This window comes from Belliella filtrata (genome assembly GCF_022549775.1).
Taxonomy (GTDB): Bacteria; Bacteroidota; Bacteroidia; order Cytophagales; family Cyclobacteriaceae; genus Belliella; species Belliella filtrata.
In genome coordinates this window covers 1-48189 of record NZ_JAKZGP010000041.1, presented here as the reverse complement: position 1 = coordinate 48189, position 48189 = coordinate 1, and the positions used below count along the sequence as shown (strand labels likewise).

The following is a 48189-nucleotide window of genomic DNA, read 5'->3' as shown; positions in this document are numbered from 1 at the left end:
TTCAAATCCAACAATGGAGCTGAAAACTTCTGTGTTATAAGATCCGTCGTGGATACCCTGATCAAACGTTCGGGAAATATCTTAGAAAATCTAAATCATATAGCTAAATTAAAACCTGAGTAGTTACAAATTAGTATCACAATGAATATTGACTCAACTCCCTTGTTGGCATTAATAATGAATACTAATCTACTAATGGTATTTATAAATAACAGGAATTTTGTACCATTTAGTGATTTTGAAAACAACCAACTATTATAAATGATGATGCCCCTATGATCGAAAAATGAGGTAATGATCAAATTTGAATCTGGTGATAAAACCCAGTAAATCCTTCAAGTTTGTATACACCTAGTACTCGTATGGGGCGCCATCATTTTCATTTTTTTAAAGTGAGTTCAATAAGATATATCTATATCTTACTGAATAACTTCAACAGGATTTTACATTAAAATTTACACTCATTACATGAAAAATCACTCCACAAAAATTGTTGTATTGCTGCTGATTATTGCAATTTTCTATTTAACTAAAGGGCTGATTATAGCTGCAAGTTTTTTTATACCCTTATTTTTTGCGATATTAATTTCCTTGGTTTGTATACCGCTTTCAAGGAAATTGGAAGGATTAAGAATCTCCAGAGCACTGTCCTCATTGGTATGCGTAACTATTGCGATTACATTATACTTCTCCTTTTTTTTGGTGATATTTATTCAAGGCCAGAACATCTCAGAAAAATGGCCTGAAATGCAAAAGGAACTTAAACCTAAATTCTCTCAGGTTTTATCCTACTTAGAAGAAAAATCAGGCGCTAATATTGAAGACCAACTCCCCTCCTTTATCTTTGATGAAGAAAACACCGAGTCAGAAACTGAAGAAACTTCAGAAGATGAAGGTGATCAATCCCCAGTTTCTAACAATGTTATTCAAAGTTTCATTATTAATACCTTTGAATTTATAGGGAACTCCTTGTTGACCTTTGTTTACCTGTTTTTTATGCTCACTTATCGCAAAAAGATAAAACTATCTATTTTGAAATTCTTCAGTTCTGAAAATAAAAAATCTACAGAAATCATTTTAAATCAAGCAGTTTCACTTGCATTAAACTTTTTAGCAGGAAGGATAATATTGCTTATATTTCTGGCTGTGATCTATGCCATTGGATTACAAATTGCAGGTGTTGACAATGTTTTTCTAATTAGCTTAATTGCCGCATTATTATCATTGATTCCTTATTTGGGTGTGGTTTTAGGCTTTGTTTTGGCCATGGCTTATTCCCTATTTAGTGGGGTAGACACAACATCGCTTATTATTGTTGCAGCAACTTACAGCCTTGCTCAGTTTATAGAGAGTTATATTTTGGAGCCCTATGTGGTGGGTGATAAGGTTCACCTCAATCCATTAATGACGATTTTAGTGGTCATCATTGGAGGAATGTTATGGGGTGTTTCAGGTATGATTTTAAGCATTCCAATAGCTGCGATTTTAAAAATTTGCTTTGATGCATCAGAGACTTTAGCGCCATTAGGCTACTTACTTGGAGATGAAGATTTAAAGAAAAATCAAGACAATCATTTTTTAGGTAGATTGGGCCAAAAAATATGGAGTAAAATCAAAAGCATGAATTCTTAAGCAAAACCTTCAGCTGTCATTACTGCGCAGAATTATCTTAGGTTAGGTTAGGAGGAATCTGGTAACCTTATTTCCTAAAGAGACTGAGTGAAAAAAAAGCTTTGCTATCCAAAAAATGCTTATTCCATGTAAAGCCTGACTCATGCCCCATGTCATTTAATTCCACTAAACTGAATTTTCTTGAAATTTCAGTATGTATGGTTTCAAATTTTTCAAAATGATATTTCTTTTCAGCAATACTAATTAGTTGTTCTTCTAAACTTATCAAATAACTTTGTGCCTCTCCACTTGAAGGGTTGTATGTTCCATAGTGATCAAACAAATCAAGGTTAAAATTGGCACCAAGCTCTCTATTGATTCTTTCCAGTAAATTCAAGTTGAACTTTTTGGTAACTCCCTCTTTATCATTATAAGCTGCTTGTATGGTACTAGGGTCTTTTTTAAGGTCAACTCCCATAAGCAAAAAATCCCCCTTATTTAGGAAGTCATTTATAAAACGCAAAAACTCTACTGCTTCTTCTAGCCTAAAGTTTCCGATATTGCTACCCATATACATCACAACCATAGGATTTGGTCTTTGCTTTATTTGATGGGTCGAAACAAAATAATCACCTGGGATAGCTAAAATATCTAAATTAGGAATAGCATTTTGAATCAAATTCTGATTCACTTTAAGGATTTCTGGTGAAATATCCATTGGAATATAGCTTGGTGCATTAAGTTTATGATGAACTTGCCGCAGAAATGAAATCATTTTAGATCCATCACCTGCACCTAAATCAATAAAATCCATATTCTGATCGTTGAAGTGACTCAAAATAGCCGCTGCACTTTGTTCTAGAATTTCCATTTCACATCTAGGAAGATAATAGGCTTCCAAAGTCATTATCTCTTGAAAAATCCTTGACCCTTTTTCATCATAAAAGTATTTTGACGGGATACTTTTATGTGACTTGGCCAAGCTTTCTGTAACATCTTGAAGAAAATTATTCATAAATTACTTACTTAACCTGATACCCGAGAATAGCCATCTTGAAGATGGGTGAAAGAAATTTCTATAAGTATTTCGACTGTGTCCAATGGGAGTAGCAACTGAGCTTCCCTTAAGAACAATTTGATTGCACATAAATTTCCCGTTGTATTCACCCAATGCTCCGGCTGCTTTCTGGAAATTAGGATAAGGCAAATAGGCACTATTTGTCCATTCCCAAAGTTGTCCCCAATTATATTTTTCAGATGCTACCTCCCATTCAAATTCTGTGGGTAGCCTCATTCCTTTCCAGGTAGCAAAGGCTTGAGCTTCATAGTAACTCACATGCTGTACTGGTAAATCCCAGTTTATTTTAACAAGTCCGTTAAGGGTGTAATGATGCCATTCCCCATCAACAAGGTGCCAATACAAGGGCGCATGAATATCCTCCTTTCGGATAAAATCCAAGCCTTCAGAAAGCCATAAATTAAAATCGCTGTAACCTCCATCTGCTATAAACTCAAGGTATTCTGCGTTAGTGACCAATTTATTTGCAATTTCAAAATCCTGAAGGTACACTTTATGCTTGCCCATCTCATTATCGTAACAGAAATATAAGTGATCAGCTCCAATAGGATACAAACCCGCTTCAAGCTGACTAAATCCAGTATTCACTTCTCTTTGAGTTGAAAACATATCAGCATATATTGGGAACAAGGGTTGAGCACCCAGAATGTATTTGATATCATACACCAAAAGCTCTTGGTGTTGTTCTTCGTGATTGATTCCAATCTCAAAAATATCTAGAAGCTCTTGATCAATGGGATTGCTTAATAGCTCCAGACATTGTTCAGTAACATATTTTCGATATGACATTACCTGCCGAACAGTAGGTCTACTCAAGTCACCCCTTTGGGAGCGAAGAACCCTGCTCCCAACGGTATCATAGTAGCTGTTAAATACAAAAGAAAATGCGGAATGAAAGGGTTTATACCCCTTGACTTTGCTAAGAATAAACTCTTCAAAAAACCATGTTGTATGTCCTAGATGCCATTTAGGAGGGGAAACATCTGAAGTAGGCTGCATTCCATAGTCCTCGATTTCCAGGGGAGCACAAATACGTTCTGTGTCTGATCTCACCTTTTCAAATCGCTTTTTTAAGTTTAAATTAGTTTCTATAGACATTTTAAAAACATAGCTTAACCGTTCTTTTAAGGGAACTTTATAAAACCAACCATTACCAAATAGGTGGAAAATCTAATATAGATTTTCTGAACCTACATCTTTTGATATTCTGGGTTGACCAAACGTTTCAATCATTCCATAAATGAATTACAAATACATGAACCATTTTATGATTGAAGGATCAACAGATAAGGTACTATCAAATACCTTACCTGTTGATGTTTTTCTCTACACTTAAAATTTAGGTTTATGATTTCTGAAATAAAACCATATTGTATCCACCGAATCATTCAATATCAACCACCCACAACTTCACCACCGTTAATATGTATAACTTGTCCAGTCATATAGGAGCTGTCCATAGAAGCTAAAAAGACAAATACAGGTCCTACTTCACTTGGTTGACCAGCCCTTTTCATCGGTGTATCCTTTCCAAAATCTTCCACATTATCAAAGGAAGCAACGATCAAGGGAGTCCAGATTGGCCCAGGAGCTACAGCATTAACTCTGATCCCATTATCGACTAGATTCTTTGCAAGCGATCTTGTATAGGCCACGATAGCACCCTTGGTGCTAGCATAATCGATCAAATGAGAACTACCTCGGTATGCAGTCACAGAGGTAGTATTGATGATGGCATCACCATCCTTCATGTAAGGAAGACATTCTTGGACGATATAGAAAAATGAAAACATATTAGTTTGAAAAGTCTTTTTCAATTGATCCTCTGCTATATCATCAACACTTGATTTGGGATATTGCACGGCAGCATTATTTACCAATATGTTTATAGCTTCATGTTCTTGTAATATTTCTTCAATTGCATTTTTGCAGAATCCTCTGTCAGCGATGTCACCCTTGATCAGCATACATGACCTTCCTTCTTCTTCTACCATAGATTTAGTCTCTTCAGCATCTTGGTCCTCACTCAAGTAAATGATAACTAAATCAGCGCCTTCCCTTGCCATATGCAAAGCTGCACTACGCCCTATCCCACTGTCTCCTCCTGTGATCAGTGCCAGCTTATCCTTTAGCTTATTGCTGCCCTGGTATGATTCTCTAATGATCTCTGGTTCAGGCTTCATTTGCTCTTCACTTCCCGGCAAGTCTTGTTGTTGTTGTGGAAATTCCTTTGGCTTATTCATTGTGTAGTTGGTTTGAGATTATAAATTGTTTCTAGGTATTCAATTACAAAGGACTTACCAAAACAATAAATGACCTCCTACTTAAAATGACTTAGTCCAAAAAGCTAAATAATTCAACCGTTAGGCCGCATCTTGTCCCAAAGTGATTTTATTCATCAATTCTTTTGAAAAAAGAAAAATTTCAGAAAATAGTAACACAATGGATAACATATACCACGCCTCCCTTTTTGACAGATATTTTTTTACACACCAGTTATACAAGCAAGGCAGCAAAGGAATTTGAGACCATTAAGTTCTACAGTTTTCCTGACTCTAGGAAAAGTAACTTCATCTAAGCACGAAGATCTAAAGTTTGCTCTTTTTGATTTTCAAAATCAGGAGTTTTAGGCAAAATTGTCACTTGTCCATTACCTTCCAAAACAGCAGCTCCAACTTCACTTAACTGTGTAATCCCTTGACTTTTCAATATCGATTCCATTTCCAACATGCACAACCTTTCAGTTCTCAAAGCACTTTCTATGTACTTGCCATTAAAAATCAATAGGCTGGGTTTGGATCTTATCATTCGTCTGAAGGCAGCATGCTTTTTGCTCCAAGAAGTTACCAAGTATTGCAAAAATATTAAAGCGATCATTGCAATTAAACCTTCTAGAATTTTTACATTTTTATCTATTGAAATAGCTGCAACAATAGATCCATAGGCATAGATTACAGTAGAATCAAAAGGGTTCATCTTGGTCAGCGTCCGTTTCCCTGATAGCTTAAGGATTAGAACCATAAAGAAAAATGCAAAAGTTGATTTAATTGCAACAGCAAAGACTCCTTTCCAATTATCGAACAACAAATCATACATGGCAAGAGTAGTTTAATTTTGTCTAAAGTTTAATTTCTTCCACCGAGTGACAATCATGGCTAATAAAACAAGCTCTGCAGCACCATCATTTTCGCATCCTAAAAAATGTACAAGCGATCCAACTAGCTAAGTATCGACTAAAAAATCATATACAGGCAAGGCTACAAAAAATCTTGCATCATATCCATAAAAATCAGGTTTTTAATGGTTTTTTGTGATAAAGGATAACTAGGGTTTTCAACAGCAACTTCAGTATAATTAACTTTTGAACACCTTCCTACAGCAAACAACATCATCAAGGCATTATCAGATGGAATATTCAATAATTCTTCAATTTTACAAGATTTATAATTGTGTAGCTGATGCAGGTAAATTCCCAAATTTCTAGCCTTCAACTCAACCATTTGAAGCCAAGTGCTTGATAAGAAAAATGAGGATGGAAGATTAGACTTATGGCTTTGGGTGTTTCGATGAATGGTCGTAACCCCTAAGTAAGGAGAAGCCATGGCACAATCCTTCTGATATCCATTGAAACTTTGAAGTACTTTCTGAAATACATCTGTGCCATATTTCAGCAAACGATAGGAAGTATCATAATTAAAATAAGCTTGAATTGCCATTCCTCCAAAATTCAATATTTCGGCTATTTCACTGAAAGTTATTGGCTTATTATACTTGGGATTTGATTTAAATAATTGCTCCATAACTTTAACATTTTTATATGATGAATGATTTGTAATCATGTCCGGAATCATGGTCAGTCAAGCTTATTCTTTAGAAAGCTTAAGGGTAATGAAGAAGTAAGCTTTAATTAAGCGCCGATTCAATTTATCAAGCTTTCATTATAGAAGTCCAATTATAAACAAGTTCACCTTTTTCATTTCGCCTAATTTTTACAGACTACACTTCTTAAAGATGATACTGTGTAGTTCTTCTTTACGCATCCCTGTTTTTTCAAATATCCTATCAAAAAACTCATCTTCCATATCATCCAAGTAAGTCAGTTCGTCCGCGGCTAGCTGCGGATATTCAGTCACTAGCTTTTTTTTGATTTGAAGCCAGTCCTTTTTAATTGATTGATTAAATTTCAGCATAATGTTAAAGATTAGACAACTACTTTCATTTAAACTAGCATACCAGCAAGTTTTCAATGTTGATGCCAAGCCAGAGGTATGCAAAATACATTTAGCTTGAGGTAATGATTTCAGCAGGCTTGGAAGCTATCAACTGAGAAACATTCTATTGAATTTAACTTTCAAAATGAACCATATATTTCCTCCTAGAAATAAAGCCAAATGTGTGAATTGAGCTATTCAAGTTAAATTTTTATCAAAGAGAACTATCTTGGAGAAACAAAACAAAAACGCAAAAACAGCATAAGCAACCCAAATCATTTATTCGAATGCATGCTATTTTTCAGTACAGGTTCAAATATGAAATGATTCAAACCAAATTTTTTCAAGAGATACAAAATGTAACTTTACCTTCACATATTGCTTAATAACATTCCCATACCTTGTACCTTCCTAAGCAAACCAAGCCACTAAAAGCTATTCCCAATTTTATTTTTAAAGGATACGGCAATCAAACCTCCAACTAGAAAACAGTATATTATTTCGGGTATTTTTTAATTAAATAATTTGTTATCCTAAATATCAATAGGAATAAAAAGAATCATTTGTTTAAAAAGTATCACAAATGGATGGGGTAATATTTATTTGAAGATTATAAAAAAATGAACCACGCTGATTTTTTGAGGCAGTGTATTTGAATTAAACCTATTAAGTACAGATGAAATTAAGTACAGATAAAATTAAGTACAGATGAAATGATCCCATTCAGTATAGCGATATATGTAATTTTCAGAGGGAACGGAGTGCTAATTAAAAACCACAATTAATATGACGACTAACAAGAAAAACAATTCTGATGAAGGGTACGAGAATCAAAAAATTCAAGACCTATCAAAGGACAAAAAAAAAGATGAAGGCCAATTTCTAACCACTAATAATGGTGTAAGGGTAAACGATGACCAAAATTCTTTAAAAGCTGGACAACGTGGACCTACTTTGATGGAGGATTTTCATTTTAGGGAAAAAATGATGCACTTTGATCATGAAAGAATTCCTGAGCGAGTTGTTCATGCTCGGGGTGCAGGAGCTCATGGTTATTTCGAAACTTACGAAAGTATGTCTGATTATACTGCCGCAAATTTTTTACAAACCCCTCAAGAAAGAACCCCTGTTTTTGTACGGTTCAGCACAGTTGTAGGATCCAAAGGCTCATCAGATCTTGCTAGAGATGCTAGAGGATTTGCTGTCAAATTTTACACAAAAGAAGGGAATTACGATTTAGTAGGGAACAATATACCCGTTTTTTTCATCCAAGACGCGATGAAATTCCCTGACTTGGTTCATGCAATCAAACCTGAGCCTGATCACGGTATGCCTCAAGCTTCTGCAGCGCATGATACCTTTTGGGACTTCATCTCCTTAATGCCTGAGAGCATGCACATGATCATGTGGGTAATGAGTGACAGAGCGATTCCTAGAAGCTTCAGCATGATGGAAGGATTTGGCGTTCACACTTTCAAGTTTGTCAATCAAGAAGGGAAATCGCATTTTGTGAAATTCCATTGGAAACCCAAATTGGGAGTACATGGAGTCACATGGGATGAGGCTCAAAAGATATCAGGCAATGATCCAGACTTTTTAAGAAGGGATTTATGGGAAGCCATTGAGATGGGAAATTTCCCAACTTATGAGCTAGGAGTACAGATGGTAGCAGAAGAAGATGAGCACAATTTCAACTTTGACCTTTTAGATCCAACCAAGATTATCCCAGAAGAGTTGGTGCCAGTCAAGCTAATAGGTAAATTGGTTCTCAATAAGAACCCCTCAAATTTTTTCAGTGAGACTGAGCAAGTTGCTTTCCACCCAGGGCATTTAGTACCTGGAATAGATTTCAGCAATGATCCCTTACTTCAAGGGAGGTTATTCTCCTACCTAGACACACAGTTAATTAGGTTAGGGGGACCAAATTTTCATGAAATTCCTATCAACAGGCCTATTGCACCCGTTCATAACAACCATAGTGATGGGTATATGCGCCAATCCATCAATGAAGGAAAAAGCAGCTATCAACCCAACCAAACTGGTCGAGGATGTCCATTTCAAGCAGCTGTACATGACGGGGGCTTCTCCCATCAGCCCGAAAGACTTGAAGGAGAAAAAACTAAGGTTAGGAGCTCCAGTTTTTTTGACCATTACAGTCAAGCAAAAATGTTCTACGACAGCCAATCAAAGGTGGAGAAGAAACATATCAAAGAAGCCTTGGCATTTGAGTTGGGAAAGGTGGAAAAGACTTCCATTAAATCAAGACTATTGGTTCACCTTCAAAAAATCAATGAATCTCTGGCGGAAGATTTATCAAAAACATTGGGTGTTGAAATCCCTAAAAACCTGGAGGAACCATTAAATCAAAGCATCCCTGAAAATGCGGATCCCGAAAACTATACTTCAGCTCCAGTGGAACCACCGGTCAGAAAATCTGAAGCGTTAAGCATGGAGAACACAATTAAAGATTCGATTAGAGGCCGAAATATTGCCATACTAGTAGAAGAAGGTGTAAGTTTCTCTTCATTAGAAAAAATCCGCAGTCTCATCGAAGAAAATGGGGCAAAAGAAACATTAATTTCAAGTAAGCTTGGGAGTATCATTACTGAAAATGGACAGGTGAGCATTGATAAAAGTTTTGCGACATGTGCATCGGTATTATTCGATGCGGTATTTGTACCAGACAGTGAAAAAAGTGCCCTAAAACTTAAAGAGCATGCTGAAGCTATTTTCTTCATTGAAGAAATGTACAAACATTGTAAGGCGATTGGATTTGCTGGTGAAGGTAAAATTCTATGGAATGCAACAAGATGCGCTGAGCTTCAAGAAGAGGTTACGTTTGAAAATGAAGAAGGAATATTTCACGATAGTAATGTAAACAAATTTATAGAAGGTGTTAAAAATCATCGTTTCTGGAATAGGAAACACATTAATAAAATACCAGCATAATTTTACATAAGTAATCATCAGTCTTCAGTATATGAAGATTGATGATTACCTAAATTTTGTATACTTGAATTCAAGTTTTGAACATGGAACGTACAGCACCCTTGAAGTATGATAAAAAGCTTCCAGACCAAAACCTATAAATAGATAGGTCTATATGAAGTCCTTCATTTTACTTTTCTATGCACACAACTTTTATCTTTACACAAAGACTCCGTCCAGTCAAGAAGCTCAAAGAAGTCAGATTTTATCAAGTTTAGATATTCATGATAAAGGTATCCCTATTCATGCTAGAGGTTAAATATTGCCAGTTAATGGAAAACACCCTCTTTACAGCTTCAACCAGTTTATCTATTTCGTTAGGTTTATTAAGGAAAATGTTTGCTCCATTCACAAAAGCCTTCTCTACATCAATATCATTTTTCGAATTGGAATATATCACTATGCAGAGCTCTGACCATTTACTATTTAATCTGATTTCCTTTAAGCATTCCAAACCAGATTTTTTGGGCAATTGAATATCTAGAAATAAAATATGCGGTTTAAAATCAATTTCTTTCCCCAAATATTTCATCAATTCTTCTCCATCATTTAAAATGACCAGTTTAGTTTTCATTGAGATACTTTCAATAGCTTTCTTAAAAAACATCTGATCAATTTCGCAATCTTCTACAAGTAAAATGTTTAGATCAACATTCTTCATAAATATTCGTGGTTCAATTTTATGGAAGTCCAGTCAAAAGACTTCAGACAATAAAGTTTTTTATTAATAATTTTTATTCACCAGTAATTCTTTTGGTATTTAATGGAGATCGATACTGTTAGGTTGGTTTAGGCCACATGATTTTCTTTCTTGTTATTGTACTACATATGAATCGTTTACTCTCTTCTTGAACATTATCAAGACGCTGCCGATAAGTAATCAACTGGCATTGGTGACTTCTTTTTACACTGATAATCTATTTACTAAATTGATTCATGAGCTTTGCCTTTTTAGCAAAGTATACTACGCTCAAAGTCTCTATTGAAAATCGAATGATTTTAACCATAGGATTTTTCAAATTGAACACTAGGATCTTAATGGGTGAAAGATGATCCTATTGCTCAATAACTTTTAAAAAATAAAACAAAATTTTATCTAGCTATCATTGCGTTGATAAATAGTTTATAACAATTTCAAACCATGTGCACATATCCCTCTATAAATTTCATGCTAAAGTAGAGATGTATTTCATGAACAGCAGCAAATAGCCAAACCGATTTATGGTTATGTTTTTTATCACCAAGTAATTTAAGTAAAGGTCTAAGGCAAGAACACCAAACAAGTAACATGCAATCAAACAGATTAGATTTTTAATGTTGGATCCAAACCATTCAGCCCTCTTTCAAGAACACGACAATTAGAATCTAACCTTTACAAATCAAAGCAACCTATTTAATATATAAATCTACTTATAATAATCAACATCTGCTAATTAAATGTGATATATACACAATCTACTTTTATACGCAATAAAAGCATACCTTAATTGTATTCCATTTTAATAAGAGATGGTAATTTCTCAGTAAGAAATATTTAATGTTTTTAATTTACTATACAACGTCTTTCTATGAATGTTCAACTTTTCAGCTGCTTTGGTTTTATTATATTTTACATCTTTAAGAACCTCAATAATTTTTTCAGATTCTGCCTCTAAGGCTACAGATTTAAGATCTCTTGTTTTCAAAGTTTTCAAATCATACTTCTCATCTCCCAAATTAATGTCTTCCTCAATTCTAACTTCAGGTCTATTTACTTTCAATCTTAACTCTATTGGGACTGCCGATAAGGGAATCATGTTATGCTTATTGATAAATAAGCAAGATCTCCTGATCACATTTCTCAATTCTCTGATATTTCCTGGCCAATGATAAGCCATTAAGTAATCAAAAGCCTCGGGTTCAAATTCTGGAACTTCTTGACGACCTAATTCAAATGCTGTTTGCTTAAGAAAGAAATCTATAAATTCAGGAACATCTTCTTTCCTGTTTCTCAATGGATGTATAGAAAGCACAAATTCACTTAATCTATAGTAGAGATCTTCCCTGAATGAGGATGTTTCTGACTTATATAATAAATCTTCATTGGTTGCCGCAATAATTCTCACATCTATAGGAATTTCACATGTCCCTCCTATTCTTCTGATTACCTTCTCTTGTAATGCGCGCAAAAGAGACGTTTGAATTTCACTTGACAAATTGGCTATCTCATCCAAAAAGATCGTCCCTCCATTGGCCATTTCAAAAAAACCAATCTTTTGCGTTACAGCTCCAGTAAAGGCTCCCTTTTCGTGACCAAATAACTCGCTGCCTGCGAGGTCCTTGGTAAGGCATCCACAATCAACAGCGACAAAAGGCATATCTCTACGCTTACTACTTTTATGAATTAGATTGGCATATGATTCCTTTCCAGTACCTGTTTCCCCCTGAATGATCACTGTAAAATCAGTGGGACCAACCGTTTCAACCATTTTTTGCGTTTCTTTGGCATTCTTGCTTTTCCCCATGACATAATCTCGGGTACTTGGTGTTTCCTTAGGGTTACCTTCTTTAATTACTTTTTTTTCTATTAGCTTTGGAGAATTTTCATTTCTCTTGAGCACCTCTACTAATTCATCCGGATTGATAGGTTTTGATAAATAATCAGAAGCACCTCTCTTAATAATAGAGACTACATTCTTTAAATTCACCTCATTAGATGTAAATATTACCGCTGCATCTGGGTTGATAGATTTGATAGTTTCAAAAAATTCGTCTCCTTGAATATGCGGCAACCTATAATCACTAATAACAAATTGGAAAGGTTCATTTCCCAACATTTCAATTGCATGATTAACTTGAGTACTTGTCTTAACTTTGTATCCTAGTTTGGTTAGGAATTTCTTCATCAGGTTACAAAAAGAAACTTGATTATCGATCACGAGTATGTTTAGCATGATTTAAGTTTTTATGGTTCAATAAATTACCCTTATACTATACTAACTTTCGTTACAAGGTTCCATCAAATATTAACAAAAGCTTCAATTGATTCTTTCAAAGTTAGAGAAATGGAAACCTTAAAATATTACATCTTTTCGCAATATGTTTTCATAATTATCGTGAAACATCAAAATAACTGTATAAAATATGTATATATATGGTTAATAATTATAAACAATAATTCAATAAGGTAATTTTTTCATAGTTTGAAAAGGAAAAATCTCATCCCTTCAAATAAAAAGTAGCGTTTATTTTCTAAAGGTTAATCCAATAAATGCATAAGGGTTATTCAATTGTAAAATCAAAAAGTTTTAATCAAACAACTTTCCTGTATCAATCCTCTTTTTTCTTTGAATCATTTGCTTTGGCTTCAATAAATTCTTCTGAGCTATGATCGATTTCATCTTTACCAGCAACGGTCACTTGATGACTTCGATTTTGATCACCTTCTGAATTTGACCGCATTTCAGTCTTTTCTTTTTGTTTTTTGACGGTGAATTGCCCCATAATTCCTTTTATGATTTCTAAATATTTCATTTGTGACAGATTTTATATTGGAGTTTTTTTTTGGTAACTAGTTAAACTATTTCGACATGAACTAGCCCCACAAAAGATGTACTTTCAATAACCTTGCTATCAAGGAAAGTTTAAAATAATCCCTGGTCTACATCTTTGAAATGATCATAACTGATAACATGATCCAGAAGTAATCTTTCATTTATATGAAATGGTTCTGATAGCGTAAGTGCGGAATATCATATGCTTTAATTTCTTTTTTAACATCATCTCCATTTTCAAAACAAAATTTAGCGCTGAGATTAGATAAAACATTTCCTCTCCTTGATTGCCTTTTTAGTATCGAATTAAAATGAGCCAAAACGGTAAAATTGGTTACAAAATGATACTTTTTTAAGAAAATTTCCTCAATGAGAGTCACACATAAATTCAGAAACAGGGTTTAAAAGCCTTAAACCCAAAAGGCATAAAGATTGACTAATAAGCTAATAAATCACTTAATCAAAATTATAAAACATGGAAAATAGCACAAATCATCAAATCTTGAATCTCAATGAGATCAAGAATGCTACTGTTGAGAACTACTCCGGAGAAACAATTGGTACTATTGACGATGTAATGATTGATGGGCACGATGGACACATCGCCTATGTAGCATTACAAGTAAATACAGGCTTTTTGAATATGGGGAGCAAGTATTTTGCGATTCCCTGGAGAGCATTCTCCTTCAAAAACTTGGAAGATCGCCTTTTACTACTTGATGTTGACAAGCAGAAATTAGAAGATTCACCAGGCTTTGACAAAGACAATTGGCCTACAGGACCTCAATATGAGTTCATCAGTGAAGTTCATTCTTATTATGGCTTTAGCAGGGATGATGATCATATTGACCGAGGTAGAATTTAACCTACTTTAATAAAAGAGAGGCTGATGCTTAAATCGATCTATTTTTCTCTGTTTGGTCTTATAGAGGTTTTGTATTTCGATCAGGATTGGTTAACAGCCTGAATGCACAGGTAAAGCTAAATCAATTGAAAAACTCTGCCAATATTCAAAGGTAAGCGTTGATTTAACTTCAGCCTCTTTTTAAACCTTTTTCAATTTATTGTACAAGTAATTTAAGAGGATATTTAATAAGCGTATAAATTTAAAATGAACCATACCATGTCTTCCAACTTTAAAAATTTCGCACAACAAGGAGATGCGTACATCAAAAAATTATCAAGTGAACTGGGACATAAAGATGATCCTATTCAGACATTTATCTTGCTCAGAGCTGTAATGCATGCTGTAAGAGATCGCATTGGCTTTACAGAATCCCTTCACTTCCTCTCCCAACTCCCGATTTTTCTAAAGGGGCTTTATGTTGAAAATTGGGTATATGATGATGATTCAACTAAAATCAAACGTTTGGAAGCTTTTAAAACTTCTGTGAAAGACGAGCAAATCCGATTAGGAGAAAAGTCTTTTGATTGGACTGACTCAACAGAAGTTTTGATTGCAAAAGTATTAAAATCATTAGGGGAACATTACCTTACAGAAGGACAATTAGAGCACATTTCTTCTCAAATGCCCAGAGAAATCAAAAACCTTTTCCCCAATTGATCAACTATTCAGCAGGTTTAAAACTTGATGTTTAGAAAACAACAAAATCAATTCAAACTATGGATGTCCAAACTTTTATCGTAATCACCATTTCAGGCGTTGTGGCTACCATAGCCATGACAACTTGTATGTATATATATGCAAAAGTCACTAATAAAAACACCAAGGTCGTCCATGTTTTAAGTAAAATGGTATCCGGATCGAAAGGTAATTTCGCTTGGAGTAACATTATCATGCTATTTGGAGCCTGCTTACATGTAGGTATTGGAATATTATTCGCTTTTATATACTACTTACTTTGGCATTGGGATGTATTGTTGCTTAATCTTGAAGACTCTTTTTGGGCGGGCGCACTTTCAGGACTATTAGCTATTTCTTTTTGGTCTTTTTATTTTATTATTCACCGAATACCTCAAGCTATTTCTCGGAGCCATTACATGTTTGCACTGTTACTTTCCCACATTATTTTTGCTATGGTATGTATTAATTTTTATAAAGTATTAATTTAATTTCTGTCTAAAAATAGATCATCCATTCATTTAAGTATCGGTGATTTTAATAAAAATAAATGTTAAGAAATACTTCAATAAATAATTTAATTGAAATTATTTAAATACTTTTATTTCAGTCTTTTAAAGTCTATTTTAGGTTGCCAGAGAACTTCGCATAAATTTTCAGCAAGCCCATAATAATTATAACGTGTCCTAATACATTCGCAGCTATTGCACAATGCAGGCTGGTTTGTTCCTCCAAACTAATACCAATTATGCGTAGATCAATTTTCCGATTTTATGGAATTGATCCTTGATCCAGAAGTAATCTTTTATCTATCTCAAATACCCCTGCTGGAGTAAACACAGATAATCATGTTATCAATTGGCAATAGTGATAGGTACACACAGGTTTAAATGCATTTAAAAAATCATTTAACATATTCTAAGCATTTAAATGTTGAAAACCTTAATTATACATCATTACAGTTCTTATGCCTATGCTGCTTTAGCTGTAGTTATCAGTACTTCTAAAATACTTGGAAAAAAGCAGCATAATACCCATGTATTATTTTGTATCATAAGTGTCTAAAGAAACTTTATGGATTAGCGCTTTTTTTCTAAGTAATATTTTCTGGAATTCTGAAGGAGTCATTCCTGTCTTTTTCTTGAATTGATTAGACAAGTGTGCTGTACTGCTATAATTTAGCTTGTATGCGATCTCAGTGATTGAGTATTGGTTAGTAGAAATTAAAAATTTAGCCATTTCAATTTTTTGTAAGATATGATAGTTTTCTATAGTTGTATGGGTGAGCTCCGAGAACAATGTAGACATGTGCCTATAACTATAGCCTATCCTTTCGCTGATATATTCTGAAATATTGATAGAACGGTTGGCTTCTTGAGATTTCACCACTTCATTGATGATATTTTTAATCTTTTGTATTAGCATTTCCTTGGGATCTGACATTATACTTATGCCATAAGGATTAAGCAACTGAACTAACTCCCCCATGATCACTTCATTGATTGGGGTATTAATTTTTACTTCATTTGCGGAAATAAATACAAAATCAATCTTCATTTTGAAAAAAGTATCTTTTAGAATTCTTTTTTGCAATTTGACAATATCAACATTGAAACTGACTTCCATATCATATCATTTAGTGTATCATATCTGAGCTCTTGTGTACATAATAACAAGTTTTATACCATGAAAAGCAGAATTATGAAAAAAATTTTATGTATGAATTACGTGTTTTTAGCAATTCAATCCTCATACTTTATTAGCTAGTAAAAAATAATTTTTGGTACTATTATCTTTTGAAAAAAAATATGACAGTATTTATTACTGTTTACGAGGAACTTTGCCAGCATCAATCGAAAATGTCCATATCACGAAGTTTGATATTGATTAATATTTGATCCGACCTGGTTGAAAAGTACTTATTGATAATTTTTCTGCTTTTTCGAAATGGAGCATAGTATCAGGTTTTGTCGATGATATGATATTGCGGGCAAAGAAGAATGAAGAAAAACAAATTGTTACTGTATAAAACTATGTCAAGGGATTAGCTAAATCATGAATTTCTGAATCAAAAATTTATTCAATAATATTTTCTAGGATGATTTTTTCAATTTTAATTTCATCTCTTTAAACTTTATGCTGATCCATTTTTCGTAAAAAAGCCAAATCCATAGCAATATGAAAATTAATTCTAATAAGAAATCAAAAGCGATGATTTTATAATATACGCCAGGTTGAAAGAGACCTGTATCAAAAAGCAACAATGAAAAAGCGGTCGCAAGTCCTAAAATAATCAAGCTCAAATGAACGCTCTGCTCTTTCAATGCAGCGAATAAGGTAAATCCTATCGTCAAAATAATGGCTGCAATCAAATTGATAAATAAATCCGCATCATGGTGCAATGAATCAAAATTAAATTTCCTTATCACAACGAGTGTAAAGATTCCTAAGAGCATATAATATGATCCTTGAAGGATTAGAATCGATTTATAAATCAGTTTTTCCTTTCTATTCATCTTGTTAATCCATTTATTTTAACCCATAATTCTTTGAGCTAGCTGCCCAATTTTCCAATAAAGAAAGAATGGTCTGAACAGTTTACTGACCAACAGCGCCAACGGCTTAGTTATAAACCAGCTCAAACACATCGTCACTTTGAAAAAACAGTTACCAACTGAATTTCAAAACCAAGGCACCACTTAGTTAGAATTACTTCATCCTATGGCGCTCCATAAAATATCCAAAAAGGAAAAGTCCCAATATGCCTAAAGCCACAAATAAAATTGTCATGCCCACTCCCATAATTTCATTGTTTATGTTTAAGTTATAGTTTTAAGATTAATAAAATGAAAAGCTATCATTCTTTGATAGCTTTTTCATTAATGCCAGAGACAGCCAGACGGGTAAGCAGCTTGTCTGCGTTTTTTTCTTCGTCCAGGGTCTTTTCTAGGATTTCAACAATGTTTTCATGCTTCATTTTTTTAGCCAAAGCTATCAGCGAGCCATAGGATGCTATTTCATAATGTTCCACTTTTTGACAAGCGATGATTATGGCTGCATCTCGGACAATCGTATCTGCTGGATTTTCTTCCAAAATAGACTTTGCTTCTTCTAATAAGCCCTGCATGGCCTCGCATTTTTTAGCTTCATGCTTTTCTACGAGAAGATCAAAAACCTCTTCCAGTCTAGTGATGTGGTGATAAGTCTCTTCAATATGAAGTTGAATTCCTTCTGCAAGTTCATTGGAAGTTGCTGCTTCATACATCTTTGGTAATTCTTTGACCAGGTGTTTCTCTGCCCAGTAGATATCTTTCAATGTCCTTATGAACAATTGGTGAAACGGCGATTTTTCATTTTTTGCTGATTGATCAGATCCTTGATTAGTCATGATAGTTCTCTTTAAGTGATACAATAGGCATTGCCTGTTTTCCATTTATAAATGTCAACATGCTTGCCAAGGCACTGCTAAACCTTTGAAGTGTATTCGTTTTGAAGCCATCCTCACAACATTTCAGAAAGTCACAAATGAAAAAAATGCTTTTTAGCGCTAGATAACGCTATTGACTCTGGTAAATAAGTTATAAAAGTTAAAATAAAGAAAGCTGCTTCTAACATTCATTCAGCCTTCTACCCAAAGTATGAAACCAAAAAATAACCAATGGATGTGATTTATATGTATCACATTGAGATTTTAATGTAACAGCATTTTGCTATTTGCAAACTTCATTTTTACATAAAACTTCTATTATCATCCTTATCTCTTCAAAATTGATACTTCAGCCAAAAAGGAACAGGTTTTGGAAATAACTATTTAAAATCACTTTAAAACTAAAATCATGGAAAATCACAAAAAAGAAGGAACGCTAACAAAAAAATTAGAGAAGAGTACGGCAAACTTACCCTCAAGTATCTATTTATGGTCCGCAGTATCTTTAATGAGTACTTCCTTAGCATTGAAGTTATTGAATAAAAAACATGCAGCCTTATTTGTAGGTCAATGGGTTTCTCCATTTCTACTGTTTGGGATATACAATAAAATAGTGAAAACAGAAGGCTCTGAAAGAAAGGACTAGGGTTTTGTTAAGGGGGAGGGAGTACTGGGGAGGGAGCTTTTGACTGTGACTCTCTCCTCACTCCTTTTTAGGCTTATTGAAATAATCAAATAAATATCAATCCCAAACTTGATCGCTTAATATAGGAAAGCATTTGAGGATATTTAGAAGTCAAAAAGCCCCACTTTACTTATACACTCCATGTATTGCAAAAATTGAATCAAAAGCATATTTCTTAACCAACAACTAAAATCAAACTAATATGAAAACTTTAAAATTTCAACTTATTCTTTCTGCACTACTGCTGTGCTTTGTGGTAGTTGTATCTTGTGAAAACCGTAACGACACAGACACTTATGGTCGAAAAATCGGTAAAGATAATGATACTACGTCTACAGGATACAATACTGAAAGAGACAATGATAGAAGAACAAACAATCAGCTAAGTGATGCCAATAGGGGAAATAACAGTGAGAGAATGGACAGTAATGCTGCAAATCGTGATGCTAAACTTCTCCCTATTCGTGTATTCAATGCGATCAGAAAAGATTCAGTATTGATCAACCAAGAAATCGTTGATTCTAGAAGAATTGAAAAAGACAATGACACCAAGTATGAAGTCCACTTCAAACATGATGGTAAAACTACCATGGTGATTTTCGATGAAGATGGTGATTATTCTGGAGAGTACAGGTAAAAGGAACTTTCTTTCATTTCTCCTAAACACAAGTATGAAAAAATCAATTATTCATAAAATAGAAAAAGCCATTGAGACGGGAAAGTCTATAGACATCCATTTCGGAAACGGCGGGAGAATCAAATGGGAGCGTAAGCTTCCATTTCTTCTTGTTTACAGGTCTTCAAATATCAAAAATAGTTTAGTGGCTAATTTAATAAAAAGTGAAGTTTCCTTTTTAGTAACCAACAGCCAAACAAATTTTGAAAGTGAAATCGTAGCGCACTTGACTCAATTTTCTAAATCAATGGCTTTAACTTATCGCTCAGTGATCATCATGGAAATCTGGGAGAATCCAAACAATTCCACACATTTTAAGATTTTGGCAGGAAAGGGTAAAACAGAAGAGGCCGTCAAATCACTAAAAAATTCACTTCAAGGCTATACATCCAACCTGGCACTTACCGTAAAAATAGAAAACACAAAAGAGAGGCATCCCGCTCATTTAGCTCCCTTAATGACCCTATCGCAGTGTAGAGCTGCTGGGGTTTCACTTATTGGTTTAGAAATCCCTGATGTATTTAGAGATAAGGAAACAGATCAGCTATTCCCAATGCTGATAAAAGAGTTTCAAATGTTTTTTTCAAGTATGATTCGAAAAGCCATTTTTGAATTTTTGAGGGTTCAGACTTCTTTTGACCTTCCACATTACATGGCTTTAGGCACCACGACTATTGATGACCAGGCACTAACCATAGAAAAGCAACTCCTTGAAATAGAAGATCAATATCAGTTTTTACTGCTTATTTCCCCCATAAATGCTCTGGAAGCTAACCGTTTATATTTAAATTCAGAAAGAAAAACAGCTCCAAAGTTCATTTATAGGATATTGCCCATCGACCCAGATCAACTGAAAGAGGAATTATTTAAAGTACCGATTAGATCTATTGACGACCCTATTATCAAAGAATTATTGCTTGAAAAGCGGGAAGAATTGGAAAAACAAATAACCATGCTGAAAGAAAGGGGTAGTCGACATTTTATGCACTCTAGTATAAGGTTGTATGATGCTGTAGATGCCTCACTTTATTACCAAGCTATACAATTATTAGAGTCATTTGATAAAGAGGCTGACAATGAGGAAGATTGGGTTGATGCTGAAAGCTTCCGCAAGGCTGCTTTGGAGGAAATTAAGAGATACCAAAACCTTTCACCTTCATTCTGTCCTGAAGTATTGATCAAAGATGATATCATAGGGCTCCTTGTCTCCAAGGGAAATTTATACATTGGTAAATCTCTCAAGATCCCAAAAAAACAATTAGAAGCCTTAATTCATCATGAAATTGGTACGCATTCCTTAACTTACTTTAATGGGACTCAACAACCCTTGAAACAGCTTTCGTCTGGATTAGCCGCCTATGATGAGCTTCAAGAAGGCTTGGCTGTATTTGCTGAATACCTCTGCGGTGGACTTACAGTTAATAGGTTAAAGGTATTAGCCGGCAGGGTGATCGCTGCTCATTGTCTTACCGAGGGCATGAATTTCCAAGCTACATTCAACACCTTGATCAATAAGCATGATTTCGATGCAGTTACGGCATTCGACATTACGGCAAGGATCCACCAAGCTGGTGGCTTCACCAAAGACATCATTTACTTAAGGGGCCTGATTAAATTATTAAACTACATTGCTAAAGGGAACGACATAGAATTACTTTTTATCGGTAAAATAGCCTTTGAGCATACTTCCTTAATTAAGGATTTGAAAATCAGAGAAATTATCAAACCTCCTACCTTACTTCCAAGATACCTCAAGATTCCCTCTTGCATTCAGCGACTCCATAAAGCCAAGGCTGGCATCGAACTTACAGAACTTGTACAATAACCCACCACCCATATGAAAATCATTTTTCTTGTCAATCAAGTGAAAACCGAAGAGGTGAACTACGACACTACCCTTCTCTCTTATACCGCTACAGCGATGGGGCATGAAGTGTATATCATGCAAATAGAAGATCTCTGCTATTTTTCTTGTGAAGAAACTGGTGGCTTAGCTTACAAAGCTCCTCCTGAATTAAGTTCTATAGATAAATTTTTAACGCATCTTCAACATAAAATCAAACCATCAAAAGTTCAATTCAGTGATGTGGACGTTATTTTTCTAAGAAACAACCCTTGTGAAGAGCAAGGTGAAAGATCATGGGCAAAAACCTCAGGGATGATCTTCACGCAGTGGGCAGCAAGAAATAACATTTTGGTATTGAACGACCCAACAACACTGTTGACAACAAATGATAAAATGTATTTGCAATACTTCCCGAAAGCTATTCGGCCACGCACTATAATATCTAGAAATAAGGAAGAAATTGAAGCGTTCTACCTTGAACAAAATAAGAAAATCATCTTGAAACCTTTGCACGGGTCAGGAGGACAGGATGTATTTCTCTTGGACAGATCAACAAACTTGAATCAAATTGTCTCTACAATTAATAGGCATGGATTTATCATTGCCCAAGAGTACCTACCAGAAGCAAGTGCGGGAGATGTTAGGGTCATAATGCTAAATGGAAAAATTCTAACCGTGGATGGGAAATATGCTGCCATGAGGCGTGTCAATAAAAAAGGAGATATCAGAAGTAATTTACATGTAGGTGGCAAACCTAAGAAATTCAAAATGACTGAATCTGTATTAGAAATCTGTAAAACCATCGGACCAAAGCTCATCATGGATGGAATGTTTCTGGTAGGTATTGATATCATAGGAGATAAAGTGATCGAAATAAACGTAGAAAGTCCTGGCGGCCTGGTCAGTATGGAAAGAATCGAAAAGGTTAATTTTACAAAAAAGGTTATTAAAAGTATCGAAGAGAAAGTAAGGCTTAAAAAAGAAGCGGTTGAAATCCTACCAAATAAGTTTCTTGCAAGTTTTAATAGCTAATTTATTCATTAGAAATCTTATGAACGATATAGAAGCCATCCGATCCAGAAGTTTGATAAAGTGGCATAAAAATCTGACCTGAAATGGGTGCCAAAACTGCTTTATTATCCAAAGACGCCAAAACTTGGTTCTTCACAACTTTTGTGAAATTTTCAAATCCTGGATTCATTCTAAAGGTTTTACCTTCAGGAATGTGAAATCTAAAAAGGACTTCATAGGTTTCTGGATGATTTTCATCACTGATTTTAGCTGGCTTACTGAAATTCCCCAATCTATCAATCAATTTGGGTTTGGAGAGAATTTTAATTGCTTTTAATAGCACCTCTTTGAGTATTTTTACCGCATTTGGATCTTTATGTTGCCCACCTTCTACTGTAAAGCCAACGTATCCCCTACTGGCTAAATAATGATCAAAATGTCCTGGAATAAACTTTTCAATTCCCAATACAATTGGTAGTTCAAATGCTTTTAAAAAGTCCGTTTGAGAGAATTTCACATTAGCACTTATGTAAGGTTTGGAATATGAAGAGGTGGTATGCATATCTATGTAATAAAACTTGCCTTTTACACCAACGCTATGCTCCAATTCCTCGATAACTTTGATGATCTCATCCCGCTCTTTCACTTCATGAATTTCATTCAGCTCTTCCAAATCTTGTCTACTTTCTTGCCGAGTTACAGGCAAGGAATCCTTATTATAATCAATTAAAAAAATCCTATTCAGGTCTTTATCTATAAATCTTTTTTTTTCTTTCAATGCTTGTCTATTGCCTAACAAAAACAATACATTGAGTTCAGGAGCAGTACTTTGCAACTTCAATTCCTCTAAGATTTCTTCGGCGGCTATAAGCCCTGCTATTTCATTGCCATGGATCCCACAACTTATGATCAAGTAGTTATCATGATGATCACTGTGATTTTTACACGAAGTGACTTGTCCTAGAATCCGGCTATTTGGTGTTTTTTTAAGATCAATAATCTTGTCCATTTCCATTTCTTATTTATAAGGTAAATCACTCAATCAACCTGTAACTAAAGGTGTATAATACTTGGATAAATTAGGTTCAAGCTTAGTTAGAAAGCTAGATCAAACGTGACTATGAAAAAATGATCCCTCCTGAAAATGCAAAAATCAAGTTCTAAAAGAAGTCTTTCTTAGACCATAATGCGTAAAGAAACCACCAAATATCAATAATATCCCAAGTATAAAATGTGGCCAAAAAACCCAGTCCCTAAACCCTAATAACCAAGGAGACATTGTCAAAATGATTCCAGCCAAAATATCAATCATCAAATGAATTCTCAAAGAGATAAGGTTAATGACACCAAATTCGTACTTGGTCGTAAGGCTCATTAGCAGGATCAAAACCCCTGTAGCCATGGGAACAATCATGGCTTCCTGAACATCGCTAAACTCAAATATCCATGGACTTGCCAATAAGATAATAAGCATAAAATAATCAAGTACGCCGTGTAAATGTGAACTGATGAATCTCATGATATTTAATTTATTGTTGAACAAATGGTTTGCTATGGACTTTTATGGAGCTTTAATTGAAATCTCAAACTGGTGTGAATTCTTTTACTACATAGGATTAAGCATGTGAATTTTTAAGACCTAGAAGCGCTATAAGCTAGGTGTGCTTTCCAAATTATTGTCTTTAAATTGATATTCCTTCCTTCTATAATTCTAATATTGTTCCAACCTAAGCATGTAAAAAGTATCAAAATTAATTTCTATCGAAGGGCAATGAAAAATGTTGCTTTCTTAGGCTAGAAGGGCTTAAAGAAACATCGCTAAAATTTTTTCATGTATTTTTCAAACAAAATAAACTGTAGAGGACCTTGTTTTCTACATCATCGTTTGGATAAAATATTAGCCAACATGTAACCATTTTGAGTCTTTAGAAAACAAAACAAGCTAATATTTATCATCAAGTTGAGTGCTAAATACCTGTGGTGTTTAGCTGTGTTACGCTAACATGATAAATGAATATGCACACGCTAAACTTCCTTTAGCAATTAAAAAATGGACCTTCATGATGGCAATAGACGACCATAAAAAGAAGTTCTATCAACCCCTCACCTGCAAATGAATTGTAGCTTTCAGCTCTCAGGATGATATGATCTAGCAGGCTTATGTCAAGGAGCTTACAGGTTTCTTTTACCCTATCTGATAGTCTCCTGCCTTGCTCTGAGCTTATCAAATTCACAAAGGGATGATTATCACATGTCCATTTAAGTTTAGCATTTGGTTATGGTGCAGCAACAGCCCTTTTTGCCCAACAGGACCAAGTGGCAAAGGAATAAGTAAAAGCCATGCGGGAAGCCATGTGATTATGCCGAAGGCTCTTGGACGCTACAGCAGGCAAGAGCCTAAACTTGTTTTGTAATGGATTGCTACTAATCAAACACAGCTTAAATAGATAGGACGGATAAACACTAAAAGCAAGTGGATTTGAAAATATGAATATTGAAAAATTAGTCCCACTTTAAGTAATCGCTCTAAGAAGGGATGGACAGCTTTTAGCTAATACTCCCCGACAAAATTGTTGTATTTAATTCTTTTTATTTCATACATTTGAAATTGTTAATTTGGTATTCCTTTGAGAAATCGTAAGTACATCTATTCTTTATTTATAGCGATCTTCCTATTCTTGGGATGGCAGGAGAATACTTTTGTTGCTTCGGAAAAAGAATTCAAAGATTTATCTTACACAGAACAGTCAACAGATAAATCGTTTTTTTCGCTAAAACAAAAACATTCAACATTTGACATAGTCGGAATCATTTCCCAATATGATTACAATTTTTCTGGTATATCCAAAATCAAAGCTGATAAGGATTGTCTTTGGTTATTCTGGGATAATCCCCTAGCATTCATTGATTTATCAAATGATATTAAAGTACTAAATTCACTGAACGCAAAATCAAGTTTGATATTAGCGTTCCTCTATCCATTTTTTTTCTTTTTTTAACTTTATCCTAGCCCTTTCATATACTAAGTATCAAGACTTCAAAGTCTTTCAGATTTTAACATTTTATTCAAAATTGTACCTATAATATTTATGGGCAATAAGCTTATGCCTCGTGAAGCATGGGGTTCAAGACTAGGTCTTATACTTGCAATGGCAGGAAATGCTGTTGGCTTGGGGAACTTCCTAAGATTCCCCGTTCAGGCTGTTCAAAATGGAGGTGGAGCTTTTATCTTCCCTTACTTAATATGCTTTCTACTCATGGGAATACCTCTTTTATTTATAGAGTGGTCTTCTGGCAGGTATGGAGGTAAATTCAATAACCACAGCACCCCATACATCATGGATGGCATGGGGAATTCCAAAGTCTGGAAATATGTTGGTGTATTCGGTATTTTCACAAATATCGCCGTTGTAGCTTATTACACCTACATAGAATCTTGGAGTTTGGTTTATATTTTACACTCAGTTGTAGGCACTTTCAAAGGGTTGTCACAAGCTGAGGTTGCTGTATTTTTCAACGATTATGTGGGAGAGCTTTCATCATACACTTGGTTCCCATTTGAAACTGTATTTTTTTATGTTTTGGTCTTATCTTTAAATATTTACATCCTATCCAAAGGCCTGGGAGGCATTGAGAAAGTTGCAAAAATTGGTATGCCATTACTTATTCTATTTGGGGTAATATTGGCATTTAGAGGTTTGACTCTGGGTGAATCAGGAAAATCTGATCTGTTCCCTGATGCAAATGCTTGGGATGGTTTAAACTTTCTTTGGACACCACAATTTGATTCTTTGACAAATCCAAAAGTGTGGCTTGCAGCTGCTGGTCAGATATTTTTCACACTTTCAGTGGGAATGGGAACGATCCAATGCTATGCAGCCTTTATCAAAGCCAATGAGGATATCGCTTTGAATGCAGTATCGGCAGGTTTTATGAATGAATTTGTTGAAGTAGTGTTGGGAAGCAGTATTGTCATACCTATCGCTGCTGGATACTTGGGACTGGATTGGGTTTTGAAAAATGCAGGTTTTGGAATGGCCTTCCAAACAATGCCTTTTCTATTCCAACAATGGGGAGAGACAGCTGCTGCCTTTGCTGGTGTGTTATGGTTTGGATTGTTGTTTTTTGCAGGAATCACTTCTTCCCTGGCAATGGGGACTCCATGGATGAGTTTTATGAAGGATGAATTTGGTTGGGGAAGAAATAAAGGTGCATGGTCTTTTGGCATGCTCGCATTGACAATGGGTTTGCCTACGGTCTTACTCTACCAATTTGGCGTATTTGATGAATATGATTATTGGGCAGGAACAGTCAGTTTGGTCATCTTTGCTTTATTAGAGTCAGTTCTCTTCTCTTGGGTCTTTGGTATTGACAAAGGTTGGAATGAAATCAATGAAGGTTCAGACATCAAAATTCCTCAGGTGTATAAGTTTATCATCAAATATGTAACTCCTCTGTTGCTTCTATTTGTGTTTATAGGAGCTTTAATTAGTCCATACCAAAATGAATGGGCTGAAAATATCTCCAGCATCATGAATGGTGGGAATTGGGTATTGGATAATAGTTCTATCATTAAAAATATCTCAAACTTTGGGTTAAAAGAACAATTCCTTCTTGCCCATACTGATAAAGAAAAAAGCTTTATTCAAGATAAAATATTTTATATTAATATGGCCAGATTACTCTTAGTTGGGTTATTTGGATTTATTTGTTCACTCGTCTATTTGTCCAATCAAAAACGATTAAAGGAAGGAAAGAAAGGTCATGAATAACATCGCAATAACGGTGATGGCTATAACCCAAGGATTGGTCGTAGCTGCAACAATATATTTTCTTTACAAAGTGTTGAACCCAAGTAAAAAATGACATGAACTTTTACAACAAATTCATCGTATTTGGCTTGTGCTTTGATCTTGAAGACAACATGAAAATTGCTGGAAATGAATAATGTCCTGAAGCAGATTATGGGATTTTCGCTTGCCATTACCATGGTTATCTATGGTGTGGCTATGCCGTATTTCAGTATTGCCAAAGCAAAAGTTCTTGATGATACTTCAGTCTATTTTTCAAATGTAAGTTTGGGAGAGTACAATGGGAACCTTTCCCTAATCTTGGATTCAGACCCTCCCTCCTTGGTCAATGGAAAGATTCATTTAGTAGCTCAAAATTTCATTGGTTGCTTTGATACCTTTTTGACCATTCACCTTCATGCTATTATCAAGACACTTTTTAAAATCACTCAGGAAACTGTTGTGGTTTTTGACATAAAGGAACTGAAATTTCCTACACACTATTTTTGGTAATTTTAGACTTTTCCAATCTTCTTATCTACATGATAGGAGGCTTTAATGCTTTTTTTAAAAGCAAATAACTTTCTAAAAACAATTTCAAAAGGACAGACAATAAAAGGCTGTCAAAAATTATAAAATCATGATTGATATTGATATCATATCAACTTCCATTGCTATTGGTGCTATGGTAGCTTTCGCTATTCCTTTCTATGTAAATCACTTGAAAGTGAAAAAAGCAAAATTGAACAAAGAATCTCTCCTTAAAGGCTTTATAAAAAGCCATGGACTAACTATAAACATGCAAGATCAATGGAGAAGCCAATATTTTATAGGGTTGGACACCCAGCAAAGAACTTTGGTCTACATTGATGATCTTGAAGAAATCAAACCAATATTAATTGATTTCAACGAGGTAAAGCAGGTTAGAATCAATGAAATTTCAAGGTCTTTGAAATCTAAAGGTCCAGATAGAAAAATTATCGATGGGCTTTACTTGGAGTTGTTAAACCCACAAGGAAAAGTAATTGAATCTTTGGAATTCTTCCATGGCGATAAATTTTCCGATTTGGTCGGAGAGCCAGTTTTGATCAAAAAATGGGAGGCAATTCTTAAATCAACTTTAAAAAACACAACCGAAAACAAGAGCTTAGTAATATGAACAATCCAGTTTTAATTCAGAAAGAGGAAATCAAAAACATAAGATTTCCAAAGGAGGACGTCCTGTTGATAAAATCAGAGACACTTATCCGCGACAGGGCCTTGAATAATGCACTGCTTCTAGGGAATCTAGAACATGGAAAAGTGAAATTGACATTCTTGGACTATGCCAAGAAGATGTATCAAGTAGAAACTACTGTGTGGGCAGTTACTGAAGAAAGTGTTTGTTTGAAAGGGGATTTGTTACTTCCAAAACGCTCATTATTAAGCGTTGGATATTAAATTTGTTACAGGAGACCCATTGGGTTTCCTGTAATGCTTAAATCTTAGCTTAACTTTCTAAAAAAATATATGGAAATATTCCTGTTGACAGAAACTTGGGTTGCATTAGCAACTTTAACATTCCTTGAGATCGTTTTAGGAGTGGATAATATCATATTCATTTCTATCATTTCAAATAAACTTCCACAACACCAGCAAGAAAAAGCCAGGATCTTGGGGCTTGCATTTGCAATGATTTTCAGGATTGGCTTATTGCTTGGGATATCGTATATCATCAAGTTTAATGATCCCTTGATAAGTCTATTCGACTTTGACTTAAGTGGAAAAGATTTGATCTTGGCTTTTGGTGGACTCTTTCTGCTGTTCAAATCCACCTTGGAAATACATCACAAAATGGAAGGCAAAGCTGAAGAGGTAAAGGCCAATTCCACAAGGGGCATTACACAGGTGATCTTTCAGATCATAGTTTTGGACATCATATTTTCATTTGACAGTATCTTAACAGCAGTAGGCTTGGTGGACCAGGTCATCGTGATGATAGTAGCAGTAATCATAGCCATGGCAGTCATGATGGTGTTTGCAGGAAAAATTAGCAGCTTTATCAACAAGAACCCCACCTTACAGGTCTTGGCACTTTCATTCTTGATTTTGATAGGGTTTATGCTTTTGGTAGAAGGATTCCATATAGAAGTGCCAAAAGGTTATATTTATTTCGCTGTATTTTTTTCCTTGAGTGTTGAATTGATCAACATGAGGATAAGAAAAAATGCAGATGGGAAAAAAGTTAAGCTCAATCCGAGAATTATCCAGAAGTAAAAAAATAAGGCTGTTGCAACATCGCGACAGCCTATTTTTATATCGAAAGATGGAGATAAAGTAAACTTTAGAGTCTATTGAAAAAGTCAAATTTGCTTAAATCTATGTTAGAAAGTGAGGCTGATTTTGCTGACATCAGAAGCATTATTCAAGAGCACGCTAAACTCATTGCTTTTGCTAGGGCTGTCCGAAGAAAGGATTAGATTTACCAGTATGGTCTTCATTGCTGTAATTGCTCAGCTAATGGCTGTTGCTTTAGAGATTTCGGATTGTTAAGCTAGGGCTTGCTGAAAAAGTCTCTGGTATGCCAGACCTGCCTATTAGTAAGCAAGTTCAAAGCTGGCGAATGAAGGTGTATACGTATACTTCGAATGAGCCCAATGAAGAACCTGTCAAGTCGCCAGGCAGGGATGGTATGCCTGGCTAGCTTGAAAGTTTAGCGTTGAGAAATTTTCTGGTGCACACAAATTAAGGTAGATCATAGGATAAGCTTACACCTGCTTAGAAAGGCAATACCTGTTAATTGAGGTTTTGGTCAAAATTTGAAGGATTTATTCCCTAGGTAGCGTTTTTCAGCACGCCCTAAGCTAAGTTAGCAGGCCTACAGAACTACTCCCATGAAATAAATTAGCATGAATCTATCCATGAGGAAATCGGTCTAATTTGAAGAATTTCTTAAATATTTCAGCGGTTATTTTAGGAAAGAGATTAGTTCTTTTTCAGCTGACTAAAAGAAAAAACACCCATCTTTAATCCGATCTGAAATGTGAGTGCATTTCCTGCCTCAGGTACACCTACAGCACTTTCAAGTGTATTCCCCATTATTCTATACCCAACTCCGGCGTTTAAACGTGCAAAACGGTGAAGGTTTATTTCGAGTAATGCACGAGGCTCAAAAAATAGCGTATTGGTTTCATCAAAGTCATTTCCTCGACCTTCATTGTCAATTTCTACTTCCATCACTCCTACAGCTAAAGGAAAGGAAAAGTGTACCAGTTTATTGGAAAAAATGGTGTATTCAAGAAAGCCCCCCGCAGTCCAAGAGTCTAAGTGGGCACGTTGAGGTAAAGTTGTACCAAAAGAAGCTGGTCTTACTTCGTTTAATAATTGACCATAAAACCCACCAATGGTGAACTTATCGTTAAAAACAATACCACTTCTAAATTGAAAGAAACCAGCAGTTTCCCCAGTTACTTGAGTAACTTGAAATCCTGGCTCTACCATAATGCCCAGATTTGAAATGCTTAAATTGGAATTGAAGAGGGATTCCTGTTTGTCTTGAGCAAGACTTAGAAATGTGATGGAAAATAATAAGGCAAGTGAAAGGATTGTTTTTTTCATCTTTGTGAAAGTTTTGGTTTAATTTGGAGGGATTACGGTCTTGACTTTAAAGATGGTTGCCTGTGAAAATAAAAAAAAAAAAAAAATATTTTGAATGAGTCTCTACAAAAATAGACACTTAAGGCAACCATGCTAAACACTCACTTCGTCATACTGTGACAATGAATCTTCCAAATTCCTCCGAACTTCAAGAAGTCATCCGACAATGCATTTCCAATGATAGGAAAGCGCAGCAGAAACTTTTTCACACATGCTATTCCCTAGCCATGAATGTGTGTCGTCGCTATGCCTCTAATTTAGAAGAAGCCAAGTCACTGGTCAATGAAGGAATGCTAAAGGTTTTTCAACATTTGCACACTTATGATCCTGAATTGAGTTTTGGAGGATGGGTACGGAGAGTCATGGTTAATACAGCAATTGACCATTTTAGAAAAGTTAAAGCTTACGAACAGCGTTTTCAGGATTTAGATGGTAGAGAATTTCCAGACGCTAATCAAGCTAATATAATTGATGAGTTGAGTGCTGAAGAATTATTAGGATTGGTCCAGCAGCTTCCTCCAGCTTATCGCATGGTGTTCTCTTTGTACGCAGTAGAGGAATATACACACAAGGAGATTGCCGAAAAATTAGGGATTTCTGAAGGAACGTCTAAATCAAATTACGCAAAGGCCCGAGCAAAGCTACAGCAGGCTCTCGCTGGATTATCACAGAAAAACACGAATCACCATGGACAGAGATAATAACTTTGATAAAAAAATCAAGCAAAAGCTTGAAGAAGTCCATACACCTTATTCAAAAGACGCCTGGGCTGCTTTTGCGCCGATGCTTGATACGGCATTGCCAATCGTTCCTTTTTGGAGACGTTGGTTTATGCCATATGCATATAGCACATTACTTTTTCTATTGGCCTGGTTTTTATTCCCTTTAAAAGAGAAGAGTGATGCTAACAATTCCAAGGAGGCTGTCATTATTAGTGATAACAAAATGGATACAGTTGTTCACCATGATACTGTTTACATCATCGATACATTATATGTTTACAAAACCGTTGTTGTTAGCCAAGAATCCCAAAAAGTAATTCTGCGGGAAGAAGCTAGCAATAACCAAAGCAACCTTATAGTAAACAATGAAATTCAAGAAACCGGTGAGCCAATTCAAATAGGTTTTAAAAACGACGTCATAAAAAATAGTGGTTCAAATTTAGCTACAGCACTTACGGAAGTCCCCAATGAGCAACCTCCAATCACTCATGGAATTGCTGAGCGTGAGAAAGTTGGTCAAATAGATGGTGAACAATTAAATGCTTCAAATAGGGTGGCTATAGATTCAACTTCTGTAAAGAAAAATAGTAACTCAAAAATCAAATCATCAAATGTACTTGCTGCTCCTTCCGTTGCTTCCGAAGAGAACTTTGTAATGAAACTTGATAAAGAATTGGTCGTAGGAGATACCAGTAATCTTAATAAAAGCAATGATAAATCGAAGCAAAAGCCTTTTTTTAATGTAGAAGCAGGTTTGTCCTTGCTTGTGCCTGTGAGTAGAAATATTGACTATTATATATCAAGCACTCAAGGAATCCAGTTAGGAATAGAATGGGAAAATGGTTGGGGAATCTATGCGGGAGCAATTAGAAATTCTATGAAGGGAGAAATTGATGATGATGATATTGCTAACTATCCCCAAACTGCCTTGGCTCAATTACCTGGCAGACCTTCTGATATTACCAGTTTAGATGAAATCTATGTCACAAATCATCAATGGTTCTTCCCTCTTGAGTTACGTTGGAGAAGCTTATATTATACTGGTTTTAGTTTTGAAAGTAGTATTGGTGTGGTTGGTAACTTACTTCGCAAACAGGACTTTCAATACGAATTTGAGGAAAGTTTAGGGATAGATGATCGGTTCGAAACCCTTCAAAACAATCAATTTGGAGTCAGTCATCTAAAAATTGGAATAGGAACAAACTACTTGCTTTCCCAGCGGATGGGAATGTATCTGCGTTCTCATTATTGGTTCCCTGCTTCTGGCAAAGGTATTTTACAAAATCGAGTTCATGGCATGGAAATAGGTGTTGGATTGAATTATTTCTTAGGGAGGTAATTAGGGCCTGCAGATAAACATTCACAAGTTTGAAATTCGAAAATTAGATTCTATTTCAAATATGCTAGGTCACAAACCTCTAAAACAAACCCAACATTACGCTAAAATTGTAGATTTCAAAATCTACCAAGATAGGTAAGCATTATAAAGTGTTTTGGAGGACAATTAAAATCAATTTGTTGAAACAAGTTTCTAATTCTCAGATCACTAAAAAAAAGTATATCACCTCCTCACCTGCAAATGAATAGTAGCTTTATGCTGTCAGAATGATAGGATCTAGCAGGCTTCTGTCTATGAGTTTACACGCATCTATCAATCTAACAGTAAGTCTCCTACCCTACGCTAAGCTTTTCAATATAGTTTTAATTGATAATTAGGAATTTCAAAGGCTGTTTCCAACTCCTATTTTTAAGCAAAATGAACTACACTGCCTAGCTTTGGATGATAGGAAGGGCTGTAGATGATGATATTTTTTCCTCACTAAATCTATCATGCACCTGTGGTAAGTACTCAGAGATTTGAACATGGAACTTGGTAGCGAAAATTACTTCTTAAATATTGATTTAGTCGTCAATGCTTTCTTCAATATTAATTTATATTCAAATACATATAGAATAAATATTTTTCCTTTAATTATACTTTTTTGCATATAAAACAATACCTTTGAATTGTATTATATTTAAATACATATAATGAAAAGACTTTCAACCTTTGTTAAGGAACGAAGAAAAGAAACAGGAATGACCCAAGAGGAATTCGCAGATCGCTGCGGTGTTGCCTTGACTGTAATTAGAAAGATAGAACAGGGTAAGACCAACCTGAATCTCGATAAAGTAAATTTGGTGCTCCAAATGTTCGGACATGAACTGGCTCCAGTAAACAGTAAAATGATCAATGATGCGACAGGCGGAGATTTACTATAAAGATATTCTGGCAGGAATGCTTATTGAAACGGATGATGGGGAATATACTTTTCAATATACTGAGCAATATATTCAGTCCTTCCCCAATCAGTTCATCACCTTCAGTATGCCGGTGATTGACAAACCTTATGTGAGTAATAGGTTGTTTCCTTTTTTTGATGGACTGATCCCAGAAGGTTGGCTTTTGGACATTGCCTCAAAAAACTGGAAGCTAAACCCTAATGACCGTATGGGATTGTTATTAGCTTGTTGTCAAAACTGTATTGGAGCTGTGCATGTTAAACCTGTTACCCATAATCATGAAGGATAATTGTCTTTACTGTTACAAACCATTGAGAGAACAAGAAAAGGACTTCCACAGCAAGTGTGCTGCGGAGTTTTTCGGGACTCAGAAAGTACCACTGCTTTCATATTCTATTGAAGAGATGACAGCACTAGCCAAGCTAGTGATTGATCGTTCTATTTCAGTCCCTGGTGTTCAACCCAAGTTATCAATGTCTTTAATCAAAGAAATGCAGGAACAAAGTGATCAAAGATTGACTGTTGTGGGCGCATTGGGAGGCAATTACATCCTTAAACCTCCTACTACTGCATTTCCCGAATTGCCTGCCAATGAACATCTAACAATGCGAATGGCTGAAGATTTTGGTATTCCTGTAGTTCCATCGTCTTTGATCCGATTGCAATCTGGAGAGCTTTCCTACATCACCAAACGAATAGACCGTACAGAGAATTTGGAAAAGATTCACATGATTGACATGTTCCAGATCATAGAAGCCTTTGACAAATACAAAAGCTCCATGGAGAAAGTGGGGAAAGCTGTCGGAGCATACGCTTCTAATACAGTCTTGGATAAATTGATATTATTCGAAATCACTGTGTTTTCATTTCTTACAGGAAATAATGACATGCACTTAAAGAATTTTTCCTTGATCGAAACTCCATCAGGCTGGCATTTGGCACCAGCTTATGACTTGCTTAACGTATCCATTGCCAACCCTGAAGACAAAGAAGAACTGGCACTTTCTATGGGGGGAAAAAAGAGCAGGCTCAAAAGGAGCGATTTTATTTCCTATGGCCAGAATCTTGGGTTAACAGGTAAGCAAATAGAAGGTGTTTTTAAACGTTTCCTAAAGTTCAAAAAGAAAGGTGTTAACAGGATCTTAAATTCTTTTCTTACTGAAGATATGCAGCAAGCATACTTGAGATTGCTGGAAGAGAGGTATAGCCGAATCTTTGAATAGTATTACTTTAAAAAAAGGTGGTTTTTTCTGCAAGAATCATCGACACTTCAATTGAAATGCGCATTTGTTAACATTAATGTTTTTTATATTTGAATTACCTCTAGGCAACCTTGGTTCAACTTTCTTTGTCTGATAGCTTAGATCCACCGATTTTCATATGATTTATAAACCTACTTATCCTGAGGTCCTTTAAAACTTTTGGAGAAGTTTTGAGTATCCTTCGAACTTCATCACGCTTTACCCAATCCTTTTGCTCTTTTTCCTTGGGCTTGAGTAGTCTTTCTAGATCTTCCAATAGTTGTATGCTCATTTCCACGAGATCATTTTTGGTGACCAGTTCTATCTTGGTTAAATGTGGAGGTTTTGATGGTTGGGTAATTTGGAGAGATTGAGGTTATGGAATTCACACTATGATAACATATGGGTAATTTTAATGTGCTTGTTTAGTAACAATTTTTTATTTTAAAATGTCTAAATCTCGTCTAAAATCCACTAAATACCAGTTTCTGAAATCATCACTAAGCATTGATATTTAGTAATTTATAAAAAATATTCATCTAAATCACGTCTAAACCCCGTCTTACTTGTCTATAACGAAAACTCTATTCGTCCAACTTATCACATGAGTTTTTGGGTTATTTCAATATTTCCATACAACAGGTTTGATTAAAGTATAGTTAAAAATTAAAAGCAATTTCTTCAAATTACATTGATAGTGATTTCGGTTAAAACAAAATTACCATGAGCCGATTAAATCTTTTAATCGGCTCAGAATATCATTTACTTCAAGCAATTAATGGTTACTAAAATAAAAAAAACGAGAAATTCTTAATATCTAGCCAATGCAATGTAAAAGAATTTAAATTTTCTTTACATTAGCATTTCACAAGATAAAGAAAAATAAAAAATCTTTACGATACCCATGACTTGGCAACCTACATTACTTCCTTACAGCAAAGAACTTGAAACCAAACAAGTACTCAAAGCCCTGAATCAAGCACATCGTGCACTGGCAGAGCTCAAAGGAGTAGCTCGAAGTATTCCAAGGCAGGATATATTGATCAATTCATTATCCATACAAGAGGCTAAAGACAGTTCGGAGGTGGAAAATATAGTAACTACACATGATGAACTCTACCGCTCTTCACTTGGTCCTGATTACGATGTTTCCCCACAAGCCAAAGAAGTAAAAAACTATATATCAGCCCTTAAAAGAGGTTTTGACATTGTCACCAAACATGGAATTCTTACCTCCAATCACATCATTGAAATACAGACTGTATTGGAAGGGAACAATGCAGGTTTTCGAAAACTACCAGGAACAGCACTTAAAAACCAGCAGACGGGAGAAGTGGTCTACACACCACCACAGGAATATGATGAGATTGTAAAGCTAATGCAGAACTTAGAGCTGTTTATCAACGATCCTGCGATGAGTGAGATAGACCCCATTATCAAAATGGCAGTTATTCACTTTCAGTTCGAAAGCATACATCCATTTTATGATGGCAATGGTCGTACAGGGAGAATCATCAATATCCTCTACTTGGTCCTACAAGGTTTACTTGACTTGCCCATACTGTACCTCAGCCATTTTATTATACAAAATAAAAACGCATACTACCTGCACTTGCAAGAAGTTAGAAAAACAGGGGAATGGGAAGATTGGCTTTTATACATGATTCAAGGAGTAGAACAAACTGCGCTAAGCACCATGCACAAAGTGGAAGAAATAAAAAAAGCTATGATGGTGTTGAAAAATGTCCTCCGAGAAAATTATAAATTTTACAGTCAGGATCTGCTCAACCACCTTTTCCATCATCCTTACACCAAAATAGAATATTTACAAGAGGCCCTTCGCATCAGTCGTCCCACCGCTGCGGGATATCTCAATCAATTAGCCAAAGATGGGGTCTTGATAAAAAAAGTAAGCAAACCCAATTATTACATCAACCCATATCTGACCAAAGCATTAACGCCTTGAAGGATACCAATATTCAAATAAAACGTGTACTTAGAAGGTGAGATGCGAAATAACAGATTTGTCTCTTTGAATAAAGTCATTTTTAAACTCCCCTATTACCCTGTATAACCCGGTTGTTTCAAGAATCGATTTTTTTTTCAATTTAAAACCCCAAATTTAACCGTTAAAAGTAACAAGCTTGGAAATAGTGAAATCAGAGGCCGAAAGGCTAGAAACTGCTGCTTTTTTCAGTCAGCAACAGTATGGTTGTTTACGACATTCCGCTCTTGAACTGGATTCCGAAGTCACCGTTTTGTCTTTAACTCGGAACTCGTAAGCCTTTTTTTTATTTGAATTTAGGCCTTAAAGTGATTAAGAAATCAATTAGTTTTTTCTTGGAGATGGATATTCTATGTTTAAGTGTAAACATAATCTTCTTATTTGCATCCTCCAATGAATACTTGCCATCCTCCAAGAAACTGAGTTTTCCATAATGATGATGTTATCATGAGAATGCATCATCTTATCTTTACTTACTTTATAATTATTATCGAACCTTAATAATAATAACGGATTATGAATGGCATTTTCTTCTTTGTCTAAATCAAAGATACTTCTATCTTTTTCTCCATTAAACCTTGAATACTTTTCTAAAAGTGTTTGATACAATTCTATTATTGGGATTTGTTCTGTGATATAGTACAAATCATAAATGTCTTTTTTGGCAGTTCGACTTGAAGCACTCAGCATTTTAAACAAACCAAAATCTCTTAATGAATACACTCGGACACCTTCGATTTCCTCAATTGGATCTATTGACTTCATATTTTGTATCAAGTCCACTTTGATTATTACAGAATTGCTCTTGATGAAGAATCGTAAAAAAGTAAATTGGTCATTAATGTTGGTAAGGTCAATAAAACTAATTGCTTGGTCCTCAAAATGATTTTCAACTTCTTTTCGAATACGCATGAAGCCTTTAAATCCAATTATCTCTGTACAAAACAGATCAATGTCAATAGATTCACGATGGTTGAAACGTAAAACTAGATTTGTACCTCCAGCTAAAGAAAAGTTTTAAAGACTTTGTAAGCTTAGTAACTCTTTTATGGTGTGAAACAGTATAGATAATACTGCTTTTATCATAGGTTATACCTTAAAAATGGCTTAGTATTGTAACGGTCAGACACAAGGGCACATACTTCATTGCTAATAAGCTCTTTTGTACTTTCTAAAACAGTGACAATTACTTCATGCGAGTAAAGGTTCTCCAATTTTTTGATATCTTCCTCAAAATTATTTTTTGTGGTTGCAAATAGTGCCCTTGGAATAATAATATCCTTATCTTTCTTAACAGATAACCTTTCGGTATCCATATCCCAAAATAAGTGTTTTGGAAACAGTTTTGATATATTGATCCGCTTTTGCACGCTTTTTTTTACAAAATTATATAATATTGATCTATTCTCTCAATTCCATTCTGATTAAAGACGATCTTAAGTTCGACTCCTAACCCTAGGTTTAAAATTAAATAAACAACAGAAAAGGTTCATTTTTTTTTAGAGGTTAAAAATTAGAGATGTGTTTTAAAAAATCAGTAATACCTCTTAGAGTAATAGTCGAGTTTTTGAACCATAATAATTTACAATTTGATGGTTGCCTTTTTACTGCTTTAAACCGTTTTGCTAAACTCTAAAAGAATTTTTCAACCCACCTTCGGTGTCGCTACTGATTTAATTCCATTCCTGTTTCCAAAATTTATATCCAACCAAACCAAAACAACACCATGGAAACGCTAAGAATAAGTCGCTATACTGAAAGTTTCATCCATATTCATCCAGCGATTGGACAGATCCGCACCCTCTTTACTGAAAAAAATGTTCCCCTAGAGGAAGCCGATCTGTTTTATTATTTTCATGAATCAACAGGCTGGAAGACAGACAGCGGAACACCAATTTTTGATTGGAAATCTTTAGCCAAAAAATGGATAGGAAACCTGGGGTACTGAAGGTTTAAAGTCACTTCTAATTCATGCAAAACCTATTATCCTTTGAATTCAAAATCCCAAACCAGTTTAGAGAAATTGCAAAAGTCCTTCAAAGCTAAACACTACATCACCATGAAAGAAAACAAGAGCACCAGTCTCACCAGAAGGGTGTCAAGTAGCGTCTCAGAGTCCGAGTTCCAAGAATTGTTGACGCTGCTTTCCAAGTCCCATAACCAGTCAATGAGCAGCCTTGTCAGAGATATATTATGCAAAAAAAAACTGGTGGTTACCACCTACGATAAAAGCCTCGATTTAATTCTTGAAAAGCTTTCCCTGATCCATCAGGAGATCAATGCCATTGGAATCACAGCCAACCAGGTGGTAAGGGTGTTTCACAAAACTGGAGACCTTTCCAAAGAATTGGCTTTGGCTAAGAAGCTTGAAAACAATCTCAACGAGATCCTAAAGAAACAGGACGCGCTCAAGAACATGGTTAGGCCATTATTGGATAAATGGTTGCAAAAATAAACACTTGTAAAACAATCAGGAGCTTGATTCTCTACAATGAATCAAAGGTACAAAACAGGAGTGCTGTCCTGATCCATGGACAGGGATTCTTGGGGAGTATCCAGGAATTGTCTGTCAATGAAAAACTGGCTAGGTTTCAAAAGCGCTTTACACTCAACAAAAGGGTGAAAACAAATACGCTGCACATTTCCCTTAATTTTTCTAACAAAGATCAGCTTGATGATGGATTGTTGCGCTTCATAGCAAAAGATTACATGGATAGAATTGGCTTTGGAAAACAACCTTATCTTGTTTACAGGCATGATGATGCAGGTCATCCCCATATCCACATTGTTTCCACCATCATAGATCAAAATGGAAAAAGACTGCAAACCCATAACCTAGGGAAAGGGGCCTCAGAAAAAGCTCGAAAGGAAATGGAGGAAAGCCTTGGACTGGTAAAGGCACAAAGACAGCAGAAGGACTATTTGATTTATAAGCCGCTGGAGAAAGCCCAATATGGAAAGGCTGAGACAAAAGCTATGATTGAAAATATTGTAACGGGGGTTATGCGCAGTTATCACTTTGAATCCTTTTCAGCGTTCAAGGCAGCATTGGCTCAGTTCAATGTATCTGCTTTAAAATTAAATGCTTCAGGGAAGAAATTTAATGGAAATGGACTGGTGTATTTCATAACTAACCAACAAGGCAAGTCCCTAAGTGTGCCCATCAAATCCAGTAGCTTTTTTAACAAACCAACCTATGCTAAGATATTGAAAAAAGCATCCTTCAATAAGGATAAAGTTGACATAGGGAAAGTAAAAGCCAAGGAAGATTTGATCCAAAGGATCATTGAAGCACAAAATTCTGCGTGCTCAAAAGGTAGTGAAAAAGAAAAGCTTGATTTGTTTTTGGAAAACTTGAAAAGGAAGGGGATTTACCTTCATTTGGTTTTCAACAATGACGGAAGGATTTATGGTTGCACCTATGTGGACAATTTGCAGAGAAGGGTCTTTAGAGGTTCTGACTTGGGAAAAGCTTTTGGTGAAAATGGAATAATAAAAACTTTTATGTTGACTGATAAGGTCAATTCCAAAAATGAATTGCTAATCCAAAAATCAGCACAAGAAGAAGCCGTAAGCAAAGTCGAAAAGTCCAATACTGCAGAGGATCTGGAAGTTAGGGAAGACGCTAATTTAAACCCCTCTGGCCTACAGGAAATACTTTCATTTTTCAAGGAGCATATAACCCCCGATTATGGTACAACGACTGCCTATGAACCAGAGAATTTGAAAAAGAAAAGGAAGAAGAATAGAAAAGACAGACCGTAACAGCTATGGCCACAGGTGAAAATCAAGAAGCATTAAGAAAAATACTTGACCTTACCAGAAAGATAGGTTTTGGGGTTTTGTTGTTCCATTTTTATTGGGAGTGTAAAGCCGTAGTTAAAAACTGGAAACTGGATATAAATTTGGTGGATCAATTTGTCAATGAATTGGCAAAGACGGGTCTGTTTTCTGAGTTTTGGCTTCCAAAGGTCCTTGCAATGCTTTTATTGCTGATTTCAATATTGGGCGTAAAAGGAAAGAAATCTTTAGCAATAGGTTTGTTGCCCGTTTTGGGGATGGGCAGTTTTGGTTTAGCATGCTATTGGTTATCAGGCTTGTTATTCTATAGTATCGGAGAGCTTTTGCGCTTGGAGTACTTCTATATAGGCCTAACTTTATTCGGATATTTATTACTTTTAAGCTCTGGGATACGCTTCACCAGGATTGTGTGGAATAAAGATCAAACGGATATTTTCAACAAACTGAATGAAACATTTCCCCAAGAAGAAAGAAAGCTTGAAAATGAATATGCGGTCAACCTACCTGCGATTTATAGGATTGGCAATAAGGTCAGGAAGAGCTGGATTAACTTTATAAATCCCTTTAGGGCTATCCTCGTGGTGGGCACCCCAGGATCTGGGAAAAGTTATTTTGTGATTAGACACATCATCACCCAGCATATCGCTAAAGGTTTTTCGATGTTTATCTATGATTTCAAGTATGATGACCTTTCTAAAATAGCCTACAATGCTTTGCTCAATAACGCGTCGGCTTACAAAACTGCTCCGATGTTTTATACCATCAACTTTGATGACCTTGAACATAGCCACAGGTGCAATCCCCTAGAGCCAAGTACCATGCTCGATATTACGGATGCTTCGGAATCTTCTAGAACTATCATGATGGGACTGAACAGGGAATGGATCAAAAAACAGGGTGATTTTTTTGTTGAATCCCCTATCAACTTTTTGACGGCTGTAATCTGGTTTTTGAAAAAATATAGGAAAGGAAAATACTGCACCCTCCCCCATGTGATTGAACTGATGCAAGTAGAATATGACAAGCTATTTTCGGTGCTCAGGTCTGAGCCTGAAATAGAAGTTTTAATCAATCCTTTTGTATCAGCATACCTGCAAGGGGCAGCTGAGCAGTTGGAAGGACAAATAGCAAGTGCCAAGATAACCATGGCAAGGTTGGCCTCCCCGCAACTTTACTATGTGCTTTCAAGTTCTGAATTCACCCTTGACATCAACAACCCCGATGAACCTAAGATCGTCTGCATGGGAAACAATCCGCAAAAGCAACAGGTCTATGGGGCGGTATTGTCTCTTTACATTTCTAGGATTACAAAAATTGTAAACAAGAAGAACCAATTGAAATCAAGCTTGGTATTTGATGAATTTCCTACCATCTATTTCAATGGCATAGACAGCCTGATCGCTACTGCAAGGGGGAATAAAGTAGCGACAACCTTAGGGGTACAGGATTACAGCCAACTGAAAAAGGATTATGGTAGGGAACAAGCCGAAGTGATCATGAATACAGTTGGAAATATCATCTCCGGGCAGGTGTTGGGAGATACTGCCAAACAGCTTTCCGATAGGTTTGGAAAGATCATGCAGGCTAGACAAAGCCATTCTATCAATAGCAATGATACTTCGGTCAGCCATTCCCGACAAATGGACTTGGCTGTACCACCTTCTACCATCTCAACCCTTTCATCTGGGGAGTTTGTTGGCATCGTGGCTGACAACCCCGATCAGGAAATTACCCTGAAACGATTTCATGCAAAAATCATCAATGACCATGAAGGCATTGCCAACGAAGAAAAACAGTATCAGGATATCAAAAAAGTGCGGGATTTAACAGTGACAGAAGTAATGGAAAACTACCAAAGCGTAAAGTCTGAAATATCCCAGCTAATAGACATGGAACTAGATAAAATGATGGATAGTCCAGGGTTGGCTGGTTTGATCATTCGCGCAAGGGCATGATTATAATATGGTAATTTTTTTAATCGAGTTAAAGGTCTTTGTTTTCACTTTTTAGTAGTCAGGTAGTCCTAATACCAATTGAAATGGATAAGTATTTATTTTCTATTCAATTCCTCAGCAATGTAGGATATCATCCCCCACACATGGCAAGAGACTACGGCATAAAGCCGTGGCGCTCTGCTTACTTTTTATTCCGTTTCCTCTTGCATTTAGTGGCTGCTGAATCCTGGTGATGCTTCATAATTAAATCTTTAACCTAAAAGAAGAAATCATGAAGACTATTGCGAAAAAACAAAAGAAGGATGTTTATCAACTGGTGACTGATCTGATCATTGAAAAGCTTGAAAATGGGATTGTGCCATGGAGACAAGTATGGCAGGAAGGTGAGATTCCTGTAAACTATGTGACTAAGAAATGTTATAGGGGGATCAATATGTGGACCCTGTTAACGGGACAATATAGCAAACCGTATTTTTTGACTTTTAAGCAGGCGCAAAACTTAGGTGGTTCAATGAAGAAAGGATCAAAGGGACTGCCTGTATGTTATTGGGGTTTTAGCTATTTTGATAGGAAGAGTGGCAGGAAGCTAATGGAGGAGGAAGCCAAGAAGATGCATCCTTCTAAAATCAGAAAGGTTGGCTTTCTAAAGTATTATACGGTTTTCAATATAGCAGATGTGGAAGGGGTTGATTTTGAGATTCCAGAAACTGGGATTTTGGAAAATACTAAACCGCTTGAAAGGTGTGAGCAGATCATCAGGGAAATGGTCAACCCTCCAAGGATTGTACACGGGATTCCTGAAGCTTACTATTCGCCAGTTTCGGATTTGATCAATATGCCTGAGAAAGGGTTGTTTGAATCTCAGGAAAGTTATTTTTCAGTTTTATTCCATGAGCTGACCCATGCGACAGGACATCAAGACAGGCTCAATAGGAAGGAAATTGTTGAGTACCATGATTTCAATTCTGAGTATTACTCAAGAGAAGAGCTGACAGCCGAGATGGGGGCTAGTTTTCTCTGCAACCATGCAGGAATCATGAATGAAGATTTACTGGATAATTCAGCAGCTTATATCAAGGTATGGCTAGACAGGTTAAGGTCGGATAAAAGGCTCTTGCTGGATGCCGCTTCAAAAGCCCAAAAGGCAGTTGAATATATTTTGACCAACTGTCCATTTTAAAAATTTAAAGGGGATACCCCTCCCCTTTTTTGGTCATTGTGTTATGTGGTGGTGTCGAGAGATGTTTTTATAGCATATAATGAGGTTTAAATATAGGCATGGTATTTTGATAGCTTTCCACTATTATCCAAAACAACCCAAATTCACTCAATCAATAAAAACATTTGACACTATTTATCAAGTATTAAGGGATCTACAAGAACTTAAAGAGTCGTTTCATTTTTTGATTCTGATTCAATTGGTTCAGAAAAGTAAAATACCTCTCTCCTACCTCGCATCCTTATCAACCCACAGATTTCTGTCAATATGCCATAGGCGCACACGGCACCCAATAATCTCCCGATCACTATCGGCGACCCTAATAGGTGAATGCATCAATCAGGTTTTTTTTTCAAGGGCTATTGGTTAGTGGGCTAAATGTTGTGCGGTCGACCTTCTTTTTTTATCGCTCAATAATTTCTTTAACCTTTTCTTCCAACTGTTTTTGGTCGGGCAAATACAACTGATATTTTGAAACGAAAATCTTGTTGGTTAGTCCGCCCGTTGCATATTTAACAGTATATTCGTGTTTGTCTGCTGCTATGATAATTCCTATCGGTTCGTTGTCGCCTTCGGTGTTTTCTTCTTCTTTGAAGTAGTTCAGGTAAAGGTTCATTTGTCCGATGTCCTGATGTTTCACTTTCCTTGTTTTCAGGTCAATGAGAACGAAACACTTCAAAATTCGGTGATAAAAAACAAGGTCAATGAAATTGTGTTCGTTGTCTAATGTGATTTTGAATTGTTGTTTGACGAAAGAAAAACCTTTACCAAGTTCCAACAAGAATTGTTGCAGATTGTCAATGAGCTTTTTTTCCAAGGCTCTTTCTTTGACGATAGTGTCCATTGGTAATTCTAGAAATTCAAAAACGTAAGGGTCTTTTATGATGTCTTTTGAGGTTGCTATTTCCTGTCCTTTTTCTGACAACGCTAAAACGCCTTTTTTATCTTTGCTCAATGCGAAGCGCTGAAACAATGCCGAATCTATTTGACGTTTCATTTCTCTTGCTCCCCAATTTTCTTTGATGGATTGTTGCTCATAAAAACTTCTTGCCAAGTCGTCTGAAACGGTTAGCAATTCAGCATAATGACTCCAACTCAATTTTCCAGACACCGTCTGGAAAATTGGATATTTGATGTAAAACAGCCTGCAAAGGTAGATACTGCTTTTGCTAAAACCCTTGCCATACTTGACTTTCAAGTCTTTCGATAAGTTAGTCAATAAAGCACTTCCATAATCTGCTTTTTCTTTTCCGTCTTGCTCATATTCCACGATATATTGACCAATCTTCCAGTTGGCTTTTACCAATTCATTATTTACTGCCTTAACAGCATTTTCCCTTGCTCTTTGTAAGGTAGAGCCAATGCTGTCAATGAGTTCAGTATATTTTTGCTTGGATAATGGCATTTAGAAGTATCCATTTATAATGCAAAGATAATGATTTCTGGAACGTCTTTTCCCTGTTTTGTACGGATGTATTTTAGCTGAAAATTAGGTATTTGATTTTCAACACTTTAGGTTATTTGATTTTTTTGTTTTTGGGTGTCTCAGAGTATTTTTAGTTTATGTTTATAAGACGCAAAAAGAATTCTAGCGGTAGCTTTAGTGTACAGATTATCCAAAAAGTTGGAAGAATCAATAAAGTCGTTAAGTCATTAGGTAGTTCTTTTGACGAGTCAGAGCTTATTATTCTTGAAAGGCAAGCTAAGCTAGAAGTCGAAAGAATGAAAGGTCAGATTACTTTGTTTTCTAATGATCAGGATGCTAACGTTAAATCCGTTCTTTCCAATGTCAGCAATAGCGAAGTAGAGTTGGTTGGCCCAGATAATATTCTTGGTAAAGTTTATGAATCAATAGGTTATCATACTATTGGATTAGATGAACTTTTCAGAGATCTGATTATGTCTCGGCTTGTTTATCCTGGGTCCAAGCTAAAAACCATAGATTATCTTGCAAGATTCAAGAACAAGGAAATTAGCGTTTATTCCATCTATCGTTATATGGATAAGATCCATGGGAAATATAAAGACAAGATTGAAGAGTTGACATTTAAACACTTTAAGCAGGTTTTAGGAGGAAATATCGGCCTTGTTTTTTATGATATGACTACGCTTTACTTCGAGATACCAGATGAAGATGATTTACGGAAAATAGGCTATTCAAAAGATGGTAAACACCAGCATCCCCAGATTAAATTAGGGCTGCTTGTAGGACCTAAAGGTTATCCTATGGGGTATGATATTTTTGAAGGAAGCACCTATGAAGGGCATACGCTTATTCCAGTATTGAAAAATATTGAAAAGAAGTTTTCTATCGACAAACCTATTGTGATTGCTGACGCAGGCTTATTGTCATCCACTAATATCAATGCACTCATCAGCAATGGGTATAAGTTTGTTTTGGGTGGTAAAATCAAAAATGAAAGCACCGAGATCAAAGATAAAATCCAGAAGTTGGAGGTGACCGATGATAAGCCAAAGGAATTAAAAAAGGAGGGTTATAGACTTGTTGTGAGCTTTTCAGAAAAACGAAGGAAGAAGGATGCTCATAATCGGGAAAAAGGGCTTAAAAAGCTTGAAAAAAAGGTTAGAAACGGAAAACTTGATAAAAACAACATCAATAACAGAGGATATAACAAATACCTCAAGCTTGAATCAGACATAAAAGTAGCTATTGATTACTCCAAGTATGAACTGGATGCAAAATGGGATGGTTTGAAAGGCTACCTTACGAATACAACCTTGAAACCGACAGAAGTCATTGCGGCATACGGAAACCTATGGCATATCGAGAAAGCTTTTCGGATAAGTAAAACCGATATACGAATAAGACCTATTTATCATCGCATACCGCGAAGGATAGAAACACACATTTGCATCTGTTTTGTGTCTTATGCAGTCTTTAAGGAGCTGGAACGATTGTTGAAAATTGCTAAAGCAGAGTTTTCTGCATCAAGAGCAATAGAGCTGACAAAGAACATGTATCAGATAAAAGTATTCCTGCCAGAATCAAAAACTTATACAACTATACCTCTTAAACCAACAGAGCAACAACAAGAACTTATCTCTATCATCAGGAAAATTTAGCGTGGGTGTCCCATCGCACAAAACAGGAATACGAAAGAAATTGTTGAGTACCATGATTTCAATTCTGAGTATTATTCAAGAGAAGAGCTGCCAGCTGAAATGGGGGCAAGTTTTCTCTGCAACTATGCAGGAATCATGAAAGAAGATTTACTGGATAATTCAGCAGCTTATATCAAGGTATGGCTAGACAGGTTAAGGTCGGATAAAAGGCTCTTGCTGGATGCCGCTTCAAAAGCCCAAAAGGCAGTTGAATATATTTTGACCAACTGTCCATTTTAAAAATTTAAAGGGGATACCCCTCCCCTTTTTTGGTCATTGTGTTATGTGGTGGTGTCGAGAGATGTTTTTATAGCATATAATGAGGTTTAAATATAGGCATGGTATTTTGATAGCTTTCCACTATTATCCAAAACAACCCAAATTCACTCAATCAATAAAAACATTTGACACTATTTATCAAGTATTAAGGGATCTACAAGAACTTAAAGAGTCGTTTCATTTTTTGATTCTGATTCAATTGGTTCAGAAAGGTAAAATACCTCTCTCCTACCTCGCATTCTTATCAACCTACCGATGTCTGTCAATATACCATAGGCGTAAACAGCAGCCACAATATAAAAAACCCTGATATATCTGTGCATCAATTAAGACTTTGGAGTGATTTTTAGCTATTAAGCTATCAATGTCGTTTAGTTAAGGATTAAATTGGTTTATAATTCATATAATGAGGTTTTTTTGGCTTTTTGAGCCTGGGTAGCTTTCTACCTGGTCTTTCAACTTCCCGAGTTTTGTAGACTAAATCATC

The 48189-nt window shown here is 35.6% G+C and carries 46 protein-coding genes and 2 pseudogenes; 27 read left to right on the top strand and 21 right to left on the bottom strand.

Translation table 11 applies throughout. The features are described from left to right. Positions 1-468: 468 nt before the first annotated feature. A complete protein-coding gene (locus MM239_RS14475) occupies positions 469-1632 on the top strand; it encodes an AI-2E family transporter (protein ID WP_241348964.1) in 1164 nt (387 codons plus the stop codon). Between the two features lie 67 nt (positions 1633-1699). On the opposite strand, the gene egtD is transcribed toward MM239_RS14475, so the two are convergent. From egtD to MM239_RS14445, 6 genes are all read right to left on the bottom strand, one after another. Then, positions 1700-2626: an L-histidine N(alpha)-methyltransferase gene (gene egtD, locus MM239_RS14470; protein ID WP_241348963.1), complete on the bottom strand. Its 927-nt coding sequence runs from the start codon at positions 2624-2626 to the stop codon at positions 1700-1702. Between the two features lie 3 nt (positions 2627-2629). Beyond that, positions 2630-3787: an ergothioneine biosynthesis protein EgtB gene (gene egtB / locus MM239_RS14465; RefSeq protein ID WP_241348962.1), complete on the bottom strand. Its 1158-nt coding sequence runs from the start codon at positions 3785-3787 to the stop codon at positions 2630-2632. 296 nt (positions 3788-4083) lie between these two features. Beyond that, positions 4084-4932, bottom strand: coding sequence for an SDR family oxidoreductase (locus MM239_RS14460; RefSeq protein WP_241348961.1), 849 nt, complete (start codon positions 4930-4932; stop codon positions 4084-4086). A 331-nt stretch (positions 4933-5263) separates the two neighbouring features. Continuing rightward, entirely contained in the window at positions 5264-5785 is a 522-nt protein-coding gene (locus tag MM239_RS14455) for a DUF421 domain-containing protein (protein ID WP_241348960.1), read from the bottom strand. Between the two features lie 161 nt (positions 5786-5946). After that, complete coding sequence (locus tag MM239_RS14450; RefSeq protein WP_241348959.1) at positions 5947-6489, bottom strand: nitroreductase family protein; 543 nt, start codon at positions 6487-6489, stop codon at positions 5947-5949. Positions 6490-6678: 189 nt separating this feature from the next. Continuing rightward, complete coding sequence (locus MM239_RS14445; protein ID WP_241348958.1) at positions 6679-6879, bottom strand: hypothetical protein; 201 nt, start codon at positions 6877-6879, stop codon at positions 6679-6681. A gap of 807 nt (positions 6880-7686) precedes the next feature. Between MM239_RS14445 and MM239_RS14440 the strand changes: the two genes are divergently transcribed. Then, on the top strand, positions 7687-9849 hold the full coding sequence (locus MM239_RS14440) for a catalase (RefSeq protein ID WP_241348957.1): 2163 nt from the start codon (positions 7687-7689) through the stop codon (positions 9847-9849). A gap of 253 nt (positions 9850-10102) precedes the next feature. Here MM239_RS14440 and MM239_RS14435 read toward each other — a convergent pair whose 3' ends face one another. The 3 genes from MM239_RS14435 to MM239_RS14425 all read right to left on the bottom strand — a co-directional run bounded on the left by MM239_RS14435 (position 10103) and on the right by MM239_RS14425 (position 13401). Further along, positions 10103-10549 carry a response regulator gene (locus MM239_RS14435; protein ID WP_241348956.1) on the bottom strand — a complete coding sequence of 149 codons (447 nt, stop codon included), beginning with the start codon at positions 10547-10549 and terminating at the stop codon, positions 10103-10105. Between the two features lie 859 nt (positions 10550-11408). Then, the gene (locus MM239_RS14430; protein ID WP_241348955.1) at positions 11409-12821 is read right to left on the bottom strand and encodes a sigma-54-dependent transcriptional regulator; all 1413 of its coding nucleotides are present in this window, start codon (positions 12819-12821) and stop codon (positions 11409-11411) included. Positions 12822-13197: 376 nt separating this feature from the next. Continuing rightward, on the bottom strand, positions 13198-13401 hold the full coding sequence (locus MM239_RS14425; protein WP_241348954.1) for a hypothetical protein: 204 nt from the start codon (positions 13399-13401) through the stop codon (positions 13198-13200). Between the two features lie 495 nt (positions 13402-13896). On the opposite strand from MM239_RS14425, the gene MM239_RS14420 reads away from it, so the two are divergent. The 3 genes from MM239_RS14420 to MM239_RS14410 all read left to right on the top strand — a co-directional run bounded on the left by MM239_RS14420 (position 13897) and on the right by MM239_RS14410 (position 15494). After that, positions 13897-14286: a PRC-barrel domain-containing protein gene (locus MM239_RS14420; RefSeq protein ID WP_241348953.1), complete on the top strand. Its 390-nt coding sequence runs from the start codon at positions 13897-13899 to the stop codon at positions 14284-14286. Positions 14287-14544: 258 nt separating this feature from the next. Beyond that, the gene (locus MM239_RS14415; RefSeq protein WP_241348952.1) at positions 14545-14985 is read left to right on the top strand and encodes a DUF2267 domain-containing protein; all 441 of its coding nucleotides are present in this window, start codon (positions 14545-14547) and stop codon (positions 14983-14985) included. Between the two features lie 59 nt (positions 14986-15044). Beyond that, positions 15045-15494, top strand: coding sequence for a hypothetical protein (locus tag MM239_RS14410; protein WP_241348951.1), 450 nt, complete (start codon positions 15045-15047; stop codon positions 15492-15494). Positions 15495-16044: 550 nt separating this feature from the next. On the opposite strand, the gene MM239_RS14405 is transcribed toward MM239_RS14410, so the two are convergent. The 3 genes from MM239_RS14405 to MM239_RS14395 form a co-directional block, all read right to left on the bottom strand. Next, positions 16045-16629: a helix-turn-helix domain-containing protein gene (locus MM239_RS14405; RefSeq protein ID WP_241348950.1), complete on the bottom strand. Its 585-nt coding sequence runs from the start codon at positions 16627-16629 to the stop codon at positions 16045-16047. A gap of 467 nt (positions 16630-17096) precedes the next feature. Further along, positions 17097-17519 (bottom strand): hypothetical protein, encoded by a 423-nt coding sequence (locus MM239_RS14400; protein WP_241348949.1) that lies wholly within the window; start codon positions 17517-17519, stop codon positions 17097-17099. A 341-nt stretch (positions 17520-17860) separates the two neighbouring features. Then, entirely contained in the window at positions 17861-18391 is a 531-nt protein-coding gene (locus tag MM239_RS14395; protein ID WP_241348948.1) for a YciE/YciF ferroxidase family protein, read from the bottom strand. Positions 18392-18839: 448 nt separating this feature from the next. Between MM239_RS14395 and MM239_RS14390 the strand changes: the two genes are divergently transcribed. From MM239_RS14390 to MM239_RS14375, 4 genes are all read left to right on the top strand, one after another. Beyond that, positions 18840-19076, top strand: coding sequence for a hypothetical protein (locus MM239_RS14390; protein ID WP_241348947.1), 237 nt, complete (start codon positions 18840-18842; stop codon positions 19074-19076). Positions 19077-19317: 241 nt separating this feature from the next. After that, positions 19318-19752, top strand: a complete 435-nt coding sequence (locus tag MM239_RS14385) for a hypothetical protein (RefSeq protein WP_241348946.1) — start codon at positions 19318-19320, stop codon at positions 19750-19752. A gap of 34 nt (positions 19753-19786) precedes the next feature. Next, the gene (locus MM239_RS14380) at positions 19787-21616 is read left to right on the top strand and encodes a flavohemoglobin expression-modulating QEGLA motif protein (RefSeq protein WP_241348945.1); all 1830 of its coding nucleotides are present in this window, start codon (positions 19787-19789) and stop codon (positions 21614-21616) included. A 12-nt stretch (positions 21617-21628) separates the two neighbouring features. Further along, positions 21629-22669: an ATP-grasp domain-containing protein gene (locus MM239_RS14375; RefSeq protein WP_241348944.1), complete on the top strand. Its 1041-nt coding sequence runs from the start codon at positions 21629-21631 to the stop codon at positions 22667-22669. Between the two features lies 1 nt (position 22670). Here MM239_RS14375 and MM239_RS14370 read toward each other — a convergent pair whose 3' ends face one another. The 3 genes and pseudogenes from MM239_RS14370 to MM239_RS14360 all read right to left on the bottom strand — a co-directional run. Then, a complete protein-coding gene (locus MM239_RS14370; protein ID WP_241348943.1) occupies positions 22671-23657 on the bottom strand; it encodes a succinylglutamate desuccinylase/aspartoacylase domain-containing protein in 987 nt (328 codons plus the stop codon). A 144-nt stretch (positions 23658-23801) separates the two neighbouring features. Then, positions 23802-24167 (bottom strand): SPW repeat domain-containing protein, encoded by a 366-nt coding sequence (locus MM239_RS14365; protein WP_241348942.1) that lies wholly within the window; start codon positions 24165-24167, stop codon positions 23802-23804. Positions 24168-24684: 517 nt separating this feature from the next. Continuing rightward, a pseudogene (locus tag MM239_RS14360) lies at positions 24685-24891 on the bottom strand (JAB domain-containing protein); the annotation flags it as partial. A gap of 846 nt (positions 24892-25737) precedes the next feature. Here MM239_RS14360 and MM239_RS14355 point away from each other — a divergent pair. From MM239_RS14355 to MM239_RS14335, 5 genes are all read left to right on the top strand, one after another. Beyond that, positions 25738-27420, top strand: coding sequence for a sodium-dependent transporter (locus tag MM239_RS14355; RefSeq protein ID WP_241348940.1), 1683 nt, complete (start codon positions 25738-25740; stop codon positions 27418-27420). 168 nt (positions 27421-27588) lie between these two features. Further along, positions 27589-27951, top strand: coding sequence for a hypothetical protein (locus MM239_RS14350; protein WP_241348939.1), 363 nt, complete (start codon positions 27589-27591; stop codon positions 27949-27951). A gap of 127 nt (positions 27952-28078) precedes the next feature. Continuing rightward, entirely contained in the window at positions 28079-28597 is a 519-nt protein-coding gene (locus tag MM239_RS14345; RefSeq protein ID WP_241348938.1) for a hypothetical protein, read from the top strand. After that, a complete protein-coding gene (locus tag MM239_RS14340; RefSeq protein ID WP_241348937.1) occupies positions 28594-28878 on the top strand; it encodes a hypothetical protein in 285 nt (94 codons plus the stop codon). Before MM239_RS14345 ends, MM239_RS14340 begins: the two co-directional genes overlap by 4 nt. 69 nt (positions 28879-28947) lie before the next feature. Continuing rightward, the gene (locus MM239_RS14335) at positions 28948-29694 is read left to right on the top strand and encodes a TerC family protein (protein WP_241348936.1); all 747 of its coding nucleotides are present in this window, start codon (positions 28948-28950) and stop codon (positions 29692-29694) included. A gap of 708 nt (positions 29695-30402) precedes the next feature. Here MM239_RS14335 and MM239_RS14330 read toward each other — a convergent pair. Beyond that, positions 30403-31035 carry a hypothetical protein gene (locus MM239_RS14330; protein ID WP_241348935.1) on the bottom strand — a complete coding sequence of 211 codons (633 nt, stop codon included), beginning with the start codon at positions 31033-31035 and terminating at the stop codon, positions 30403-30405. A gap of 161 nt (positions 31036-31196) precedes the next feature. Here MM239_RS14330 and MM239_RS14325 point away from each other — a divergent pair, with 161 nt between their 5' ends. The 5 genes from MM239_RS14325 (at position 31197) to MM239_RS14305 (ending at position 35302) form a co-directional block, all read left to right on the top strand. Then, positions 31197-31775 (top strand): RNA polymerase sigma factor, encoded by a 579-nt coding sequence (locus MM239_RS14325; protein ID WP_241348934.1) that lies wholly within the window; start codon positions 31197-31199, stop codon positions 31773-31775. Continuing rightward, entirely contained in the window at positions 31762-33135 is a 1374-nt protein-coding gene (locus tag MM239_RS14320; RefSeq protein WP_241348933.1) for a hypothetical protein, read from the top strand. Before MM239_RS14325 ends, MM239_RS14320 begins: the two co-directional genes overlap by 14 nt. Before the next feature lie 692 nt (positions 33136-33827). After that, entirely contained in the window at positions 33828-34058 is a 231-nt protein-coding gene (locus MM239_RS14315) for a helix-turn-helix domain-containing protein (RefSeq protein WP_241348932.1), read from the top strand. After that, the gene (locus MM239_RS14310; protein WP_317235639.1) at positions 34030-34368 is read left to right on the top strand and encodes a HipA N-terminal domain-containing protein; all 339 of its coding nucleotides are present in this window, start codon (positions 34030-34032) and stop codon (positions 34366-34368) included. The genes MM239_RS14315 and MM239_RS14310 overlap by 29 nt, the downstream gene beginning before the upstream one ends. Further along, positions 34358-35302 (top strand): HipA domain-containing protein, encoded by a 945-nt coding sequence (locus MM239_RS14305; RefSeq protein WP_241348931.1) that lies wholly within the window; start codon positions 34358-34360, stop codon positions 35300-35302. The genes MM239_RS14310 and MM239_RS14305 overlap by 11 nt, the downstream gene beginning before the upstream one ends. 115 nt (positions 35303-35417) lie before the next feature. Here MM239_RS14305 and MM239_RS14300 read toward each other — a convergent pair whose 3' ends face one another. Next, entirely contained in the window at positions 35418-35612 is a 195-nt protein-coding gene (locus MM239_RS14300; protein ID WP_241348930.1) for a hypothetical protein, read from the bottom strand. A gap of 612 nt (positions 35613-36224) precedes the next feature. On the opposite strand from MM239_RS14300, the gene MM239_RS14295 reads away from it, so the two are divergent. Beyond that, complete coding sequence (locus tag MM239_RS14295) at positions 36225-37286, top strand: Fic family protein (RefSeq protein WP_241348929.1); 1062 nt, start codon at positions 36225-36227, stop codon at positions 37284-37286. Between the two features lie 363 nt (positions 37287-37649). On the opposite strand, the pseudogene MM239_RS14290 reads toward MM239_RS14295, so the two are convergent. Both MM239_RS14290 and MM239_RS14285 read right to left on the bottom strand, forming a co-directional pair. Beyond that, positions 37650-38327, bottom strand: a pseudogene (locus MM239_RS14290) (nucleotidyl transferase AbiEii/AbiGii toxin family protein); the annotation flags it as partial. Positions 38328-38407: 80 nt separating this feature from the next. Then, positions 38408-38695, bottom strand: coding sequence for a DUF6922 domain-containing protein (locus MM239_RS14285; protein ID WP_394801510.1), 288 nt, complete (start codon positions 38693-38695; stop codon positions 38408-38410). Positions 38696-39051: 356 nt separating this feature from the next. On the opposite strand from MM239_RS14285, the gene MM239_RS14280 reads away from it, so the two are divergent. The 5 genes from MM239_RS14280 to MM239_RS14260 all read left to right on the top strand — a co-directional run bounded on the left by MM239_RS14280 (position 39052) and on the right by MM239_RS14260 (position 44261). Continuing rightward, positions 39052-39273, top strand: a complete 222-nt coding sequence (locus tag MM239_RS14280) for a hypothetical protein (protein ID WP_241348927.1) — start codon at positions 39052-39054, stop codon at positions 39271-39273. 111 nt (positions 39274-39384) lie between these two features. Then, positions 39385-39780 carry a plasmid mobilization protein gene (locus tag MM239_RS14275; RefSeq protein WP_241348926.1) on the top strand — a complete coding sequence of 132 codons (396 nt, stop codon included), beginning with the start codon at positions 39385-39387 and terminating at the stop codon, positions 39778-39780. A 23-nt stretch (positions 39781-39803) separates the two neighbouring features. Beyond that, complete coding sequence (locus tag MM239_RS14270) at positions 39804-41090, top strand: relaxase/mobilization nuclease domain-containing protein (protein ID WP_241348925.1); 1287 nt, start codon at positions 39804-39806, stop codon at positions 41088-41090. 5 nt (positions 41091-41095) lie between these two features. Then, positions 41096-43081 carry a conjugal transfer protein MobC gene (mobC, locus tag MM239_RS14265; protein ID WP_241348924.1) on the top strand — a complete coding sequence of 662 codons (1986 nt, stop codon included), beginning with the start codon at positions 41096-41098 and terminating at the stop codon, positions 43079-43081. Positions 43082-43352: 271 nt separating this feature from the next. Then, positions 43353-44261 (top strand): ArdC family protein, encoded by a 909-nt coding sequence (locus tag MM239_RS14260; RefSeq protein ID WP_241348923.1) that lies wholly within the window; start codon positions 43353-43355, stop codon positions 44259-44261. A 442-nt stretch (positions 44262-44703) separates the two neighbouring features. Here the strand turns inward: MM239_RS14260 and MM239_RS14255 are convergent, their stop codons facing one another. Then, positions 44704-45705: a PDDEXK nuclease domain-containing protein gene (locus MM239_RS14255; RefSeq protein WP_241348922.1), complete on the bottom strand. Its 1002-nt coding sequence runs from the start codon at positions 45703-45705 to the stop codon at positions 44704-44706. A gap of 158 nt (positions 45706-45863) precedes the next feature. On the opposite strand from MM239_RS14255, the gene MM239_RS14250 reads away from it, so the two are divergent. Continuing rightward, complete coding sequence (locus MM239_RS14250) at positions 45864-47384, top strand: IS1634 family transposase (protein WP_241348921.1); 1521 nt, start codon at positions 45864-45866, stop codon at positions 47382-47384. A gap of 12 nt (positions 47385-47396) precedes the next feature. Then, entirely contained in the window at positions 47397-47663 is a 267-nt protein-coding gene (locus tag MM239_RS14245) for a zincin-like metallopeptidase domain-containing protein (RefSeq protein ID WP_317235640.1), read from the top strand. Between the two features lie 203 nt (positions 47664-47866). Here the strand turns inward: MM239_RS14245 and MM239_RS14240 are convergent, their stop codons facing one another. Then, entirely contained in the window at positions 47867-48025 is a 159-nt protein-coding gene (locus MM239_RS14240; RefSeq protein ID WP_241348920.1) for a hypothetical protein, read from the bottom strand. Positions 48026-48189: the final 164 nt, after the last annotated feature.

Excerpts from the sequence above, each read along its gene's own strand:
- MM239_RS14475 (WP_241348964.1), top strand. The coding sequence starts at position 469 with ATGAAAAATCACTCCACAAAAATTGTTGTATTGCTGCTGATTATTGCA.
- egtD (WP_241348963.1), bottom strand. The coding sequence starts at position 2,626 with ATGAATAATTTTCTTCAAGATGTTACAGAAAGCTTGGCCAAGTCACAT.
- egtB (WP_241348962.1), bottom strand. The coding sequence starts at position 3,787 with ATGTCTATAGAAACTAATTTAAACTTAAAAAAGCGATTTGAAAAGGTG.
- MM239_RS14460 (WP_241348961.1), bottom strand. The coding sequence starts at position 4,932 with ATGAATAAGCCAAAGGAATTTCCACAACAACAACAAGACTTGCCGGGA.
- MM239_RS14455 (WP_241348960.1), bottom strand. The coding sequence starts at position 5,785 with ATGTATGATTTGTTGTTCGATAATTGGAAAGGAGTCTTTGCTGTTGCA.
- MM239_RS14450 (WP_241348959.1), bottom strand. The coding sequence starts at position 6,489 with ATGGAGCAATTATTTAAATCAAATCCCAAGTATAATAAGCCAATAACT.
- MM239_RS14445 (WP_241348958.1), bottom strand. The coding sequence starts at position 6,879 with ATGCTGAAATTTAATCAATCAATTAAAAAGGACTGGCTTCAAATCAAA.
- MM239_RS14440 (WP_241348957.1), top strand. The coding sequence starts at position 7,687 with ATGACGACTAACAAGAAAAACAATTCTGATGAAGGGTACGAGAATCAA.
- MM239_RS14435 (WP_241348956.1), bottom strand. The coding sequence starts at position 10,549 with ATGAAGAATGTTGATCTAAACATTTTACTTGTAGAAGATTGCGAAATT.
- MM239_RS14430 (WP_241348955.1), bottom strand. The coding sequence starts at position 12,821 with ATGCTAAACATACTCGTGATCGATAATCAAGTTTCTTTTTGTAACCTG.
- MM239_RS14425 (WP_241348954.1), bottom strand. The coding sequence starts at position 13,401 with ATGAAATATTTAGAAATCATAAAAGGAATTATGGGGCAATTCACCGTC.
- MM239_RS14420 (WP_241348953.1), top strand. The coding sequence starts at position 13,897 with ATGGAAAATAGCACAAATCATCAAATCTTGAATCTCAATGAGATCAAG.
- MM239_RS14415 (WP_241348952.1), top strand. The coding sequence starts at position 14,545 with ATGTCTTCCAACTTTAAAAATTTCGCACAACAAGGAGATGCGTACATC.
- MM239_RS14410 (WP_241348951.1), top strand. The coding sequence starts at position 15,045 with ATGGATGTCCAAACTTTTATCGTAATCACCATTTCAGGCGTTGTGGCT.
- MM239_RS14405 (WP_241348950.1), bottom strand. The coding sequence starts at position 16,629 with ATGGAAGTCAGTTTCAATGTTGATATTGTCAAATTGCAAAAAAGAATT.
- MM239_RS14400 (WP_241348949.1), bottom strand. The coding sequence starts at position 17,519 with ATGAATAGAAAGGAAAAACTGATTTATAAATCGATTCTAATCCTTCAA.
- MM239_RS14395 (WP_241348948.1), bottom strand. The coding sequence starts at position 18,391 with ATGACTAATCAAGGATCTGATCAATCAGCAAAAAATGAAAAATCGCCG.
- MM239_RS14390 (WP_241348947.1), top strand. The coding sequence starts at position 18,840 with ATGGAAAATCACAAAAAAGAAGGAACGCTAACAAAAAAATTAGAGAAG.
- MM239_RS14385 (WP_241348946.1), top strand. The coding sequence starts at position 19,318 with ATGAAAACTTTAAAATTTCAACTTATTCTTTCTGCACTACTGCTGTGC.
- MM239_RS14380 (WP_241348945.1), top strand. The coding sequence starts at position 19,787 with ATGAAAAAATCAATTATTCATAAAATAGAAAAAGCCATTGAGACGGGA.
- MM239_RS14375 (WP_241348944.1), top strand. The coding sequence starts at position 21,629 with ATGAAAATCATTTTTCTTGTCAATCAAGTGAAAACCGAAGAGGTGAAC.
- MM239_RS14370 (WP_241348943.1), bottom strand. The coding sequence starts at position 23,657 with ATGGACAAGATTATTGATCTTAAAAAAACACCAAATAGCCGGATTCTA.
- MM239_RS14365 (WP_241348942.1), bottom strand. The coding sequence starts at position 24,167 with ATGAGATTCATCAGTTCACATTTACACGGCGTACTTGATTATTTTATG.
- MM239_RS14355 (WP_241348940.1), top strand. The coding sequence starts at position 25,738 with ATGGGCAATAAGCTTATGCCTCGTGAAGCATGGGGTTCAAGACTAGGT.
- MM239_RS14350 (WP_241348939.1), top strand. The coding sequence starts at position 27,589 with ATGAATAATGTCCTGAAGCAGATTATGGGATTTTCGCTTGCCATTACC.
- MM239_RS14345 (WP_241348938.1), top strand. The coding sequence starts at position 28,079 with ATGATTGATATTGATATCATATCAACTTCCATTGCTATTGGTGCTATG.
- MM239_RS14340 (WP_241348937.1), top strand. The coding sequence starts at position 28,594 with ATGAACAATCCAGTTTTAATTCAGAAAGAGGAAATCAAAAACATAAGA.
- MM239_RS14335 (WP_241348936.1), top strand. The coding sequence starts at position 28,948 with ATGGAAATATTCCTGTTGACAGAAACTTGGGTTGCATTAGCAACTTTA.
- MM239_RS14330 (WP_241348935.1), bottom strand. The coding sequence starts at position 31,035 with ATGAAAAAAACAATCCTTTCACTTGCCTTATTATTTTCCATCACATTT.
- MM239_RS14325 (WP_241348934.1), top strand. The coding sequence starts at position 31,197 with ATGAATCTTCCAAATTCCTCCGAACTTCAAGAAGTCATCCGACAATGC.
- MM239_RS14320 (WP_241348933.1), top strand. The coding sequence starts at position 31,762 with ATGGACAGAGATAATAACTTTGATAAAAAAATCAAGCAAAAGCTTGAA.
- MM239_RS14315 (WP_241348932.1), top strand. The coding sequence starts at position 33,828 with ATGAAAAGACTTTCAACCTTTGTTAAGGAACGAAGAAAAGAAACAGGA.
- MM239_RS14310 (WP_317235639.1), top strand. The coding sequence starts at position 34,030 with ATGATGCGACAGGCGGAGATTTACTATAAAGATATTCTGGCAGGAATG.
- MM239_RS14305 (WP_241348931.1), top strand. The coding sequence starts at position 34,358 with ATGAAGGATAATTGTCTTTACTGTTACAAACCATTGAGAGAACAAGAA.
- MM239_RS14300 (WP_241348930.1), bottom strand. The coding sequence starts at position 35,612 with ATGAGCATACAACTATTGGAAGATCTAGAAAGACTACTCAAGCCCAAG.
- MM239_RS14295 (WP_241348929.1), top strand. The coding sequence starts at position 36,225 with ATGACTTGGCAACCTACATTACTTCCTTACAGCAAAGAACTTGAAACC.
- MM239_RS14280 (WP_241348927.1), top strand. The coding sequence starts at position 39,052 with ATGGAAACGCTAAGAATAAGTCGCTATACTGAAAGTTTCATCCATATT.
- MM239_RS14275 (WP_241348926.1), top strand. The coding sequence starts at position 39,385 with ATGAAAGAAAACAAGAGCACCAGTCTCACCAGAAGGGTGTCAAGTAGC.
- mobC (WP_241348924.1), top strand. The coding sequence starts at position 41,096 with ATGGCCACAGGTGAAAATCAAGAAGCATTAAGAAAAATACTTGACCTT.
- MM239_RS14260 (WP_241348923.1), top strand. The coding sequence starts at position 43,353 with ATGAAGACTATTGCGAAAAAACAAAAGAAGGATGTTTATCAACTGGTG.
- MM239_RS14255 (WP_241348922.1), bottom strand. The coding sequence starts at position 45,705 with ATGCCATTATCCAAGCAAAAATATACTGAACTCATTGACAGCATTGGC.
- MM239_RS14250 (WP_241348921.1), top strand. The coding sequence starts at position 45,864 with ATGTTTATAAGACGCAAAAAGAATTCTAGCGGTAGCTTTAGTGTACAG.
- MM239_RS14240 (WP_241348920.1), bottom strand. The coding sequence starts at position 48,025 with ATGCACAGATATATCAGGGTTTTTTATATTGTGGCTGCTGTTTACGCC.